The 57,671-nt window shown below is 72.5% G+C and carries 49 protein-coding genes (1 of these 49 cut by a window edge); 19 read left to right on the top strand and 30 right to left on the bottom strand.

All coding sequences use genetic code 11. From position 1 onward, the window contains the following. A protein-coding gene (locus tag ACIGJO_RS32675) for a hypothetical protein (protein ID WP_399964475.1) crosses the window boundary here: on the top strand, positions 1-63 show its 3' end. Its footprint begins 177 nt before the window's first position; 63 of the gene's 240 nt are visible here — the last part of the coding sequence; its start codon lies off the left edge, out of view; the stop codon is at positions 61-63. A 64-nt stretch (positions 64-127) separates the two neighbouring features. Here the strand turns inward: ACIGJO_RS32675 and ACIGJO_RS32670 are convergent, their stop codons facing one another. The 4 genes from ACIGJO_RS32670 to ACIGJO_RS32655 form a co-directional block, all read right to left on the bottom strand. Then, a complete protein-coding gene (locus ACIGJO_RS32670; RefSeq protein WP_399964472.1) occupies positions 128-2,005 on the bottom strand; it encodes a BTAD domain-containing putative transcriptional regulator in 1,878 nt (625 codons plus the stop codon). 61 nt (positions 2,006-2,066) lie between these two features. After that, positions 2,067-2,777, bottom strand: coding sequence for an IclR family transcriptional regulator (locus tag ACIGJO_RS32665; RefSeq protein ID WP_399964470.1), 711 nt, complete (start codon positions 2,775-2,777; stop codon positions 2,067-2,069). A 322-nt stretch (positions 2,778-3,099) separates the two neighbouring features. After that, positions 3,100-4,020, bottom strand: a complete 921-nt coding sequence (locus ACIGJO_RS32660) for a TrmB family transcriptional regulator sugar-binding domain-containing protein (protein ID WP_399964468.1) — start codon at positions 4,018-4,020, stop codon at positions 3,100-3,102. A gap of 52 nt (positions 4,021-4,072) precedes the next feature. Next, complete coding sequence (locus ACIGJO_RS32655; protein WP_399964465.1) at positions 4,073-4,819, bottom strand: hypothetical protein; 747 nt, start codon at positions 4,817-4,819, stop codon at positions 4,073-4,075. A gap of 452 nt (positions 4,820-5,271) precedes the next feature. Between ACIGJO_RS32655 and ACIGJO_RS32650 the strand changes: the two genes are divergently transcribed. Further along, positions 5,272-5,997, top strand: coding sequence for a 4'-phosphopantetheinyl transferase family protein (locus ACIGJO_RS32650; RefSeq protein WP_399964463.1), 726 nt, complete (start codon positions 5,272-5,274; stop codon positions 5,995-5,997). Between the two features lie 384 nt (positions 5,998-6,381). Continuing rightward, positions 6,382-8,109 (top strand): serine/threonine-protein kinase, encoded by a 1,728-nt coding sequence (locus tag ACIGJO_RS32645; protein WP_399964461.1) that lies wholly within the window; start codon positions 6,382-6,384, stop codon positions 8,107-8,109. 25 nt (positions 8,110-8,134) lie between these two features. On the opposite strand, the gene ACIGJO_RS32640 is transcribed toward ACIGJO_RS32645, so the two are convergent. Genes ACIGJO_RS32640 through ACIGJO_RS32630 form a run of 3 tightly spaced genes read right to left on the bottom strand, consistent with a single transcriptional unit; the run spans position 8,135 to position 12,524 of the window. Next, complete coding sequence (locus tag ACIGJO_RS32640; protein WP_399964459.1) at positions 8,135-9,703, bottom strand: nickel transporter; 1,569 nt, start codon at positions 9,701-9,703, stop codon at positions 8,135-8,137. Then, a complete protein-coding gene (locus ACIGJO_RS32635; RefSeq protein ID WP_399964457.1) occupies positions 9,700-11,019 on the bottom strand; it encodes a tetratricopeptide repeat protein in 1,320 nt (439 codons plus the stop codon). The genes ACIGJO_RS32640 and ACIGJO_RS32635 overlap by 4 nt, the downstream gene beginning before the upstream one ends. Then, positions 11,016-12,524: a DUF4331 domain-containing protein gene (locus ACIGJO_RS32630; RefSeq protein ID WP_399964455.1), complete on the bottom strand. Its 1,509-nt coding sequence runs from the start codon at positions 12,522-12,524 to the stop codon at positions 11,016-11,018. The genes ACIGJO_RS32635 and ACIGJO_RS32630 overlap by 4 nt, the downstream gene beginning before the upstream one ends. A gap of 298 nt (positions 12,525-12,822) precedes the next feature. On the opposite strand from ACIGJO_RS32630, the gene ACIGJO_RS32625 reads away from it, so the two are divergent. The 4 genes from ACIGJO_RS32625 to ACIGJO_RS32610 all read left to right on the top strand — a co-directional run bounded on the left by ACIGJO_RS32625 (position 12,823) and on the right by ACIGJO_RS32610 (position 18,025). After that, positions 12,823-13,494, top strand: a complete 672-nt coding sequence (locus ACIGJO_RS32625) for a hypothetical protein (RefSeq protein WP_399964453.1) — start codon at positions 12,823-12,825, stop codon at positions 13,492-13,494. Between the two features lie 86 nt (positions 13,495-13,580). After that, positions 13,581-14,213, top strand: coding sequence for a hypothetical protein (locus ACIGJO_RS32620; protein ID WP_399964451.1), 633 nt, complete (start codon positions 13,581-13,583; stop codon positions 14,211-14,213). Between the two features lie 132 nt (positions 14,214-14,345). Further along, entirely contained in the window at positions 14,346-15,773 is a 1,428-nt protein-coding gene (locus ACIGJO_RS32615) for an FG-GAP repeat protein (protein ID WP_399964448.1), read from the top strand. Positions 15,774-16,006: 233 nt separating this feature from the next. Then, positions 16,007-18,025 (top strand): YncE family protein, encoded by a 2,019-nt coding sequence (locus ACIGJO_RS32610; protein WP_399964446.1) that lies wholly within the window; start codon positions 16,007-16,009, stop codon positions 18,023-18,025. Here the strand turns inward: ACIGJO_RS32610 and ACIGJO_RS32605 are convergent. Next, positions 18,015-19,640, bottom strand: a complete 1,626-nt coding sequence (locus ACIGJO_RS32605; RefSeq protein ID WP_399964481.1) for a helix-turn-helix domain-containing protein — start codon at positions 19,638-19,640, stop codon at positions 18,015-18,017. The two genes, ACIGJO_RS32610 and ACIGJO_RS32605, sit on opposite strands and share 11 nt — an antisense overlap. 381 nt (positions 19,641-20,021) lie before the next feature. On the opposite strand from ACIGJO_RS32605, the gene ACIGJO_RS32600 reads away from it, so the two are divergent. Then, complete coding sequence (locus ACIGJO_RS32600) at positions 20,022-20,558, top strand: nucleotidyltransferase domain-containing protein (RefSeq protein WP_399964444.1); 537 nt, start codon at positions 20,022-20,024, stop codon at positions 20,556-20,558. A 21-nt stretch (positions 20,559-20,579) separates the two neighbouring features. On the opposite strand, the gene ACIGJO_RS32595 is transcribed toward ACIGJO_RS32600, so the two are convergent. From ACIGJO_RS32595 to ACIGJO_RS32575, 5 genes are all read right to left on the bottom strand, one after another. Then, the gene (locus ACIGJO_RS32595; RefSeq protein ID WP_399964442.1) at positions 20,580-21,074 is read right to left on the bottom strand and encodes a hypothetical protein; all 495 of its coding nucleotides are present in this window, start codon (positions 21,072-21,074) and stop codon (positions 20,580-20,582) included. Next, positions 21,071-24,550, bottom strand: a complete 3,480-nt coding sequence (locus ACIGJO_RS32590) for a CHAT domain-containing protein (RefSeq protein ID WP_399964440.1) — start codon at positions 24,548-24,550, stop codon at positions 21,071-21,073. The genes ACIGJO_RS32595 and ACIGJO_RS32590 overlap by 4 nt, the downstream gene beginning before the upstream one ends. Continuing rightward, positions 24,547-25,743 (bottom strand): hypothetical protein, encoded by a 1,197-nt coding sequence (locus ACIGJO_RS32585; protein WP_399964438.1) that lies wholly within the window; start codon positions 25,741-25,743, stop codon positions 24,547-24,549. Before ACIGJO_RS32585 ends, ACIGJO_RS32590 begins: the two co-directional genes overlap by 4 nt. A gap of 222 nt (positions 25,744-25,965) precedes the next feature. After that, positions 25,966-26,853, bottom strand: coding sequence for a glycoside hydrolase family 19 protein (locus ACIGJO_RS32580; RefSeq protein WP_399964436.1), 888 nt, complete (start codon positions 26,851-26,853; stop codon positions 25,966-25,968). 307 nt (positions 26,854-27,160) lie between these two features. Continuing rightward, positions 27,161-27,919 carry a chitinase gene (locus ACIGJO_RS32575; protein WP_399964434.1) on the bottom strand — a complete coding sequence of 253 codons (759 nt, stop codon included), beginning with the start codon at positions 27,917-27,919 and terminating at the stop codon, positions 27,161-27,163. 101 nt (positions 27,920-28,020) lie between these two features. Between ACIGJO_RS32575 and ACIGJO_RS32570 the strand changes: the two genes are divergently transcribed. Next, positions 28,021-29,004, top strand: a complete 984-nt coding sequence (locus ACIGJO_RS32570; RefSeq protein ID WP_399964432.1) for a hypothetical protein — start codon at positions 28,021-28,023, stop codon at positions 29,002-29,004. An 83-nt stretch (positions 29,005-29,087) separates the two neighbouring features. Here the strand turns inward: ACIGJO_RS32570 and ACIGJO_RS32565 are convergent, their stop codons facing one another. Next, positions 29,088-30,371, bottom strand: coding sequence for an adenylosuccinate synthase (locus ACIGJO_RS32565; RefSeq protein WP_399964430.1), 1,284 nt, complete (start codon positions 30,369-30,371; stop codon positions 29,088-29,090). 186 nt (positions 30,372-30,557) lie between these two features. Here ACIGJO_RS32565 and ACIGJO_RS32560 point away from each other — a divergent pair, with 186 nt between their 5' ends. Together ACIGJO_RS32560 and ACIGJO_RS32555 are read left to right on the top strand one after the other, a co-directional pair. Further along, complete coding sequence (locus ACIGJO_RS32560; protein ID WP_399964428.1) at positions 30,558-31,460, top strand: diacylglycerol kinase; 903 nt, start codon at positions 30,558-30,560, stop codon at positions 31,458-31,460. A 108-nt stretch (positions 31,461-31,568) separates the two neighbouring features. Further along, a complete protein-coding gene (locus tag ACIGJO_RS32555; protein ID WP_399964426.1) occupies positions 31,569-31,841 on the top strand; it encodes a DUF1876 domain-containing protein in 273 nt (90 codons plus the stop codon). Between the two features lie 123 nt (positions 31,842-31,964). Here ACIGJO_RS32555 and ACIGJO_RS32550 read toward each other — a convergent pair whose 3' ends face one another. Beyond that, positions 31,965-32,507 carry a GbsR/MarR family transcriptional regulator gene (locus tag ACIGJO_RS32550; protein WP_399964424.1) on the bottom strand — a complete coding sequence of 181 codons (543 nt, stop codon included), beginning with the start codon at positions 32,505-32,507 and terminating at the stop codon, positions 31,965-31,967. An 89-nt stretch (positions 32,508-32,596) separates the two neighbouring features. Here ACIGJO_RS32550 and ACIGJO_RS32545 point away from each other — a divergent pair, with 89 nt between their 5' ends. Continuing rightward, positions 32,597-33,508: an ATP-binding cassette domain-containing protein gene (locus ACIGJO_RS32545; RefSeq protein ID WP_399964421.1), complete on the top strand. Its 912-nt coding sequence runs from the start codon at positions 32,597-32,599 to the stop codon at positions 33,506-33,508. Continuing rightward, complete coding sequence (locus ACIGJO_RS32540; protein ID WP_399964418.1) at positions 33,505-35,130, top strand: ABC transporter permease; 1,626 nt, start codon at positions 33,505-33,507, stop codon at positions 35,128-35,130. Before ACIGJO_RS32545 ends, ACIGJO_RS32540 begins: the two co-directional genes overlap by 4 nt. A gap of 24 nt (positions 35,131-35,154) precedes the next feature. Here the strand turns inward: ACIGJO_RS32540 and ACIGJO_RS32535 are convergent, their stop codons facing one another. After that, positions 35,155-36,363 carry an MFS transporter gene (locus tag ACIGJO_RS32535; RefSeq protein ID WP_399964416.1) on the bottom strand — a complete coding sequence of 403 codons (1,209 nt, stop codon included), beginning with the start codon at positions 36,361-36,363 and terminating at the stop codon, positions 35,155-35,157. A 125-nt stretch (positions 36,364-36,488) separates the two neighbouring features. On the opposite strand from ACIGJO_RS32535, the gene ACIGJO_RS32530 reads away from it, so the two are divergent. Further along, a complete protein-coding gene (locus ACIGJO_RS32530) occupies positions 36,489-36,824 on the top strand; it encodes a helix-turn-helix transcriptional regulator (protein WP_266922433.1) in 336 nt (111 codons plus the stop codon). A 151-nt stretch (positions 36,825-36,975) separates the two neighbouring features. Here ACIGJO_RS32530 and asnB read toward each other — a convergent pair whose 3' ends face one another. The 3 genes from asnB to ACIGJO_RS32515 all read right to left on the bottom strand — a co-directional run bounded on the left by asnB (position 36,976) and on the right by ACIGJO_RS32515 (position 40,520). Continuing rightward, on the bottom strand, positions 36,976-38,826 hold the full coding sequence (gene asnB, locus ACIGJO_RS32525; protein WP_399964413.1) for an asparagine synthase (glutamine-hydrolyzing): 1,851 nt from the start codon (positions 38,824-38,826) through the stop codon (positions 36,976-36,978). 128 nt (positions 38,827-38,954) lie between these two features. After that, on the bottom strand, positions 38,955-40,010 hold the full coding sequence (locus ACIGJO_RS32520; RefSeq protein WP_399964411.1) for a Gfo/Idh/MocA family oxidoreductase: 1,056 nt from the start codon (positions 40,008-40,010) through the stop codon (positions 38,955-38,957). Positions 40,011-40,013: 3 nt separating this feature from the next. Beyond that, positions 40,014-40,520 carry a GNAT family N-acetyltransferase gene (locus tag ACIGJO_RS32515; protein WP_399964409.1) on the bottom strand — a complete coding sequence of 169 codons (507 nt, stop codon included), beginning with the start codon at positions 40,518-40,520 and terminating at the stop codon, positions 40,014-40,016. A 209-nt stretch (positions 40,521-40,729) separates the two neighbouring features. On the opposite strand from ACIGJO_RS32515, the gene hemA reads away from it, so the two are divergent. Together hemA and ACIGJO_RS32505 are read left to right on the top strand one after the other, a co-directional pair. After that, positions 40,730-41,959, top strand: a complete 1,230-nt coding sequence (gene hemA, locus ACIGJO_RS32510) for a 5-aminolevulinate synthase (protein ID WP_399964407.1) — start codon at positions 40,730-40,732, stop codon at positions 41,957-41,959. Positions 41,960-42,045: 86 nt separating this feature from the next. Beyond that, positions 42,046-43,041, top strand: a complete 996-nt coding sequence (locus ACIGJO_RS32505) for a hydroxyacid dehydrogenase (RefSeq protein ID WP_399964405.1) — start codon at positions 42,046-42,048, stop codon at positions 43,039-43,041. A gap of 88 nt (positions 43,042-43,129) precedes the next feature. Here the strand turns inward: ACIGJO_RS32505 and ACIGJO_RS32500 are convergent, their stop codons facing one another. Both ACIGJO_RS32500 and ACIGJO_RS32495 read right to left on the bottom strand, forming a co-directional pair. Beyond that, positions 43,130-44,164, bottom strand: coding sequence for a LysR family transcriptional regulator (locus ACIGJO_RS32500; protein ID WP_399964403.1), 1,035 nt, complete (start codon positions 44,162-44,164; stop codon positions 43,130-43,132). Continuing rightward, complete coding sequence (locus ACIGJO_RS32495; protein WP_399964401.1) at positions 44,161-45,216, bottom strand: ScbA/BarX family gamma-butyrolactone biosynthesis protein; 1,056 nt, start codon at positions 45,214-45,216, stop codon at positions 44,161-44,163. Before ACIGJO_RS32495 ends, ACIGJO_RS32500 begins: the two co-directional genes overlap by 4 nt. A gap of 83 nt (positions 45,217-45,299) precedes the next feature. Here ACIGJO_RS32495 and ACIGJO_RS32490 point away from each other — a divergent pair, with 83 nt between their 5' ends. The 3 genes from ACIGJO_RS32490 (at position 45,300) to ACIGJO_RS32480 (ending at position 47,307) form a co-directional block, all read left to right on the top strand. Then, positions 45,300-45,959, top strand: a complete 660-nt coding sequence (locus ACIGJO_RS32490) for a ScbR family autoregulator-binding transcription factor (RefSeq protein ID WP_399964399.1) — start codon at positions 45,300-45,302, stop codon at positions 45,957-45,959. Then, on the top strand, positions 45,956-46,891 hold the full coding sequence (locus ACIGJO_RS32485; protein ID WP_399964397.1) for an NAD-dependent epimerase/dehydratase family protein: 936 nt from the start codon (positions 45,956-45,958) through the stop codon (positions 46,889-46,891). Before ACIGJO_RS32490 ends, ACIGJO_RS32485 begins: the two co-directional genes overlap by 4 nt. An 83-nt stretch (positions 46,892-46,974) precedes the next feature. Further along, positions 46,975-47,307 (top strand): hypothetical protein, encoded by a 333-nt coding sequence (locus tag ACIGJO_RS32480; protein ID WP_399964395.1) that lies wholly within the window; start codon positions 46,975-46,977, stop codon positions 47,305-47,307. Positions 47,308-47,387: 80 nt separating this feature from the next. Here the strand turns inward: ACIGJO_RS32480 and ACIGJO_RS32475 are convergent, their stop codons facing one another. The 9 genes from ACIGJO_RS32475 to ACIGJO_RS32435 form a co-directional block, all read right to left on the bottom strand. Then, positions 47,388-48,593 carry a cytochrome P450 gene (locus tag ACIGJO_RS32475; protein WP_399964393.1) on the bottom strand — a complete coding sequence of 402 codons (1,206 nt, stop codon included), beginning with the start codon at positions 48,591-48,593 and terminating at the stop codon, positions 47,388-47,390. A gap of 63 nt (positions 48,594-48,656) precedes the next feature. After that, entirely contained in the window at positions 48,657-49,283 is a 627-nt protein-coding gene (locus ACIGJO_RS32470; protein WP_399964479.1) for a response regulator, read from the bottom strand. 32 nt (positions 49,284-49,315) lie between these two features. Further along, on the bottom strand, positions 49,316-50,680 hold the full coding sequence (locus ACIGJO_RS32465) for a sensor histidine kinase (RefSeq protein WP_399964391.1): 1,365 nt from the start codon (positions 50,678-50,680) through the stop codon (positions 49,316-49,318). Positions 50,681-50,894: 214 nt separating this feature from the next. Beyond that, complete coding sequence (locus ACIGJO_RS32460) at positions 50,895-51,770, bottom strand: alpha/beta hydrolase family protein (RefSeq protein ID WP_399964389.1); 876 nt, start codon at positions 51,768-51,770, stop codon at positions 50,895-50,897. Between the two features lie 207 nt (positions 51,771-51,977). After that, positions 51,978-53,192 carry a kynureninase gene (gene kynU / locus ACIGJO_RS32455; protein WP_399964387.1) on the bottom strand — a complete coding sequence of 405 codons (1,215 nt, stop codon included), beginning with the start codon at positions 53,190-53,192 and terminating at the stop codon, positions 51,978-51,980. Further along, on the bottom strand, positions 53,185-54,033 hold the full coding sequence (locus tag ACIGJO_RS32450; protein WP_399964385.1) for a tryptophan 2,3-dioxygenase family protein: 849 nt from the start codon (positions 54,031-54,033) through the stop codon (positions 53,185-53,187). Before ACIGJO_RS32450 ends, kynU begins: the two co-directional genes overlap by 8 nt. Before the next feature lie 204 nt (positions 54,034-54,237). Further along, positions 54,238-54,651 carry a DUF3151 domain-containing protein gene (locus ACIGJO_RS32445; protein WP_266922417.1) on the bottom strand — a complete coding sequence of 138 codons (414 nt, stop codon included), beginning with the start codon at positions 54,649-54,651 and terminating at the stop codon, positions 54,238-54,240. Positions 54,652-54,699: 48 nt separating this feature from the next. Continuing rightward, positions 54,700-56,208 (bottom strand): DHA2 family efflux MFS transporter permease subunit, encoded by a 1,509-nt coding sequence (locus ACIGJO_RS32440; RefSeq protein WP_399964382.1) that lies wholly within the window; start codon positions 56,206-56,208, stop codon positions 54,700-54,702. Positions 56,209-56,324: 116 nt separating this feature from the next. After that, a complete protein-coding gene (locus tag ACIGJO_RS32435) occupies positions 56,325-57,488 on the bottom strand; it encodes a MalY/PatB family protein (RefSeq protein ID WP_399964380.1) in 1,164 nt (387 codons plus the stop codon). Positions 57,489-57,671 lie beyond the last annotated feature (183 nt).

The raw sequence follows: 57,671 nt of genomic DNA, 5'->3' as shown, positions 1-57,671 counted from the left end.
CCCGCGGAACCCGCGGGTGGGGCCGGCCCGTCCGAGGAGCCCTCCGGCCCCTCGGACGGCTGACGGGACCGGAACCGCCGCCCCGGGCGCACCGCACGGGGCCGGTGGAGCACCGCGCCGGGGGCCCTCAGCGGACCAGCAGCCGGACCAGCGGAGTGCACCGGTAGTGCTCGCGCACCGGGGTGAGTACCGCACGGCCGCCCGGGGGGTGCGGCGGCATCCCGCCGGGCGCCGCCGCGACTTCCAGCAGTCCGCCCTCCACCAGCGCGTCCAGCGCCTGCCGGGCCCGCTCCTCGGACCAGTTAAGCCGCCGGGCGGCGCCGACCGGGGAGAAGACCTCCGGCGCCGTCCTGGCCAGGGTGCGCAGGACCGGGCGCAGCGCGGGTTCGAGCTGCATGACGCTCGTGCGGAGCGCGGTACGCAGATCGTGGGCGCCCTCCCCCCACTCCTCCACGCGCATCTCGCCACGCTCCAGCCGGTCCACCAGCCGGGCCACCGGGCAGTGCGGCCGGGCGACCAGCCGGGCCGCGCAGAACCGCAGCGCCAGCGGCAGCCCGTCGCACAGCTCCAACAGCCGTACGGACGCGCCCGGTTCGGCGTCCAGCCGCTCCTGCCCGACCCCCGACGCGATCAGCCTGCGTGCCTGCGCGTCGTCGAGGCGCCCGACCGGCACGGCCCGGACGCCCTCCAGCGCGGCCAGCGGCCGGCAGGCGGTGATCAGCACCCGGCAGCCCGGACCGCCCGCCAGCAGCGGCCGCACCTGGCGGTCGTCCACCGCGTTGTCCAGCACCACCAGGACCCGGCGCCGGGAGAGCACGCTGCGGTAGAGCTGCACCCGCTCGTCCAGCGTGCCGGGCAGATCCTCGCCGCGTACGGACATCAGCGCGCGCAGGAAGCTGCCGAGCACATCCAGCGGACTCCTGGCACGGCCGTCCTCGTCGCGCAGATCGACGTAGAGCTGGCCCTGCCGGAAGTCGCCCTGGCAGGCGTGCCCCGCGCGCACGGCCAGCGCCGTCTTGCCCATCCCGGGCGCGCCGGTCAGGACGATCCCGCGGTACGCGCTCCGGTCGGCACGCAGCTCCCTCACGACGTCGGTGAGTTCGGCGTGCCGGCCGACGAAGCCGACCGTTTCCATCGGCAGCATGGCGGGCACCAGACCGGTCCACGGACTGTGCGGGCCGTACCCGGACCGGCCCGCCGCCGGACCGGTCACCGGCACGGTGGCCCCGGCGGCCGGTCCGGACAGGACGAGCGGTTCGGCGGCGGCGGGTCCGGGCAGGGCCTCCAGCAGCACCTCACGGTGCAGTTGCCGCAGCGAAGCCCCGGGGGCCACCCCCAGCTCCTCCTGGAGGACCCGCCGCCCCTGTTCGTACACGCGCAGGGCGTCCATCTGCCGGTCGCAGCGGTACAGGGCGGTCATCAGATGACCGCGCAGGGACTCCCGGGTGGGGTGCTCCGCCACCAGCCGGGTCAGCTCGGGCAGGGCGCTGTCGTGCCGGCCCAGGGCGAGGACGGCCGACATGCGCTTGTCCACCACCCTCAGCCGGGCCTCCTCCAGCAGGGGGAGTTCGGTGCGGGCCAGGGACTCCGTGACATCCGCCAGTGCCGGACCGGTCCACAGGGCCAGCGCCGACTCCAGACGGTCCGCGGCCTCGGCGAAGCGGCTCTGCGCCAGATGCGCGCGCCCCTGCTCGGCCAGCTGCTGGAACACCTCCCAGTCGAACCACGCGTTCCCCAGCACCAGGACGTATCCGCGGTGCTTGCGCACCAGCCGGAGCCCCGGCCCGCAACTGCGGCGCAGCCGGGAGACATACGTATACAGCTGGGCGGACTGGGTCGCGGGCGGCGTCGGCCCCCACAGCAGCTCGCCGAGCCACAGGTCGGAGACGAACCGTCCCGGGGAGATCAGCAGCGCGGCGAGCACCGTGCGCTGCTTGGCCGCCGTGAGCGGTACGCGAACCCCCTGGGCCCAGATCTCGGTGGGGCCGAGAATTCTGAACTCCATCTGTGCCGAGGGCTCCTCGCGGCGCGTCATACGGGCCGCCCACCGCCCTCGCGGGAAGAGGTCATCCGTCCGACGCTTCGCCCAGGCGCAGCGCCGCCTCGATCAGGGCGCCGCCGAACTCCCTCGCCGGGCGCCTGGTCAGCACCGCGGCCGGCCCGGACAGGGAGAGCGCCGCCACCACGCGGCCGCCCGGTCCCCGGACGGGGGCGGCGAGCGTGACCTCGGCGCTGTCCCAGGTGCCGAAGCTCTGCGCCCAGCCCCGGCGGCGTACCTGAGCCAGCGCGGCGGCGGTGAAACGGGCTCCGACGAGGCCCCGGTACAGCGCCTCGGGCTCCTCCCAGGCCAGCAGCACCTGGGCCACCGCACCGGTCCGCATCGTGAAGGCGGTGCCCACCGGGACCGTGCCCGGCGCCCCCGGTGAGACCTCGGCGCCGGCCACGCACAGCTGCCCGCCCTCGCAACGCCGGTAGAGGCGGGCGCCGGCCCCGGTCCGCTCGCGCAGTCCGCCCAGTACGGGCCCGGCCAGGGCCAGCATCCGGTCACCGTGTTCCAGGACGGCCATCTCGCTCAGCCGTGGACCCAGCTGATACCGGCCCCTGGTGTCCCGGGTGACCAGCCGCAGCCGCATCAGGGCCAGCGCCAGCCGGTAGGCGGTGGGCCGGGTCAGCCCGGTGACCGCGACGATCCGGGAGACCGAGGCGGGCCCGCCCTCCAGCACGCCCAGCAGCCGGGAGGCCTTGTCCAGTACGGCGACCCCGCTGTCATGGAGCACGAGAGGAGGATAGGAGCAGGTGGTCATCGGGCACCCTTCAGGGACTCGGCCGGCCCGCCGGTCGTTCCGGCACGCCGGGCGATGAGGTGGAGGGGGCGCGGGACCGGGACGCCGCGGAGGGGTCCGCCGCCGATGCCGGCCTTCATTCTCTTCGCACCTCGCGTCAGCGGTACTTCGTAGTGGCACTGCGTCAGGTCCGCCCCGGCGGACTCCGATCGACGCGACCAGTTCTAGCCGCCCGCTTCCCGGCCGGACAACGGCAACTTCAGGAAGCTGCTAACACCGGTCGTTCCAGGTGCCGGGCCCGCGGGCCGACGGTCCGTCACTCCCCGCCGCGGGCAGGGGGACCGGACCGGCCCGGCGCCTCGACTCCGCCGAGCAGACCCAGTTCGGCGGCCCGTACGCCCGCCTGGAAACGGGAACTGGCGTCGAGCAGCGTCATGATCTCCGCGACGTAGCGCCGATAGGTGCGTACGGAGACGACGAGTTCACGGGCGGCGACCTCGTCGGTGACCCCGGCCTGCAGGGCGCCGAGGATCTGCCGGGCGAGCTCCGTCCGGCAGTGGTCCCCGAAGGTGACGCGCGCGGCGGCGGGCACGGCGTTGCGCCACACACCCTCGTACAGCGTGCACAGGGTGTGGATGACATCGGGGACCCGGATCAGCGAAGCCCTGCGTCCGGTCGGCGACTCGGTCGAGACCAGCCCCACCGCCGCGTCCACGATCACGGCCTGGAGGGGTGGCACCCGGGCCACCCGGATGTCCACGAACTCCTCCCGCCCGCTCTGTTCACGGACGAAGTCCTCGTCGATCATGGCCGGTGAGCACAGCAGCCGCAGCCGCACCCCCTCCGGCACCAGAGCGATCAGCGCCCGCAGATGAGCTTTGGTGTCCGTGCCGCAGCCGGGCCCCGGGGCCAGCACCACGTCGATGCTCGACTCCGCCTGGAGGACCAGCTTGCGCGCCTCGCCGAGCACCTCCGTGCGCCTGCCGTCCATGGCGACGATCTGCCGGTCCGAGGTGACCCGGTTGCGGTGGCGCTCCACCGTCGTCTCGATCAGTGCGCGGACCTCCAGCAGGGCCCGCTCGATGGCGTCCTGGCCCTCTTCCGGGGCGCGCGGCCGGGCGGGACGCCCGGCCGCGGACGGTCCGAGGCGGTCCTCTCCCGACTCCGCCGCCTTCTGCTCGTCGCCGTCCGGCCCGTCCGGCTCTCTCCGGCCTGCCGCAGGTCTCGTCCTGGTCATTTCCTGTGCCCCCGATGCTTCCCGGTCGGTGTCACCCCCACGGGCCGACGGCTCAGCCCCGCTCCAGCAACCCCAGCTCCACAGCACGCACTCCGGCCTGAAAACGGGAATTCGCACCGAGTACACGCATGATCTCCGCGACGTGCCGCCGGTAGGTACGCAGCGAGACATCGATCTCCCGCGCGGCCACGTCATCGGTGCGCCCCGCGCGAAGCTGCTCCAGGATCCGCCGTGCCAGCGCGCCGCGCAGGCTGCGGTCCAGCCGGAGCTCGTCGGCGACCGGGCGGGCGTTGGCCCACGCGCCGGCGAAGAGCAGGTCCAGGGCGCCCACCGCCGCCGGATCGGTGATGACCGCGGCGTGCCGGCCCGCCGACCCGTTGCCCGACTGGACGAGAGCCGTCCGGCCGTCGACGATCAGCGCCTCGCGCAACTCGCCCTTCGTCATGCGCACCTCCAGCGAGGCGTCGCCGAACGCCTCGCGGGAGTCGGCCGAGAGCTCCAGCGCGCGTCCCGCCGCGAGCAGCCGCACGGCGAGCGGCCCCCCGCCCTTCGGCGCGGCCGGTGGCGCCACCGCCGCGGCGACCGCCGAGATCACCACGGCCGAGTGCTTCCAGTTGCCCGTCACCGCGAGATGGGCCGAGTACCTCGCACCCGCCATGACGCGCTTCACGGCCTCGACCACCGAGCCGTCGTCCGCCCGCACCAGCAGCGAGCCGCAACCCGGCTGACTGCGGTGCATCGACACCGAGGACTCGATCAGCGCCCGTGCCTGAAGCAGCGCGCTCTCGACGGAATCCACTCGGTGCACGTCCTCAGGCGCATCCGTCACCCCCGAACCCATTCCGCTCCCCCGATAAGTATTCTGCCGCGCCGGAAACCAATTACCTGTGCTGGATTTATTCCTCAAGGGCGGCATCAGCCATGTGAGGTTAACCGAAATCCACGTGACGGGATCCCTGGACACTTACAAGCCATCGCTCTACGTGACCAGACATTAGATCGCGGACGTGAACCAGTCAACGGCTAACCGTTTCAAGCGGACCGAAGTGATCCGGAAGCCCCCTCCCGACCGGCCCCCACACCGCCCTTCGGCAGGAAAATGACAGGATCTTGCATCCCGACCCCCTATTCGAAACCTTCACATTCCGCTTACCGCGCCGTACGTGACGGATCGATCACTCTCCGGGGTCACCCCTGTCCCATAGCGGCCATCGGCCACTCCCGCACCACGGGCCGCCCTACCCTCCCCCCGTGACCGATTCCCCTCTGCCCACGACGACCGGGGCGACCGTCCGATGGTGGCGATTGGACGGCGAAAGACCCGATCCAGCCGATCTCGCCCTTCTGGACGCCGCCGAGCGCGAACGCCTGAGCGGTATTTCCCATCCCGCCAGGGCGGCCGAATTCGCCGGCAGCCGGGCGGGCACCCGGCGCGTGCTCTCGGAGCTTCTCGACGTCGCCCCGGCGGAGATCACGCTGGGGCGCCTGCCCTGTCCCGGATGCGCGGATCCGGGACACGGACCCCCCGCCGTCGTCCGCCCGTCCAGCCCCTTCCGGATCAGCCTTTCCCACTCCGCGGGCTGCTGCGTCCTCGCCGTCGCCCGGGTTCCGGTGGGCGTCGACGTCGAAGGCGTACGCGCCGTGGACACCGGGGAACTGGCCGGGATCGCCCTCACCCCGGCCGAGCGGCGCCACCTCCTCGGCACCGCCCCGGGCGCCCCCCGCAGCAGGGCGTTCCTGCGCTGCTGGACCCGGAAGGAGGCCGTGCTCAAGGCGGTGGGCATCGGCCTGGCCGCCGACCTGACCCGCATCGAGACCCACCCGGACCGCCCGGACCCGGTCACGGTGACCGCGGGGGTGCCGGGCACCCCGGACGTCTGGTCCGTCAGCGAGCTGAGCCTGCCGTCGCAATGGGTTGCAACCGTTGCCGTGCCTCACAGCGTCCCCACAGATGTGTCGACCCCTCGCCCACACTGATCGCATCTGCAAACTTCATGAAGTCTGCCGGACGTCCGCAATCCGGTTCCCCGCTCGCAATGCGGCGTTCCGCACACAGACAGAAAACTATTCGGTGAACGCTCAATTACTACCCGGTAGGGCATTCCCCACCCGCGGCCGACTTGACAATCCGGCGTACGCAAAACCAGATGCGCGCGGAGGGAATATGCGCACTACCGCCGGTAAGTCCTGGGATGAATTGCGAAACGCGCTATCCGGGGGCCATTGAGCGGCCGCCCGGTCCGGCGAGCCCGCTCCGAACCCGGAGTGCCGTCGGCCCCCCGGGTCCCCGGCCCGGGGACCGGCGCCCGCCGCTATTCTCAAGCACGGTCTGCCACGGCCGTACGGGGGAGGAATCGCACCATGGAGAAGCTGAGGTCGGACGACCCGCACCGGATCGGGGCGTACCGGCTCCTCGGCCGCCTGGGAGAGGGCGGCATGGGCATGGTCTTTCTCGCCCGGTCCGACCGCGGCCGCACCGTCGCCCTCAAGCTCGTCCGCCGCGAACTGGCCGAACAGCCCGAGTTCCGCGCCCGGTTCCGCCAGGAGGTCCGGGCCGCCCACCAGGTGGGCGCGGCCTGGACCGCCCCCGTACTGGACGCCGACACCGAGGCCCCCGTCCCGTGGGTCGCCACCGGCTATGTCGCCGGGCCCTCCCTCCAGCACATCGTCTCCGGCCGCCAGAGCGGGCCCGCGCCGGCCTCCGGGGCGTACGGCCCCCTGCCCGAACGCTCGGTCCAGCAGCTCGGGTCCGGTCTCGCCCATGCCCTCCAGCACATCCACGGCGCCGGGCTCATCCACCGCGACCTCAAGCCGTCCAACGTCCTGCTGACCATCGACGGCCCCCGGGTCATCGACTTCGGCATCGCCCGCGCCATGGAATCCGTCGCCGACGGCGGCCTCACGCGCACCGGCGCCCTGGTGGGATCACCGGGCTTCATGGCCCCGGAGCAGGTACGCGGCGAGCGTGTGACCACCGCCTGCGACGTCTTCTGCCTCGGCTCCGTCCTCGCCTACGCGGCGACGGGCCGCCTGCCGTTCGGTTCCGCCGACAGCGGTGGCGTCCATGCCCTGATGTTCCGCATAGCGCACGAGGACCCGGACCTGACGGGCGTCCCGGCGGGCCTGGTCGAGGTGATCGCGGACTGCCTCGCCAAGGATCCGGCCGCCCGCCCCGCCACGGACGAGATCCTGGTGCGGCTGGGCGAGTCCGAGGTCACCGAGACCTGGCTCCCCGGCAGACTCATCGCCCAACTCGGCCGCCATGCGGTGGAGTTGCTCGACTCCGAGGACCCGGAGCAGCCGCCTTCGGGGGATCACGGCGCGGCGAACGGCGGGGCGAACGGCGGGACGCCCACCCCGTCGGCGTACCACCGGACGGCCGGCCAGCAGCAGAGCCGACCCCAGCACCAGGCCCACCAGACGCACCAGCCCCAACAGGCCCATCAGCCCCAACAGACGCACCAAACGCAGACTCCCCCGCACCATCCTCAGCCCCACCCGGGCCACCAGGCTCAGCGTCAGGCCTTCGGCCAGCCCTTCGCACCGACGTATCAGACCCCCGCCCCGCCGGCACGGCGCCGCTCCGCCGGTTCCACCATCGCGCTGGTGGCCGTCGCCCTGATCGTCGCCGTCGGCGCGGGCGGGTCCGTGTACGCCTTCATGAACGGCAAGGGCACCGGCACCACCACCTCGCCCGACTCCCCCTCCCTGGAGGCGAAGAACGGCGACGGCCACGTCCCCGCCGACTACATAGGCACCTGGACCGGCACCATCGACGGCGCCTCCGGACCGTCGACCCGCCGCCTCGTCATCCGGCAGGGCAAGGTGGGCGACGCCGTCCTCTCCCTGACGGCGGACGGCCCGCTGGCCTCCGGCGGCACGTACCACTGTGTGTTCAAGGCGCCCCTGGAGGAGAAGCCCGCCTCCGACGACCAGGTCCACATCGGCCCCTCGACCGTCTCCGAGGGCGAGCCCGCGACCTCGTGCAGCCCCGGCAGGGCCACCGAACTGACCCTGCTCGCGGACGGCACCCTGCGCCGGGCGACCGCCGGCACCGACGAGAGCCTCGTCTACACGAAGTCCGAGTGACCCTCCGCGCACACCATGGCCCCCCTCACAGCAGGCTGCGCGCCGTCAGACCGATACCGACCGCCAGAACCGCCACGGCCGTCAGGACCGCGCCGTACGGGGTGTAGCGGCGCAGCGCCGGGAGCCGCCGCTCACCCAGCGCCGCGAGCCTGCTCCCGCCTCCGGCGAGCAGCAGCCCGGCGGAGGTCAGGGTGAGCGCCATGCCGAGGCCGTAGCCGACGACGAGCAGCACGCCGAAGTACGTACGGCTCAGCGCGATTGCGCCCAGCAGGACGACGAGCGCGGAGGGGCTGGGCACCAGGCCGCCCGCGAGCCCGACACCGAGCAGCGCGGGAAGCCCCTTGCGACGGCCCGCAGGACCCTGTCCGTGACGATGCCCGTGCCCGTGCTCACCCCTGTGCCCGTGCCCGTGCTCATGCCCGTGATGACCGTCGTCGTGAGGGTGATCGTGAGGGTGGTGATGGTGGTGCCCGTGCAGCAGGCGGCCCGAGCCGCCCCCCGACCGCACGCCCCGCACCGCCGACACCACCAGCACCGTCCCCAGCGCCGCGAGCACCATCCCGCTCACCACGCCCAGCCGGCCCAGCAGTTGCTCCCCCAGCAGCCCGCCGCCCGCTGTCAGCGCGAGGCCCGTCACGAGCACCCCGGCCGTGTGCGTCACGGTCACCGTCGCGCCCACCGCGACCGCCGCCCGTACGCCGCCCTCCCGGCGGGCCAGGCAGGCGGCCACCGCGAGCTTGGCGTGTCCCGGCAGTGCCGCGTGGCCCGCACCCAGCAGCAGTGTCAGCAGCACCGCCAGCAGGCCGACCGGCAGGGTGAGATCACGGCCCGCCATGAGGTCGGTGAGGCGGTTCTCCAGGGCGGGGAAGAGCACCGCGCCCCGGTCCACCGCCCGCGCGCCCGGCACCTCGTCCACCGGCGTGCCCCCGCCCGCGACCGCTCCGGGACCGGGCGCGCCCACACCCGCGCCTCCCGGTTCCGTACGCAGCGTCGCGGCCACCACGGCCGAGGGCTCGTCGCCGCCGTTCGCCGGGTAGCGGCGCAGCATGTCGCTCGGGCTGGTCGCGGGCACCGGGGAAGCCGTCAGCCGCACACCCGCCCCCGCAACCGCCGTGATCTCCTTCCAGCCCGTGCGCGACGCGTCCGCCGACGAGGCGAACGTGATCGATGCGGGTGCCGACAGGTCCGCTTCGGCCCGCAGCACACAGGTCAGCCGCGCCACGGACAGACCGGCCGCACCGTCGGCGTACGTGAGGTGCGCTCCCCGTACCCGCCAGTCGAACCGCTTCCCGTCCACCGAAACCCGGGTCCGGCGGGCCAGGTCCGCACAGCGGCCGGCGGCCCGCGCGGTGGCCTCGCGGTGCGAGACGGCCCCGTCGTGGTCGGTGTCCGTGGCGTCGGCGTCCTGTGCGGTGGGGATCTCCGCGCTGTCGACGACCGCCGTGTCCTCGATCGCGTCCCGGGCCAGGCGCAGCCCGTCGTGGTGGTTGACACTGAAGTTGCCCAAGGGGTGCGCGAGAGCCGGAGGGGCTGCCGCGAGCGCCAGCAGGACCGCGGCGGTCAGGACGGCCGCAGCCCGGCGTGGATGCCTCATGTCCGGCTCATCTCCTCGGCGCGCGGGGCGTGGTACGGGGAGAAGCGCGGGTTCAGCGCCAGCGCCTCGCGCAGGTGGCCAGTGGCCCCGGGCAGTCCGAGCGCGTGCTCGATCGCCCCCAGGTGGTAGCGGAACAGGGCGTTCCTCCACCCGGTCGCCGACGCCCTGCGCGCGTACTCCATCGCCTCCGCGTTCCGTCCGTCCCGGTGCAGCGCCCATGCCAGCGCGTCGGCGGCGATCACGCTGCGGGTGTGCTTCCACTCGCGGCGCATCAGTTCCACCGCGACGGCCGGGTCACCGTGGTCGGCCGCGTACAGCGCGACGTGCGGATCGACGGGTCCGCCGTCCGCCCGCGACAGCCGTACCTGCGCGTCCAGCGCGGCCCGCTCCCCGCCATTGCCCCTGCCCCCGCCCTCTCTGTCGCCGCCCGCCGAGCGTCTCAACTCCACTGCCTCCAGAAGGAACTGCGGCAGCGGGGTCCGGTCCAGCAGCCGTTCGTACGCGGCCATCGCCTGGTCCGTCCGCCCGCGTGCGGCGAGCACCCTGGCCGTGCCGGCCTGCGCGTAGGGGTGGCCGGGTACGGCGTCCAGGGCACGCCGGTAGTGCTTCTCCGCCCGGCCGACCGCGCCCCGGGACCAGGCGAGGTCGCCCAGCCGGGCTTCCGCGAAGGCCCGTTCGTCACGCGTGGCGGAGCTGTCCACGGCCCGTTGGAGAGCGATGGCGGCGTCCTCGGGCCGGCCGTTCGTCTCCAGGTCGTAGGCGGCCCTGCTGTACGCCGCAGAGGCAGGGGCGAGGTCCAGCATCCGCTGCACGGCGGTGCGGGCCGCCGGGTAGTGGCCGAGCTGGATCTCCGCGTCGGCCAGGATCGCGTACCCGTCGGGCCGGTCCGGGGCCATCCTGGTGGCCCGCAGCGCGTGTGCGCGCCCCTCGGTGAACTCGTGCCGGGCATTGGCCAGCAGCCCCTGACCGGTGAGCGCGGCGTAGTTGTCCGTGCCGTCGAGGTCCAGCGAACGGCGCAGGGCCCTCCCGGCCGCGTCCAGCCGCGCCGCGTCCAGCGTGGTGCGGGCCGCCTCGATCTCGGCGTGACCGAGGGCGGCCCAGACGGTGGGGTCGTCGGGGTACGCCCGTGTGCGTTCCCATGCGGCCCCGACCGCGCCACCCGCTCCCCCCGCCGCTCCCGCCCCAGCGGTCGCGGCGGGAGCGGCGGCGGGGGCGTCCGCCGAGGGCCGGCCGGTGCCGGGCCCCAGGTACAGGAGGCCCGCCACACAGCCGGTCACGGCCACGGCGCCGGCCGCCCCGGTGATCAGACCCCTCACGGGCCCGCGTGCGGGAGGTTGACGTAGGGGAACGTCGCCCGCGCGTCGGCGGGTTCGAGGCGCACGATCGGGTCCGGCAGCAGACCGCGTGCGGACGGGCCCGCCGGTTCGCCCTCCAGCATGCGGATCAGCGGTCCGTCGATGTTGTCGTTCAGACGGCGGCCGTTGGGGAAGCCCTGGAGGTCGCCGTCGAGGACCCCGTGCGCCTGGGGATCGGCGGTGACGGGCGTGGTGAGGTTGAGGCGGAGCTGCTCGGCGAGCACGATGCGCGAGGCGTCCGCATCGCCGTTCAGGGCATGGCTGTTGAGGTCGAGGCCGAACAGCGAACCGTTGCCCTTGGCGATCCCCTTCATGAACAGGGCCTGGATGTCACGGCGCGGGGTGGCCGGAGCCGTGCGCCCCTGGGCCGCCTCGATCCGGTGCGGCGGCGCGGGGTCGAGCATCGCGGCGACGAAGGCGTCGTCCAGGTGATCGTCCTTCGGGGCACGGGCCTGGAACCGGTCCTCGGGCCCGCCGGGCTTCGACAGGCCGATCGTCGAGCCGTGGACCGCGAACGCGAGGTGCGGGGTGCCGTTGCGGGAGACCTGCCGGTACGAGGGTGCCTGGGCGGCCAGACCGCTGCCGAGGTCGGCGCCCCGGCGCGAGACGGTCGACCAGACGCCGATGACCGGGTTGCGCTCGGCGTCGCCGTTCAGCGCCACCTCGCTCTTGGGCACCTGGAGCACCAGGCTGTTCACATTGAGCGCCGACAGCGGCTGGGCGTCGGGCAGCCAGCCGGGCACCGGGCCCGAGGTGCCGACGGTGAACAGCCCGAACACCTGGGTGTCCGCCTTGAACGAGTCCGCCGCCTGGGTCGCGACCGTACGGCCGCCGCCCGGCAGATCACGGGTCGCCTGGGCACGCAGCCTGCCGTAGTCGGGCATCAGCACACGGCCGGTGTGGGTGGGCGAGGCGATGGCGTCGCGCAGCAGCGTCCTGCTCGTGCCGTCCGCCGCGACCTTCTCCAGCGTGTACTTCTGCCGGACACCCAGCGAACGGTCCTCCAGTGAGGTCACCGGCAGCGGGCCGACCTTCGGACCCATTCCGAACGGCCGGCGGTCCTCGTCGCGGAACGTCCAGCGGTACGTGGCGTCCGGCGCCCCGTCCCCGTCGGCGTCCGTGTGGATCTCGTACCGCGCCCCGGTGGCGAACGGGAAGTCCACCAGGGCGTTCGCGGCGGTCCCCGGCACCTGGAACGGCCGGACATTGGCGATCAGGGTCACCATGTCGGTGTCGTCGGGGCTGGTGAAGGCATAGACGTCGGTGATGTCCGCCGGGGCGTCGGACACGGACGACGGTGCGTCGATGTGGCCGCCCGCCTCCCCGGTCCCGGTGAGCGGGCCCGCGACGGACGCGGCCGCCAGGGCGGCGGCGGAGGCGGCGAGCGCGCAGAGCCTGCGGTGCGAGAAGCGGGGCTTGGAACGCGGAAGTCTGTTGAATCCAGGAACTTCGTCCGGTCCGGACATGCGGATCTCCAGTGCTGGGTGCGGGGGGAGTGGAGCCGCACCAGAGTGATCGTTTCGCCGGTCTCCATGCGGTCTTCTCACCCCCAAGGCACCCAGTCGCGTGCAGTTTTCCGTCTATGGGGTGAGGCGCGGTTTGATCTTCAGCTCGACTATGCATGGATGGACCTGCCCCAACAGGAGGCCGGGCTTTCCTCGGTCTCGCCGACCTCCGACGAACTCGGCCTGCCCCCCACCCTGTTGGGCGCACCGCGGACCGGATCTCCGGCTCCGCCCCTTCCCCCCACACAGAAGAAGGTCAATGAGCATGCACGGATTCCGCCGCCTCACCGTCCTCGCCGCCCTGGCCGCCCTCGCGCTCCCGCTGGGGATGAGCTCCGCCGGAGCCTCCGCCCCGCAGCAGGCCGCAGCCGCCCCCGGGGCCGTCGTCGCGGCACCGTTCCCGGGCGCGTACATCTCCCCGTGGGGCGACGCACAGATCGCCCTGAGCGACGAGGCCATCGACTGGATGAAGCGCGAGGGCATCACGCTGGATGCCATCGGCCCGTTCGCCATGGACAAGGACGCCCGCGGTTTCTCCATGCCGATCGGCTCGACCGCCGGTGACGGCCTCGACTCCCGGGGCCGGATCTTCTACCCGGGCGGCCTGAACTTCCGTCACGCGGCCTCCGGCAGGACCATCACCCTCAAGCCGACCTACATCCGCGTGATGCCGACCCCGGCCTACTCCGCGGCCGTCCTGGTCGACGGCGTGCCGTTCGACGACGAGGTCACGATCGCGGAGTCCACCTATGTGGAGGTGATGGCCGGGGCCCGTCCCAGCCTCACCGGCTTCCGCATCAAGCAGGCGCCGTTCTACATGACGGAAGAGGCGTCGAGCATCTTCCGCTCCGTGACCGGCGGCGAAGCACCGCGCGTCGGCTCGCTCTTCGGCACCCTGACGCCGAACTTCGACTACGTCCCCACCAAGTAGTCGCCGCTCCTCCTCGGAACCGGACAGCGGCAGCACGGCGTCCCCCGTCGTGCTGCCGTTGTCGTCGTGTGGGGGGGATGCGTCACATGTGGTCCGTCCTGGGGATACTCTTCGCCGCCGCACCGCTGGTCGTCTGGAGGATGCTCGCCCGCAGCCGGGGGATCGGTCTGGCCGTGGGCGGGTTCCTGCTGGCGGAGGCGTGTCTGCTGGTCGCGGCCCAGCAGTCCTGGCTGGACGTGCCCCGGGCCGACGCCCACCTCATCCACGCGGTGCTCGCCCCGCTCATCATCGCGTTCGGCGCGGTCCTGGAGCACGGCGAGAAGGGCCCCGGACCTGCGGACTGGATACCCCGGCGCAACGGCGCCATCGGCTTCCTGGGCACGCAGTTCGCGCTCGTGCTGGTGGCCTCCCTGCTGTACGTCGTGCTCAACAGCGAGGGCTCCGAAGCCCCGCCCGCCGACGCGGTCCCCCCGCTGCCGGCCGGCCTCACGATCGAGTCGCAGGGCACCGGCTGCGGGTCCGGCGGCTGCTACCGCACCGTGCGGATCGGCAGCGAGGACAACCTGTCCCGCCAGGAGATCATCCGCCGCCTGAACCGCCCGCACGAGACCTGCCGCCCCAACGGCTGGCTCCTGGACCGGCGCGACCTCTGCATCGGCGTCACGGACAACGGCGAGTACCCCGTGCTCTACCTCAGCCTCAGCAACCTGATCGACTGACCACGGCCCGCCGCCACCCCCACCCGGGCGACCGGGCGGACCGAGCCCGCCCCGCGATTGCGGGAGCGTGATCGTTCGTGGCTGAATGCCCTCACAACACTGGATCTCTCAGGGGTGGGGGCAACAAACACCATGGCTGGACACGCTTCACGTACCAGACGTATCGCCGCGCTGGCCGCGATGACCGCCGTCGCGGCCGGGCTGTCCGGGGGGACGGTTCACGCGGCGCCGATGCCCGTACCGCAGGACATCAACGGGGACGGCTACCGGGACCTCGTCGTCCCGGCGCCCCGGGCCACCGTGAAGGGCCTCGACTCGGCCGGGTCCGTCGTCGTCCTCTACGGGTCGGCCAAGGGGGTCCTGGCCGCCAAGCGGGCGGTGATCAGCCAGAGTTCGCCGGGGGTGCCGGGGGCCGCCGAGGCGGGGGACCTGTTCGGCGCGTCCGCGTCGCTGGCGGACCTGGACCGGGACGGGTTCGCCGACCTGGTCGTGGGCGCGCCGGGCGAGAGCATCGGGTCCGCGACGTCGGCGGGATCGGCCACCGTTCTGTGGGGCAGCAGGCAGGGGCTGGTGTCCGGGGCCGCGCTGCCGACGCGGGTGGAGAAGAACGGGCAGGCCGGCCGGGACGTGGCCGCCTGGTCGGGACCGGACGGCACATCGGTCCTGGTCGTCAACGACAACACCACCACACGGCTGACCGGTCCGTTCACCCGTGCGGGGAAGGTGGGTTCGTCCACACTGCACGACGAGACCGGCTGGATGCGCTCCGCCGCGTTCGGCGACCTCAACGGGGACCGGGCGGCGGACCGGGTGCTGGTCAGCGGCCGTATGGGCGGGTGGAGCGGCGGGCTCGCGTACGTGAACTCCGCGCTGAGCGACCCCGTTACGTCGACCCACAGGATGAAGGGCGGCGACGGCCTCACCTCCGTGATCGGGGATGTGAACGGGGACGGCTACGGGGATCTGGTCCTCGGCGACCCGGATGAACCGCATGCCGTCGAGGGCCCGTTCGGCCACGTCGGCGGTGCGGTGCACGTGTGGTTCGGGTCCGCCAAGGGTGTCTCGTACGACAAGGCGCCCATGACCATCCACCAGGACACGGCCGGAGTGCCGGGCGGCGGTGAGCGGTACGACAGGTTCGGCGCCTCCGTGGCCGTCGCCGACCTGAACCGGGACGGGCTCGACGACATCGTCGTGGGTTCGCCCGGTGAGGGCATCGGCACGAAGCAGGCGGCGGGGGCCGTGGTCGTCGTACCCGGTCTCCGTACGGGACAACTCGGGGCGGGCTCCTACAGCTTCACGCAGAACACCGCCGGGGTTCCGGGCGGGGCCGAGGAGCGGGACGAGTTCGGCTGCACGGTCACGGCCTCCGACCTCACCCGTGACGCCCGGCCCGAACTCGCCGTCGGAGCCTGCTGGGAGGACGGCCGGGGCGCGGTGTGGGTGCTGCCGGGCGGGGCCGCGAAGCCGGTGTTCACGTCGTCGGTCTCGTTCGGGACGGCGCAGCTCGGGCTGCCCTCGATCTCGGGAACCCTCCTCGGCGGCGACCACCAGCAGTAGTAGCGGCGTCCTTTCCAGCAACGTCCGCGACACCAGCAACGCCCGCAACACCCTCGACACCGGCAACGGCCGCGACGGTACGACGGGGAGCGGGGGGACACCCTTCGCTCCCCTATCGTCACCATAATTGCGCCCTGGGTGTCATTGTCGTGCCATACCCTGCGATTCGGGCCGCACCCCTCTCTCATCTCCGGGTGCCACGCGGCCCGCTTACCGTGGGGGTATACGTCACTGTGCGTACGCGCAGAATCTCGACCGCGACAGCGCTCGCGGTCCTCTTCAGCTCCGTAGTACTGGTCGGCGGTGCGGCGAACCCGGCCGCCGCCGACTCCAGTGCGTCGCTGCCGATCACATCGAGCGGCGACATCGTGGTGGACGGCGTCCACCACCGGGTCTTCATCAGTGACCCGAAGTCGGGCAAGGTCGTCGCGACCGACTACAGCGGCAAGGTCGTCGGCACGATCTCCTCCCTGCCCGGCGTGCTCGGACTCGAACTGTCCAAGGACTCCGGCACCGTGTACGCGGCGGTGCCCGGCGACGGATCGATCGCCGCGATCGACACCGCCTCCCTCACCGAGAGCAAGCGGTACGCGCTCGGCAAGGGCATCGAGCCGAAGTATCCGGCTCTCGCGGGCGGCAAGCTCTGGTTCGGCTTCAACGCCCTGGACGTCGCCTACCGGGGCCAGATCGGTTCGATCGACCTGACGGTTCCGGAAGCCACCGTGACGCTTCCCGAGGGCGGGGGGAACAGCTGGTACTCGGCCCCGAGGCTGGCCTCCGACCCCGCCGCACCCAACGTGCTGGCCGCCGCCCAGGAGGGCAGCAGCTTCATCACGCTCGCGGTGTACGACGTGGCGGAGGGGACGCCCCAGCGCGTGGCCTACGGCCCCGACAGCTCCGGCGGCGAGTACCAGTCCTACCTGTCCGACTTCGACGTCACACCGGACGGCAAGCAGCTGCTGGTGACGGGCGGCGGGTCCCCGTACCAGGCGCAGGCGTACTCGACCTCGGACCTGTCCCGGGTGGGCGCGTACAACACCGGCAGTCACGGCGCGGCGGTGGCCGTCGCGCCGGACGGCATGGTGGCCGCCGGGACGACCCAGTCGTCCCCCGACGTCTTCGTCTACAAGCAGGGCGCCGCAAAGCCGCTGCGCACCTACGACATCCCGTACTCGACCGGCAGCATCACGGCGACCAACGACCTCCATGAGGCGGGTCTCGCCTGGGCGCCGGACCGCAGCCGGGTCTTCGCCGTCACGACCAACGTGTACAGCGACGTCTACGCCCTGCGGGTGCTGACCGACCCGACCAAGTCGGCGGTGAGCCTCACGGTGAACGCGCCGTCCAAGGCGACCCGCGCCAAGAAGCTCACGGTGACCGGCAAGGCCGCGTCCGGGGCGGCGTTCCCGGCGGGCACCAAGGTCTCCGTCGTGCGCACCGACGTCGACTCACCGAAGGGCAAGTCGCTCGGCTCGGTGTCTCTGGCGTCGAACGGCACGTTCTCGTTCACCGACACCCCGCCCGCCGGCGGCACGGTGACGTACCGGGTCGCCTACGCGGGCGACGCGACGCACTCCGCCGCCTCCGGGGCCGACTCGGTCGCCGTCTCCCGCGCCGCGACCTCGCTGACGCTGAACCGGAACAAGGACGTCTACTCGTACGGCAAGGACGTCTCGTTCACGGCGCACCTCGGCAAGACGTACAAGAACCGCGTCGTCGAGCTGTGGGTGGACCCCTTCGGCTCGGACAAGCCGAAGAAGCTGGCCAGGAAGGGCAAGGTCAACTCCAAGGGGAACCTGTCCGTCACGGTCGACATGAAGCGCGACACGACGGTCACCGCCGTGTTCGCCGGGGATGCCCGGAGCGCGTCGAAGTCGGCTCGGTCGACCGCGTACGCGAAGGTGAAGGTCTCGACCTCCCTCTCCAAGCAGTACAAGACGGCGAAGATCGGCAAGACGTCGTACGCGTACTTCCACAAGAAGAAGAACCCGGTGTTCACGAACACCATGAGCTACTACAAGGGCCGCTCGCACAAGCTGTCCCTGGAGCTCTACTACCAGGGCAAGTGGTACGACGCGGGCCAGCAGTACTTCAAGCTGGGCAGCAACGGGAAGTCGATCGTGACGCTCACCGGTACCCACGAGACCGGCTACAAGATGCGGGTACGCGCCTCGTACGTGAACGGTTCCTCGGGTGACAGCGTGAACTCGACGACCCACGGCGCCTGGAAGTACTTCATCTTCACGAAGTAGCGGCCTCCGGCGCCGGTTCGAGCTCCAGTGCCCTGAACGCCAGCCACAGGTCGTAGCGGGCGCTCGGGGCCTGGAGCAGCGAGCGCCGGAGCACGGTTTCGAGCCGGGCCAGGCGTTTGCGGGCCCCGGGTACGGAGATGCCGAGCGCGGCGGCGGTCGGGCCGAGCTGGGCCTCGCGGTCCAGCCAGGTGCGCAGGGTGGCACGGGCGGTGTCCGGGGCGGGTGTGTCCACCGTGTCCAGGGGGCGCAGTTGCTGGGTTGCCCAGGCGCGGACGGCGGGGCGGCGCAGGATCTCTTCGAGGTCGTGCGCCGCCTCTGCCGTTCCCGCTGTTCCTGTCACCCCTGTCGCCCCTGTTGTTCCTGTCGTTCCTGTCGCCCCTGTTGTTCCTGTCGTTCCTGTCGTTCCCGCTGTGCCTGTCGCCCCCGCCGTTTCTGCTGTTTCCCCGCCCGGTGCCGTCGCGGCGGCCGTCCGGCGGGGGACCGGGGTGGCCCGGATGCGGAGGGCCAGGTCCAGGGTGGCCTGGTCGGCGAGGGTCCCCAGGTCGAGACCGAGCAGGTCGCCGATGAGCCCGAGCCGGGCGGCCAGGGTGTTGCGGTGGATCTTCAGGTGCTCCGTGGCGTGGGTCGAGAAGGACAGCCAGGACGCGGCGGTGGCCGCCAGTTCCTGGCTCCCCGGGTCCTGGGTGCGGCGCGGCAGATGGTGCAGGAGCGGGGCGAGCAGGGCGTCGGCCCACAGCGCGCCGGCCCGGCCGACGACGAGCGCCGGTTCCGGCGAGGCCCCGAACCTGGCGTGCCGGCCGGGGAGTCCACGGGCGACGGCGAGGGCGTGGAAGGCCTGGCGGTAGCCGGTCGCGGTGTCCGGCAGCGGCAGCTGTTCGCTGACGCCCACGACGCAGTCGTCCACGAGAGCGGCGACGTTCTCGTCGAGCGGTCCGTCCTCCTTCCCTCCCGCGGGCATCACGAGGATGAGGTGGCTGGCGTAGACGGGGCACCGCACGATCCAGGAGCGGCCGCCGTCCGCCTCCGCGCAGACCCGCGCCACCTCGTCGCGCCGCCCGCCCGCGCACTCCACGACGCACACCCGCACCGGGTCGGGCAGCCTGGGGCGCAGCGCGCCGGCCACCTGGTGGGCGATGGACAGCTGGCCCGTCATCAGCAGGTGCAGGACCGCCTCCCGGCCCCGCGACTCCGCGAGGTCGACCCGGCGCCTCTTGCGCTCCAGGGTCTCGGACCGCCAGCACAGGGCGATGGGCGCCAGCGCGTCGGCCAGCAGCGCGGTGAGCCCGGCGGGCACGGGCCGGGGGACGACGACGGCCAGCGCCGGTGCGGGCGGTGCGTCGAGCGGGAACAGCAGCGCGGTGTGCGTGGCCGAATCGAGGGAGTGCGCCTGCGCGTCGCGTGCCGTCAGCGCCCGCGCGCCCTCGGCCGCCAGCTCGGCGGCGCCGGGGGCGGCCGATGCCGGGAGGTGCGGGGCCGCGAAGTGCGGGGCCGGGGCGGCGGATGCCGCGTGCAGTACGGTGCCCCCGCCGTCGACGAGTCCGGCCCAGCCGCCCGCGCGCACCGACAGCCAGTGCAGCAGCTCGGGCGTGCCGCCGGTGCGCACCAGCCGGTGCATCCGCAGTACGTCGTCGGCCCGTTCCCGCGCGCGCAACAGGTTCCTCTTCTCGTGATCGTCCGGTTTCGGTGGTGCCGCTCCGTTCGCCGCGCCCGGCCCGCGAGCCCGCGACCGGCCGGAATCCGCCCGTTCGGCCTGAAACCGGAGTGCAGCGTCCCGGTTTGATTGTGCGGACTGATACCTCCGGTGCGCCACACAGGGCGGAATGAACCTGCCGCTCCGCCGCCCGGCGGCCTAAGGTCCCATCGTGTTCCGGCACGCCGGCGACGACGGGGGGCATCGGGAGTCACCGGGGGACGACGGGGGACGGCGCCGGAACGCACGGGGAGCGCGGCGGCAGCGGCTCACGGGGGTGGTCGCTGTCGCCGGTTTCCTGTGATCATGAGCGTCATGATGAGCGCCGAAGACGTGCTGGACATCCTCGACCTTCTCGGCAACGCCGGGGTGGACGTATGGCTCGACGGGGGCTGGGGCGTGGACGCCCTGCTCGGCAGGCAGACCCGCGCGCACGACGATCTCGACATCGTGGTCCGCCACTCCGACCGCGACCGGTACACCGAGGTCATGGCCCATGCCTCCTTCACGCTCTGGCACGACGGCGGCCCCTTCAACTGGGTACTGAGCGACACGGCGGACCGGCGCGTCGACGTCCACCTCGTGGACCTCTCCACGACCGTTCGCGACGAACGGGGCAACCCCGTCCACGGCCCCGACGGCCTTCCCTATCCCGTGGGTTCCCTCGACGGCACCGGTACGGTCCTCGGCCGGACGGTGGCCTGCGGGACCGCCGAGTTCCAGGTGCACTCGCACACCGGCTACGCCGTCGACGACAACGACATCCGCGATGTCCTGGCACTGCACCGGCGCTTCGGCATGCCGCTGCCACCGCCGTACGCGGAGCTGGCCGCCGGGGCCTGACCGCGGTCCGGAACCCGGCCGTCAGGGCTGGCGCTGCTGGATGAACTCCAGGACGGCACGGGCCAGCGACTGGAGGACCCGGTCGGAGGCCGGCTTCTGCTCCACCTCGAACGAGACCGTGTTCCTGCCGTCCTTCCGCTTGAACGAGACACCGACCCGGAGCCGGAGCCAGCCGACCACCGCGCCCAGCACGATCAGGTCGTCGGTCAGATTCTCCAGCGCCATCTGGTCGTCGGCGGGCGGATCGGCGAGGACGGGGCCGACCAGATCGGCGCTGCGCTCGTCCTCGGCGAAGGCGGCGAGGACCCGGCGCGCGGTCTCCGGCGACGCCAGCTCACGTCGCGTGGGGCTCAGTTCACCGGCCGCCGCGCAGACCGCCTCCAGCACGTCCCACGCCTCGAACTGATCCCGGGGACCGTCCGGGTGCCGTGCCGCCAGGGCGTACGAGATCTCTTCGAGCGCCAGGACCACGGCACGGTCGTCAAGGGTGTCGAGGTCCGGTTCCCTCATGGTCATCTCCAGTCTCCCAGCGGGACGAAGCCCGCCCAGTGGTACGGATGCGAAAGGTACGGCCGTCCGGCGTCGGTCAGAAAGCTCTGCTGCGCCCGCCACATGGCCTTCCAGACCGGCAGGCCCGCCATGCGGTTGCGGACGAACAGGTCCAGCAGCTCCGCCGAACTGCCGCTGTACACACGCCAGACGGGAGCGACGACCGTCCTGGTTCCCTCGCGGAGCAGGGACCGGGTCAGGCCCGTGAAATCCTCGCCCCGGTGGGCCGGGGCCTGCCAGCCCGCCGAACAGGCCCGCAGGACCACCGTGCCCGGCAGGGCGCGCGGCGTGGTGAGTTCACGGGCCCGCAGCAGGAAGGGCAGAGCGTCCGGGGAACCGGTGGACAGGTCCCGGCTCGGGCGCCTGCGTCCGTCGGAGAGGATCAGCGCCGCGTCCCGGGGATCGCCGCCCCCGGCGTACCCGTGACAGGCGACGTACGCCAGATCGCACTCCTCGAACGCGCTCAGCACCGCGTGGGGTGTCGCCGCGAGCCCGGACAGCTCGGTCACCCGCCAGCCGTCCGCCCCGGGCAGCCGGTACGACTCGAAGCCCGTGTCGCCCGGGGCCGCCAGGTCCTCGTCCGCCGCCACGTTCACGCACAGGGCGCGTCCGCGCGGTGCGGGCCCGGCGCCGAGCAGGTACTCCAGGGCCGAGACACTGGGCGCGTACACCGTGGCCGCGCGCTGCCCGACATACGCCCCGTCCGCCAGCCGGAGCGCGGTGAGCGGGAGAACGGCGAGCGGACCGTGGGGCGCCACACAGATCAGCTCCCGGTCACCCAGCGCGTCCTGGAACGGCAGCAGCAGCGCGGACAGCTCCTCCAGGGGCAGCGGCACCGGGCGGCGGGGCCGGATGGGCGGAATGCTGGGGAACACGGACCCGTCCCCGTCCACCAGCCGCCGGACGGCCTCCACCCTCGTGTGCAGTTCCGCCCGGCCCAGTGCGATGCGGTAGGTGCGCAGCCGGAGTTCGCCCGAGGCGATGACGAAGCAGAACGTCTCGCGGTGCCCCACGAAGTACGAGACGAGGAGCAGCCCCTCCTCCGGTGCGTGCCGCTCCACCAGCCGGGCGGCGTCCCGCGCGTCGGCGCCGATGGCGCGGCGCAGCCGCTCGTACCCCGGGGCGACCCGGCCGATGGACGCGCTGATGTCGTCGAGCCGCTGCTGGAACGCCGTCACGTACGACGCCGCGTCCCGGGCTGTCGACGCCCCGTTCTCCAGACCCGCCAGGACCCGGCGCACGGTCAGGAGCAGTCCTGCCTCCTCCGCCAGCACCTCCCGGGAGACACCCAGGGGTGGCGGCAGCGGATGGAGGGCCAGCCCCTCGACGACGGAACGGGACTTGCCCTCCTCGTGCAGGACGTACGCGAGCTGCTCGGCCGTGCCGCCGTGCGGCAGGGTCAGCCGCTCCCCGTGGTCCAGGAGCAGCGCGAGCAACTCCTCGTACACGGGCAGCGCCTGGCCCGCCAGCTCATCGCTGGAGATCCGCGCCGGTCCGAACTCGCCGCGCCGCCACAGCAGTTGTCGGCAGGACCACAGTTCGTCGAAGGCGTCCTGAACCTGATCCGGCTGCCCGGCGAGCAGCCGGGCCAGCGGGAGCCTGACCCACATGCTGTCCTCGGAGCGGCCCTGCCGCTCCTCGTGCGCCAGGACGGTGCGCAGCAGACCCACCGCGCTTTCGGGGCCCTCGCTGTCGGCGACCACCCGGGCGGCCCGGACCGCGAGTTCCTTCAGAACGCTCCAGTCGTCGCACCCGACCGCCCCCTCGACCTCGGACCGCAGCTCGCGGGCCAGCTCACGACGTTCCCCCTCGTCCTCGATGACATGCCACAGCCGCTCCTGGACCCGCATCCGGAGCCTCGGGGCAGTGTCGCCGGCATCGAGCCGGTCGAGCCGCTCGCGGATGCGGGCGCAGCCGGCGGTCACCGCAGCGGCCAGCCCGTCGCGCCGTTCGCCCTCGGGAAACACGTTGAGGAGACGCTCGGTGACCCGGACGGCGGGCCGTTCACCGCCCCCACTGCCCAGTTCGAAGAAGAGCGCGTCCTGGTAGTAGCCCGCCGCCTCCTCCGGCCGGTCGTCCTCGCGCGCGAGATCCCCCAGCGCGACGAAGACCTTCCCCACACCTGGCCAGAACGGGCCTGGGCTCATGTTGGCGAACAGGCTCAGCAGCAACTGCCGCGCGGCCTCGGCGAACCGGCCCTGCCGGATGTGGACCCGTCCCAGCTCGTACCGCAGCGGCGCGAGCAAGCGGGAGTCCGTCCGTTCGCCGATGACGACGGACTGCTCCACCAGCTCCGCGGACTCCCGGTCCCGGCCGCGCTCCTGCAGACACTCGGCGAGCTCCAGCACCGTTGCGTGCCAGACCGCCTCCTGCGACGGGTCCGCCCGGTCGACGACTTCGAGAATCCGGCGGTAGACGTCGGTGGCCGCCCCGAGCGCGCCCGCCCGCCGCCAGACCATTGCGTGCTGCCGCATGACGGTGACCGGGGTGTGCATCGGAATGCGGGAGGGGTCATCGGGCATGGCCTGCGCCGCGTCGAGCTGCCCGAGCGCGTCGCGGTAGCGGTGCACCGCGGCCAGAGCCCCGGCGCATTCGACCCGGAGGGCCTTCTCGTGCGGCCGGTCGACAGTGCCGTCGGCCTCGACCGCGGCGACCGCGTCCACGTACACCTGCGCCGAACCCGCCGCGTCACCCATCTCGGCCAGGACGGCGGCCAGCCCGAGATACGCGTTCGTGAGGGAGCCGGAGTCCCCGGCGGCCCGCTGCTCCGCCACGGCCCGCGAGGCATGGAACAGGGCCCTTCGGTACCGCCCCCGGGCGCGCAGGTGCGTCGCCCAGTCGGACCGGGCGGTGACGCGTCCCGCGCCGTCCTCGGCCAGCAGGGCGAGGGCGCCCAGCACATGGGCGTGGGCGCTCCGCGCCTCGGTGTCGTCGCCGATGAGGTGGAGCACGGCCCGCACCGGGGAGGGCGGCAGCAGGTGCCGGTGGCGGCGCAGCAGCGTATGGGCGGTGAGCGGGCTGTCGGCGGCGTGGGCCATCCGTATCAGCGTCCGGAAGTCCCTCGGCTCCGTCGGCTCCCTCGGCTCCCTCGGCTCCCTCGGCTCCGTCGGCTCCGTCGGCTCCGTCGGCTCCGTAAGACCTTGCCGCCGGCCCAGCTCCTGGCGGTCCGCCGGGACAGTGACATCCACGGGGCCGACGGGACCGGGAGGGCCGCCGGGCACGTCCTGCGTACAGAGCGTGGCGAGGAACTCCCCCAGATCGGCGGCGATGGTCCGGCCGATACCCCGGTGGAACTCGGCCGTGGACCTCAACGCAGCGGCCAGCGCGGGTCGTTGCTCCTTCGGAAAGAGATCGATGGCCGCGAGGACCTCGTCGAACCTGGGCATGTGCAGCATGCGCAGTGCGACGCCCATCACCATGCCGTCGCCATCACCGCCCCTCACGATCCTTCCCCGCCGGTCCTGGCCAGCAGCTCCGCGGCGGCCGCTCGCTCCTCCTCGTCCTCGCACAGCTCCAGTGCCCGTTCCGCGTGGGCGCGGGTCGCGTCCTCCACGCCGCCCTTCCCGAATTCGAGGGCCAGGACCAGATGGTCCTGGCCGCACAGGAACGAGCCGCTCAGCGCGGTCCTCGACAGCCCCCGGGCGGTGTCGAGCTGTCCGGTGTCCACCGCGGCCCGGATCCAGGCCACCAGATACGGGGCCGGGTGGTCGGAGGAAACGAAGCGCAGGTGTATCCGCTCCACCGGGTTCTGGCCGCCCTGCCGGCCCTGGCAGATCTCGGTGTACAGCAGCGAGGCCTCGAACTCGGCCTCCGACTCCCTGAAGTACCGGTCGGCCATGGACGGCAGGCGGGCCTCGCGGGCCACCCGTGATCCGGGCATGATCCGGTTGAGCTCGGCCAGCAGCCGGTCCCGCTCGGCGACCGGCCCCCCGGCCGTCCGGGCGGTCACGAGATGTTCGAGGACCTGCGCGCTCGGATGCGCCGCCAGGGCTTCGCCCAGCACGGACGCCGCCTCGTGGTACGGCTGTGCGGCGTCGAGGCTCCGGCCCAGCTCCATGAGGGCCGTGGCCAGTGCCGTGAACACCTCCACGACGGGTGTTCCCTCACCCTTTTCGAAGATCTCCGCGTAGGCGGCGATCCGCAGGCGGAGGAAGTCCCGTTCCACTTCCTGCCGCTCGATGAGTCCCACGAGCAACCGCAGCCGGCAGGTGGCCTCGTGCTCCTCCTCGCTCCCGGCCGGGAAGGGCCGGACCGGGCGGGCGCCGCCGTCGTCCGGGCCGGACACCGTGGGCGTCAGCGTTCGCGACAGGGCCCAGGCGGCCGGTTCGGGCCGCCCCGCGCCGGCCAGCGCGGTCGCCAGGTCGACCCAGGCCGCGCACTCGTCGGGGTTCTCGCCGGTCGCCTGCATCAGCGTGTGCACCGCTCCGCAGGGCATGCCGCACAGCAGGGCCGCCACTCCGTACGCGTGCCGGTGCGCCGGGCTCAGGCCGGCCTCGGACGCCAGCAGTTCCATGCCGCGCATCCGGTCGGGTCCCGGGCTCAGTTCGATGCCCTGGACCATCGTGAGGCTGCGGCGGGGCAGGGCCGCCATGGAGAACGGGAACGACCACCCCCGTACCGAAGAAACCACATCCATACGCCGTCCCCCGAGGCTGGTCGAAAATCCATGATGGTCAGGCCCGGCGGCACCGCACAAGAGGCGCACTCGGCCCGAGCGCCCCTCCCCCACGAGCGCCCCTCCGACGGAAGGGCCCTTCGCCGCACGGCCCTTCGGCGTCCGGGGGCGGAACGCCGGAACGGGGGGTGCGTCCGGCCGGAGCCGGACGCACCCCCCGCCCGGGTGGAGGGAACCGCGGGGTCAGCAGCTCAGGTTCGAGCCGGTGGTGGTGCCCAGGATCTGGGTGAACGCCGTGTACTTGTCGATGCGGCTCTGGACCTGGCCGGGGTTGCCGCCGTTGCACTCCAGGCTGCCGTTGATGGAGCGGATCGTCTCGCCGAAGCCGGCGCCGTTGACCATGGCGTTGTGGGGCGTCATGGTGCCGGGGCCGTTCTGGGTGTTCCAGTACCAGAGGCCCGTCTTCCAGGCCACGGAGGCGTTCTGCTCCACCAGGTACGGGTTGCCGAGCAGGTCGATGCCGAGGGCGTCGCCCGCCGCCTTGTAGTTGAAGTTCCAGCTGAGCTGGATGGGACCCCGGCCGTAGTAGGCGGCCTGTCCCGCCGGGCAGCCGTAGGGCTGGGTCGCGTCGCAGTAGTGCGGGTAGTTGGACTGGTTCTGCTCGACGATGTGCACCAGGCCGCCGGTCTCGTGGCTGACGTTGGCGAGGAACGCCGCCGCCTCCTGGCGCTTGACCGTGTCACTGCCGGTGTTGGCGAAGGCCGGGTAGGCGCTCAGCGCGGCGGTCAGACCGCTGTACGTGTAGAACGAGTTCCGGTTCGGGAACATCTGGTTGAACTGCGCCTCGCTGACGACGAAGCCCGAGGGGTTGGGCTCACCCGGGTCCGTACCGCCGCCGCAGGCGCCCTTGTCCGCCCAGACGTCCGCGGTGCCCGGAGTCTCGTTCTGGGTCCACCACTTGGCGGACCAGTTGTGCCCGTTGTACGACGCGGTCCCGCCGCCCGTGTACACGGACGAGGAGTTCCAGGCCGGGGCGCAGTCGGCAGCCACGGCCGTGGAGGCGGGGAGAACGACGATCGTCGCGACGATCGCGCCGAGCGCGGCCAGAAGACTCATGACGCGTCTGATCACGTGATCACTCCTTAGGGCGCGGCGCCACGTCCGACCGTGCGCCGCCATGGGGGTGCCCGTCACTCAAGCGACATGGTCTGGACCTGTCAAGGTCTAGACCATGTCGAACACATCTCCGGTTCGGACGTTTACGCGTGCGCGCGGGCACCCGGAGGCGCGGACCGTACGGCTGGGAGCGCTCTCAACAGCGGCTATTCCGGAGGCAGTCGGTCCGGATCAACCGATCCCGGCCCCGGGGGAACCGGCGGACCGGGAGGAAAACCTCCGAGGCCCGTCCAGCATGCGGACGGGCCCGGCCGGGCGCGGCTCAGCAGGTGAGCCCGGAACCCGGGGCCGTACCGATGATCCCGGTGACGCGCTCGTACGCGGCGACCCGCGCCGCCACCGACGCGGGGTTGCCGCCGTCGCACTCCAGCGCGCCGTTGAGCGACCGGATGGTCTCGCCGAAGCCCGCACCGCCGACCATGGCCTCGTGGGAGGTCATGGTGCCGGGGCCGTTCTGGGTGTTCCAGTACCAGAGGGCGGTCTGCCAGGCGACCGACGGGTCCTGCTCGACGAGCCACGGATTGTTCAGCAGATCGAGGCCCAACGCGTCCCCGGCGGCCTTGTAGTTGAAGTTCCAGCTGAACATGATCGGGCCGCGGCCGTAGTACGCCTTCCGGCCCGCCGGGCAGCCATAGGGCCGGCTGTAGTCGCACTTGCGCCAGTAGTTGGCCTCGTTGATCTCCTTCACGTACTTCAGCCCGACCGACTCGAAGTCCGCGTGCGTCAGGAAGGCGGCGGCCTCGCGGGCGCGTGTCGCGGGAGTCCCGGTGTTCGCGAAACGCGGGTAGGCGTGCAGGGCGTCGATCAGGCCCTGGTACGTGTAGAAGGGGTCGCGGTCCGGGAAGATCTCGTCGAACCGCGCTCCGGCAGCGAACCGGCCGGGCTGCACCGGATCGCGATCGACGGAGCGGCCCCGTCCGTCGACACGATCGGCGACAGCGGCTGTCCGTACCGGGAGATCGAGTACGCGTACACCTACGGCCGGCCCCCGGCCGACTCGCCGGGGCCACCACGATCGCACACCTCCCGTCCGCCGCACCGTCCACACCGGCCGCGCCTGCCACGCCCCCGCCGCCACCGGGCCCGGCGTCGGCTCCGGCCCCCGCCGCGCCGCCGCTCGGTGTGTTCGGCGCCCCCACCCCCGTATCCCCGCCGCCCGATCAGCCGCCGGGTGCCGCACGCGGCAGGCGCACCGCGCTGACCGTCGCCGCGGCGGTCGCCGCCGTCGCGCTGCTCGCGGGCGGCATCACCTACGCCGCGATGAACGCGGGCGAGGACGACGGCAAGGGGAAACGGAACAGCGCGGACGGCGGCGGCCCGGCGTCCAAGGGCACCGGCCCCTCCCCCGACAGCTCCGGGGACGGCAAGGGCGACACCACCGCCTCACCGGACCCGGCCGTCTCCGACGCCGTCGAGGGCGTGATCGCCAAGGAGTATCTGGGAACCTGGCAGGGCTCGGGCAGGAACAGCGACGGGGATGTCGTCTCGTTCCGCCGGATCACCATCACCCAGGGCTCCGAGGGCGCCGACGTCGCCACGACGTTCAACTCCTTCGACGACCTGCTCTGCACCGGAGCCGCCGAACTCGTCTCGTTCGACAACCTGATGGTGCTGGAGTCCCGCTCGGTCACCAGCATTCCCGAGGACGGCTGCTCCGACGGCGGGAAGCAGACCGTGCGCGACCACGGCGACGGCACGCTGATCTGGACGAGCGGCGACGGCGACGAGACCGTGACCCTCACCAGGGTCACGGCGAACTCCGCGCCGATCCCGGCCGGCTTCCTCGGCACCTGGAAGTACGTGGACCCGGACGGCAACTCGCAGGAGACATACATGCTCAGCCTGGTGCAGGGGGCATCCGGCGAGGTCGTCGCCAAGTACACCGACGACGGTCCCTCGTTCCACTGCGAGATGGAGAGCGTCCTCGTCGACGCGAACAGCACCGGCCTGCGCCTGGGCCCGGTGACGGTGACGGCCGCCGAGCCCGAGGAGAAGTGCGAGGGGGCCCACACGCACACCCTGCGGATGAAGGGCTCCGACGGCCTCTCCCTCACCTGGCTGGGCGACGAGGAGGCCGCGCCCTACTCCTACCGGCGCGTCCGCTGACCTGCGGCGCGCGGAAGGGCCCCCAGGCCGGCGTACCGGTCCGGGGGCCCTTCCCCGCACAGTGCTACGAGCGCCCGCTCCCGTTACAGGAACGAGTTGATCTCGATGGTCTCGGTGCGGCCGGGACCGACACCGATCGCGGAGATCGGCGCGCCCGACATCTCCTCCAGGGCCTTCACGTACGCCCGCGCGTTCTTCGGCAGGTCGTCGAAGGTCTTGGCCTTGGTGATGTCCTCGGACCAGCCCGGCAGCATCTCATAGACCGGCTTCGCGTGGTGGAAGTCGGTCTGGTTGTAAGGGAGTTCCTCGACGCGCTTGCCGTCGATCTCGTACGCCACACAGACCGGGATCTGCTCCCAGCCGGTGAGCACGTCGAGCTTGGTGAGGAAGAAGTCGGTGAGGCCGTTGACCCGGGTCGCGTACCGCGCGATCGGGGCGTCGAACCAGCCGCAGCGACGGTCACGGCCGGTGGTCACACCGCGCTCGCCGCCGATGCGCCGCAGCGCCTCGCCGTCCTCGTCGAGCAGCTCCGTGGGGAACGGACCGGCACCGACGCGCGTCGTATAGGCCTTGAGGATGCCGATGACCCGGCTGATCTTCGTGGGGCCCACGCCGGAACCGGTGCAGGCGCCGCCGGCGGTCGGGTTCGACGAGGTGACGAAGGGGTACGTGCCGTGGTCGACGTCGAGCAGGGTGCCCTGGCCGCCCTCGAACAGGACGACCTTGCCCTCGTCGATGGCGTCGTTGAGGATCAGCGTCGTGTCGGCGACGTAGGGCTTGATCTGCTCCGCGTACTGGAGCATCTCCTCGACGATCTTCCCGGCCTCGATCGCGCGCCGGTTGAAGACCTTGGCCAGGAGCTGGTTCTTCTGCTCCAGGGCCGCCTCGACCTTCTGCTCCAGGATCGACTCGTCGTAGAGGTCCTGGACACGGATGCCCACACGGTTGATCTTGTCGGCGTACGTCGGGCCGATGCCGCGGCCGGTCGTACCGATCTTGCGCTTCCCGAGGAAGCGTTCCGTCACCTTGTCGAGCGTGACGTTGTACGGAGTGATCAAATGAGCGTTGCCGCTGATCAGAAGCTTGGACGTGTCGACGCCACGCTCGTTCAGACCGCTCAGCTCGGAGAGCAGGACCGCCGGGTCGACCACGACACCGTTACCGATGACCGGGGTACATCCCGGCGACAGGATTCCGGAGGGGAGGAGATGCAGTGCGTACTTCTGGTCGCCTACGACGACCGTGTGACCGGCGTTGTTGCCGCCTTGGTAACGCACCACATAGTCCACGGATCCACCGAGGAGGTCGGTGGCCTTCCCCTTGCCCTCGTCACCCCACTGAGCACCGAGCAGCACAAGTGCGGGCACAGGCGTACACCCCTTCCGGGCGGGGCATGTCCAAGGTCAGGGGGCGTACGTAAAGGTCGTACCTGCCGCACGACGATGTACGGCAAAGCCTGAGCCGTCGAACCGGGTGCCCCGGAATAGACGAAGCCCCTGGCGCAATAGCGCAAGGGGCTCTTGCACCAAGATGCTACCCGAGGAAGGACCGAGGTGTCGGCTGCAGAGCCCCCCGGCGACGGCGACCACCAGCTCCTGGTGCTCATCGACCCGGTTGCCCGCCGGACCGACGGCGAGTCCGTACGTATCGCCAAGGACGTGCTGAGCGCCGGCTCGCACGCCAAGATCTGCCTTCCGGACAGTCCGGAGGAGTTCGCGCGGGCCCTGGCCCGGCGGGGCAGTCGCAGGCCGGTGGTCGTCGGCGACGATCACGCGCTGCTGCGCGCGGTGGCCCAGCTGCACCGCGAGCGGGAGCTGTCCGACGGCGTGCTGTCCCTGATCCCGGTCGGCGCCGCGCACGCGCTGGAGCTGGCGTATGCGCTCGGCGTGCCCCGGGGCGCGGTGGCGGCCGCGAGGACGGCTCTCGACGGGGCCGTACGGAAGCTGGACCTGCTGGTGGACGACAGCGACGGCGTCGTCCTGGGCCATCTGCGCATCCCCGGCCCGCCCCCGGCCCCCGGCACCGGCACGGACGCCGATCCGGACCCGGGCGAGCCGCACACGGGCGTCACGGCGGTCTGGGACACCTGCCGCTCGCTGGTCGCGTCCCTGGTCCGCCCGGCACCGCCCGGCCATGCCGCGCCGCCGCGCCGGCACCGGCTGCGGGTCGAGGCGGACGGGGTCCTGCTCAATGATCTGGACCGGCCCGTCGAGTGCGTCTCGGTGGCCGCCCTGGGCGACGGCGGCCGCGCCGGTGTGGTGGTGCACACCTCGTCGGGCGAGAAGGTCACGGCGGAGGCGGAGTCCGTCACGGTCTCCGGCGCGGACTTCCGCTACCGGGCGGACATACAGGTCGGCGGCCCGGTGCGGACCCGGACCTGGACGGTGCGGGCGGGGGCGTGGGGGCTGATGCTGCCGTGCCCGGCGAGCGCGGACGGGGGAACGGGCGCATTCTGAGAGGTACTGAGCCGTTCCGGGTTCCGCGGTTCCGGAGTTCCGGGCCCCTGAGCCACTGAGCTGCTGAGTTCGAGGTTCTGCGTTACTGAGGTTTCGGAGGTGACCGTCATGACCCGGACCGCTGTCGGCTGGCACATCGAGCTGGAGTTCGAGGAAGACACCCACCGCACCCGTGCGGCGGCCCTGGTGAGGCTCTCCGACGGTACGGAAATGCGCGCGCACGGCTACGCCAGCCGCCACCCCTCCGACGACGACCAGCAGAGGGTCGGCGAGGAGATCGCGGGCGCGCGGGCGCTCAACGAACTGGCGATGCGGCTGCTGACCAAGGCGCACGAGGAGATCGACGAGGCGTCCGGCAGGACGTCGCACCCGCTGGCATGACGTCGCACCCACCGATACAGGGCTGTACCCGCTGGTTCAGGGCCGAACCCGCCAACATAGGGCCGTACCTGACTTGGCGCCGTACCCGTCGACGCGGGGCGCCGGAAGCCGGCGGGCAGCGGGCTAGGGCCGCGCCGCGTCCGGCGTGAGGTCCAGCGTCTCGCGGTGGGCCTTCCAGCGGTCCATCATTCCCACCAGCTCCGCCTGGAGGAACTCGAAGAACGCCGCCGTCTCCGCGAGCCGGACCCCTGCCGGTGAATCCACGCCCAGTGTGCGGGCGCCCTCCCGGAGGGTGTCCTCCCAGCGGGTGAGCACCCGGTCCCGGCTGGCGAACGCGGTGTACCAGATCTCGTTCTGCAGGCGGTAGCGGTCCCGGCGCGAACCCGGCTCGCGCTCGCGGCTGACCATGCTGACCTGGGTGAGATAACTGACCGCGCCGGACACCGCCGCCGGGGAGATCTGGAGTGCGAGGGCCAGCTCGGCCGAGGTCATCGAGGCGTCGTCGTCGGCGAGGAGCGCCGCGAAGACGCGGGAGGCCATGCGCTGCATGCCCGCGTCGGTCATGTCCGCGGCGAACCGCTCGACGAACCGGGACACGGCCTCCGCGTCCCGCCCGTCCCGCCCGTCCTGCCCGTCGCGCGTATCCGCGCCGTTGTCGCTGCTCATTGCCCCATCGTCTCCCCTGGCCGGACCTGCCTCAATTTTATACACTTCCTTAACTTCACAAGTTTGTGAAAGTAGCGTACGTTCAGAACATGACGAAGGCAATCACCGTGGCCGGGCTGCACAAGTCGTTCGGGCGGACACACGCGCTGGACGGCCTCGACCTCATGGTCGAGACCGGTGAGGTTCACGGCTTCCTCGGGCCGAACGGCGCCGGGAAGTCCACCACCATCCGGGTCCTGCTCGGGCTGCTGCGGGCCGACTCGGGCGCCGCGCAGCTGCTGGGCGGGGACCCGTGGCACGACGCGGTGGCCCTGCACCGCCGCGTGGCATACGTCCCCGGTGATGTCACCCTGTGGCGCAATCTCTCCGGCGGTGAGGTCATCGACCTCTACGGGCGGCTGCGCGGCGGTCTGGACAGCTCCCGCCGCGCCGATCTGATCGAGCGGTTCGAGCTGGACCCGACGAAGAAGGGGCGTACGTACTCCAAGGGCAACCGGCAGAAGGTCGCCCTGGTCGCCGCGTTCGCCTCCGATGTCGACCTGCTGATCCTGGACGAGCCGACCAGCGGGCTCGACCCGCTCATGGAGGAGGTCTTCCAGAGCTGTGTCGAGGAGGAGCGGGAGCGCGGCCGGACCGTGCTGCTCTCCAGCCACATCCTCAGCGAGGTCGAGGCGCTCTGCGACCGGATCAGCATCATCCGGCAGGGCCGGACGGTGGAGACGGGTTCGCTGGCGGACATGCGCCACCTGACCCGTACGAGCATCACCGCCGAGCTGTCCGGCGTGCCCGACGGGCTCACCCGCCTGCCCGGGGTGCACGACCTGAACGTCCGGGGCGGCCGGGTCACGCTCCAGGTGGACACGGACAAGCTGGACGCGGTGCTCGTCTCGCTCACCGCCTCCGGGGTCCGCTCCCTGACCAGCACCCCGCCCACGCTGGAGGAGCTGTTCCTGCGGCATTACGCGGCCGACGAGGCGCCCGAGGGGGTGGCGGCGCGATGACCGCCGTCACGACCGTCCCCGCCGCCGTACCGCGTCCGGCGCTCCGCCACGGCCCGCTCGCCGGGACCGGGACCCTGCTGCGGCTCGCCCTGCGGCGCGACCGGCTGATGATGCCGGTCTGGGTGCTGGCGCTCGGAGCGTCCTTCTCCTCCGTGGCCACCTCCTTCTCCACGCTGTACGGGACGGCCGCCCAGCGCGCGGAGCTGACCGCCTCGATGAGCGGCAACAGCTCGATCCGCGCGCTGTACGGACCGATCTTCGACGACTCGCTCGGCGGACTCGTCACCTGGCGCATGGGCGGCTTCGGGGCCGCGCTGGCCGCCGTGATGAGCCTGATCATCGTGATCCGGCACACCCGCGAGGAGGAGGAGACCGGCCGCCAGGAGATGCTCTCCTCCGCCATGGTGGGACGGCGCGCGCCGCTGACCGCCGCTCTGCTGGCCGCCGTGATCGCCAACGCCGCGCTGGCCCTGGTGATCGTCGGCGCGCTGGCGGGGGCGGGGGCGGGCGGCGCGGGTGCCCTGGCGCTGGCCCTGTCGGTGGCCGGCACCGGTGTGCTCTTCGCCTGCACGGCGGGCGTCGCCGCCCAGTTCACCGAGAGCGCGCGGCCGGCGAAGGGGCTCACGGCGGCGGTGATCGGGGCCGCGTTCGTCCTGAAGGCGGCGGGCGACTCGGCCACCGACGACGGCTCCTCCGTGCTGACCTGGCTCTCCCCCATCGGCTGGGCGGAGAACGTCCGCGCCTACGCCGACGAGCGCTGGTGGGTCCTGCTGGTCCTGGCCGCGGCGATCGGGGTGCAGGCCGCCCTGGCGTACACCCTGGCGGGGCGGCGCGATGTGGGCATGAGTTTCCTGCCGACGCGCCCCGGTCCGGCCACCGGACGGATCTCCACGGCGTCCGGCCTGGCGCTGCGGCTCCAGCGCGGTTCACTGACCGGCTGGACGCTCTCCTTCGCCGTGGTCGGCGTGATCTTCGGCGGGCTGACCGGCGGCGCGGCGGACCTGGTCGGTGACAACGAGAGGACGAGGGAGATCTTCGAGCGGATGGGCGGCCAGTCCGGGCTGACCGACGCGTTCCTGGCGGCGATGACCGGGATGCTCGGGATGGTGGCCGCGCTCTACATCGTCTCCTCGGTGCTCCGGCTGCACGGCGAGGAGACCGCCCAGCGCGCCGAACCCGTTCTCGCGGGCGGCGTGGGCCGTATCGCCTGGGCCGCCGGACACCTGGTCATCGCCTTCGGCGGGGCCGCGCTCATCATGGCCGTCGGAGGCCTCGGCCTGGCCGTCGGCTACGGTCACCGGCTGCCGGACATCCTCGGCGCGGCCCTGGTCCAGCTCCCCGCGATCTGGCTGCTCGGCGGTCTCGCGGTCCTGCTCCACGGGGCCGCGCCGAAGCTGGCACCGGCCTCGTGGGGCGTCGCCGGGATCTGCCTGGCGATCGGCTGGATCGGCCCGGCGGTGGACCTGCCCCGGGCGGCGATGAACCTCTCCCCGTTCAGCCATCTTCCGAAGCTGCCGGGCGGGGAGATGGCCTGGGCCCCGGTGCTGCTGCTGACCGCGACCGCGGCGGCCGTGGTCGCGGCGGGGCTGGCGGCGCTGCGACGCCGCGACATGGTGACCTGACCCGCTGCCGGGGTCCCGCCGCCGTCACTGCCGTTCGCAGACCGCGGCCGGGGCGGCGGTGGCGGCGGCGGGCACGGGGTGCTTCGCGGCGGCGGCGCGGACCGCCGTGAGCTGGAGGAGCAGGGCGGCGGCGGCGAAACCCGCGGCCCAGAGCGGGAGCACCGATCCGCTCCAGCCGAAGGCGAAGGCCACGCCACCGAGGCCCGAGCCGATGGCGCTGCCGAGGTAGAGCGCCGACTCGTTGAGCGCGACGGCGACAGGACCGCCGCGTTCGCTGCGGGCCGCGAGCAGATCGCTCTGCTGCGGCACCTGGAGGGCCCAGCCGACCGCACCCCAGACCGCGATGGGCAGCAGCGCCAGCAGCGGGGTCACGGACGCCGCGAGCCGGAAGGCGAGCAGCGCCACGACGAGGATGGCCAGGATGCCGACGACCAGCGTCGCGGGGCGCCGGACACGGTCGACGAGGGAGCCGATCAGAATGCTGCCCACCACACCGCCGATGCCCCAGGCCCAGAGGTAGGGGGTGATGGTCTCGACGCTGCCCATGGCCCCGGTCGCCATGACGGGCACGAAGTAGGTGTACAGACCGAGGCTGGCGATGGCGGCGAGGAGCGAGACGCCGACGATCGACGCGACGCGCGGGTCGGTGACGACCTGGGCACGCTGCCGGAGGGTCACCGACTCGGTGGCGGGCAGCGCCGGCAGCCGGACGGCGAGTCCGATGAACGACACGGCGCCGATGACGGTGACGAGCCAGAGAGTCGCCCGCCAGCTGGTGTGCTCGGCGATGTAGACACCCGCGGGGACACCGAGGACGGTGCCCGAACTCATCCCGCCCATGATCACGGCGAGTGCCCTGCCGCGGCGCTCACGGTCGACCAGGGACGCCGCGGCCGCCGCGGCGAGAGCCAGGTAGAGACCCGCGCCGACACCCGCGAAGGCCCGTGCGACCAGCAGGAAGGTCAGCGAGGTGGAGACCGCGGAGGCGGCGTTGGCCAGGGCGAAGACGGCCAGTGAGGCCAGCAGCCCGGCCCGCACGCGGGAGGCGGGCAGCAGAGTGGCGAAGATCGGGGAGGCGATGGCGTACGCGAGCGTGAAAGCGGTGACCATCTGGCCGGTGGCCGAGACGGACGAGTCGAAGTCGTCCGCGATGGACGGCAGCAGACCCGCTGTGACGTAGGCGTCCAGGCCGAGCGCGAACGCTCCGAGGCCCAACAGGTAGACGAGTTTCACCGGTTCCTCAACGTTCGAAAGTCGCAGGACATACAGACATCATGCCGGTGCGGGACCGCCGCGCAACCGGAGGGAGCGAAAATCGGACACCGTGTCCACACGATTGGCTGTGCGATTCTTGGAGGGTGCGCCACTACTTCCACCCGGACATCGAGGACGTCTGTCTGCCCGACGTCCTCTTCGCGCTGAGCGACGCGACCCGCCTGGGCATCGCCGTCACGCTCGCGGACGGACAGGAGCGGACCGCGGGCGAGCTCGGCGGCTCCATCGCCAAGTCGACCATGACCCACCACCTCAAGATCCTTCGCGAGGCCGGCACCCTGTACGTACGGTCCGAGGGCACCCGCTGCTTCAACTCCCTGCGCCTGGAGGAGCTGGAGTCGCGCTTCCCCGGCCTGCTCGACCAGCTCCTCGGCTTCGCGGTCAGATGCGGATACACCTCCGCCGACGCCCGGCGCTGAGCCGCAGAGCCGCTGAGCCGCTGAGCCGCTGAATCGATGAGCCGCTGAATCGATGGGCGGCCGGGCGGGGACGGCCCCGGCGGCGGGCGCCGGACATCGGCGGGCGCGGCCCCGGACGGCGGGCGCCGGACGGCAGGCGTTCCGCCGGAGGTCAGAGGTCCAGTTCGATCCCGTAGGCCGACAGCCAGGAGTTGAGCCCCAGCGCCATCTCCAGCCCCGAACGGTCGTACTGGGCGCTCATGTCGCCCACCGGCCGCTCCAGCAGACCGCGGCCCGCGGCGTGGTCGAGCAGCGGCAGCACCGGCGACGAGGAGTCGGCGAGAACCTCCGTGAACGCGTTCCGCAGGCCGATCTCATAGGCCGGGTCCTGCGTGGTGGGGTACGGGCTCTTGACCCGCTGCACGATGGAGGCGGGCAGCAGATCCTTCGTGGCCGCCCTGAGCAGGCTCTTCTCCCGCCCGTCGAAGGACTTCATCTCCCACGGCGTGTTGAAGACGTACTCCACGAGCCGGTGGTCGCAGAACGGCACCCGGACCTCCAGGCCGACGGCCATGCTCATCCGGTCCTTCCGGTCCAGCAGGGTCTGCACGAACCGGGTGAGGTTCACGTATCCCATCCGGCGCATCCGGCGCTCGGTCGCGCTCTCCCCCGCCAGGACCGGTGTCTCCGCGACCGCCTGCGCGTAGCTGTCCCGCAGGAAGCCGCCCATGCCCAGCTTCTGGATGAGACCCGGGTCGAAGAGCGACTTGCCGTCGAAGTACTTGCCGGTCGCCGAGGTGAGCCAGGGAAAGGTCTCCGCCTCGACGGCCTCGCTGTCGAAGAACCACCGGTACCCGCCGAACACCTCGTCGGCCGACTCCCCGGAGAGCGCGACCGTCGACCGCTCCCGCACGGACTGGAAGAGCCGGTAGAGCGAGGGCCACATGTCGCCCCAGTAGGCCGGCGGGAGGTCGAGCGCCTCCAGCACCTTCGCCCGCAGCCCGGGATCGGCCAGCGAGGCGCTGTTCATGATGATCTCGGAGTGGTCGGCGCCGACGTGCTCCACGAGGTCCCGGACGAACGGCGCGTCCGAGGAGCCGCGCACCGGGTCCACCACGAAGCCCGCGCCGTGCTCCTCGAAGTCGACGGAGAAGGAGCGCACCGGGCCGTCACCGCGCGCCGCGAGCTTCTGCGAGGCCAGCGCGGTGATGACGGAGGAGTCCAGTCCGCCCGAGAGCAGGGAGCAGAGCGGCACGTCCGAGATGATCTGCCGCTCCACGATGTCCTCGAGGAGCCCGCGGACGGTGTCGATGGTGGTGGGCAGGTCGTCGGTGTGCTCCCTGGCCTCCAGGGCCCAGTACACCCGCTTGGTCAGCCCGGAGCGCCCCACCTTCACGATCTGGCCGGGACGGACCTCGTACATCCCTGCGAATATGCCCTGTTCAGGCGTCTTCACCATCTCCAGCACCTCGCGCAGCCCGTCGGCCCCGACCTTCCGGGGCACCGCGGGATGGCCGAGAACGGCTTTCGGCTCGGACCCGAACACCACCCCGTCCGGCGTCGGGTAGTAGTAGAGCGGCTTGACGCCCATCCGGTCGCGCACCAGGAGCAGCGTCTGCGTCCTGACGTCCCAGAGCGCGAAGGCGAACATGCCGTTGAGGCGGTCGACGACGCCCTCGCCCCATTCGAGGTAGCCCCGCACCACGACCTCGGTGTCGCTGCGCGTGCGGAAGGAGTGCCCGCGCGAGATCAGTTCGGCGCGCAGCTCCCTGAAGTTGTAGACCTCACCGCTGTAGGTCAGGCACGCCAGAGTGCGCCCGTCCGCGTCCGCGGTCATGGGCTGGCGGCCACCGTCCAGGTCGATGATGGACAGCCGCCGGTGGCCGAGGGCCACGTGTTCGTCCGTCCACCTGCCCTCGGCGTCCGGACCGCGGCAGGCCATCGTCCGTGTCACGGCCTCCAGCGTCTCCTGCTGCCGACGTACGTCGCGGGCGAAGTCCACCCAACCGGCGATTCCACACATGGCTGTCTCCTTGCTCGACGACGGCGCGGGGGCGCGCCGCCCGAAGTGGTCCGGGTCGTCAGGGTCGTTCGGGGCGGTACCGGGTACGGATCGGTCCGGCGGGGGCGGTCCGGGATGCGGGGGCTCCGTCAGCCCAGCCGCTCCCGGTCGGCTTCCTGAAGGACCGTCCGGCCGTGCGGGAAGTAGGTGACGGGGCGCGCCCGGCGTACCCGCGCGTCCATCTCGTTCAGCCGGTGCTGGAGGGCCAGCGCGTCGGCGATGCCGGGAAAGGCGAACTCCGGGGTCCGTCCGCGGACGACGAACTCGGTGACGTCCAGGGCCATGCGGCCCAGCTTCACGACGGTCTCGGAGCCCGCGGGCACCGGCCGGTCCCCGGTGTCGAGCTCATGGATCACCTCGTCGCCCCCGGAGGCACGGCGCCACAGGCGCAGCCGGTCCGCGTCCCAGACGGGGGTGTCCAGGACGAGGGCCGCGTAGAGGATGTCCCCCTGCGCGTCGCGGAAGACGAAGTCGACCTCGCGCTTGCGCGTGATGTTCACGAAGCTGCTGTATCCGGTGACGGTCCCGGGCCCGAGCGTCCCGGACAGGGCGACGCTGTCGAGCACCCGGGGGCCCGAGACGGAGAAGTCCGAGCAGGTGCCCAGGGCGGATTCCAGAACGAGTTCGCCGCTCCGCCCCGCGATCCACTGCACCAGGTCCAGCGGATGGACGATCTCGCTCTGCACCCCGCTGGTGGGGCGGTGGTCGTTGATCCGGTCCTTGCCCCAGGTGAAGTGCGCCCGGACGAGTTCCAGACCGTTCCGCAGAACATGGGTACGCAGGAAACGGGACGCCTCGGAATAGCGTTCCACCAGATCCAGACAGAATCCTGACGCCTTGCCGAGTGCGGACCCGACGGCGGCCAGGTCGTCCCCCGGTATCGCCAGCGGCTTCTCCGCGACCACGAAACCGTCATAGCCGTCCAGCTCGGCAAGGATGCCCGCGTGCGCCGTGTCGGGCACGGTGACGACAACAACATCGGGACGGCCGTCGCGCAGCGCTTCGGAAACGGATGGGAAATAGGGGATGTCCACGTCCTTGCGTGTCCGCCCCACGTACGAGAATTCCATCGGCACCCGGGTGTTGGCGAAGGCGGAGCGAAAACGCGTCCCCGCATATCCGAGTCCGACGATCAGAACCTTCATGGGTCAGGCACCTCCAAGGCTCAGGGAAAGAAGCTCCTCACCCGACGGCCGGAACCCGAGCTTCCGGTACAGCGGGGAGCCGGCGTCGGTGGTCTGCAGGACGACCGCCTCGGCGCCGGCGCCCCGGAGCCAGCCGAGAGCGTGGTCCATCACGAGCCCCCCGAGTCCGCCCCGGCGCGCCGCCGGGTCGACGACCACCGTCTGCACCCAGCCCGACCTGCCGCTGGGACAGTGGGCGGTGGGGGCGCGCTGGTCCACGACGGCGACGGCGCAGGCGAGCAGGGCGGGCGCCGGGCCGATCACCGACACCTGCACGGTGCCCCCGCCGTCACCGGCGAGCACGCGGCTCAGCCAGGCCCGGTAGGCGCGCTTCCAGAGGGCGTCCGCCACGGGGGTGCGGGCCGCGTAGGCACCGCTCCCGGAGCTGAGCAAATATCCGCGCAGGCGCACGAGTTCTTCTATGTCACCCATGCCGGCCGACCGCGGCCGCGGTTTCTGCTGGGAACTCATACCGAGGGACTCTAGGGCGATATCCGCGGCATGAGAAATGGGTCCGCTCCACCGTCTATGCACTTTCGGAATAAGTGTTCCCGGCACCGCTCCGACCTCGGTTTATGCGGTCCTGCCATGACCCCGCGGATTCGACATTTCCCTGCACCGGGGGATGCCTTATACATTCCTGGCGCCAGATCCGGAAAGCCGAGTTCACCGGAGGATCAATGTTTCATTACGATGAATTCTTCACGTCCGAGATTGACACTCTCAAGGAACAGGGCGGATACCGCACGTTCCTGGAGATCGAGCGCCGCGCCGGCTCCTTCCCCGCCGCACTGAAGTACGGGCCCGGTGACGGCAGGCGGATCAGCGTGTGGTGCAGCAACGATTACCTCGGGATGGGGCAGCACCCGCTCGTCCTGGCCGCCATGAAGAGGGCCGTGGACGAGGCGGGCGCCGGCAGCGGCGGCTCGCGCAACATCTCCGGAAACAACCGTCACCATGTGGTGCTGGAGGAGGAGTTGGCCGAGCTCCACGGCATGGAGTCGGCACTCATCTTTCCCTCCGGCTACTCGGCGAACGACGCCGCGCTGACGGTGCTGGCGGGGCGGCTGCCCGGCTGCGTCGTGTTCTCGGACGCCCTCAACCACGCCTCGATGATCGCCGGTATCCGGCACAGCGGCGCCGAGAAGCACGTCTTCCGGCACAACGACACCGATCATCTGGAAGAGCTGCTGGCCGGTACGGAACCGTCGCTGCCGAAGATCATCGCCCTGGAGAGCATCTACTCCATGGAGAGCGACATGGCGCCGCTGGAGCGGATCGCCGAACTCGCCGCACAGCACGGGGCGTTCACCTATCTCGACGAAGTGCACGCGGTGGGCATGTACGGACCGCGAGGTGCCGGTCTGGCCGCCGAGCGAGGTCTCGCGGCACACTTCGACGTCGTCCAGGGAACACTGGCGAAGGCGTTCGGCACGGCGGGCGGCTATGTCGCCGGGTCCGCCCCGGCGATCGACGCGATCCGGAGCTTCGCCTCCGCGTTCATCTTCACCACCTCGCTGCCTCCCGCCGTCGCGGCCGGAGCCCTCGCCGCCGTACGCCATCTCAAGCACTCGGAGACGGAGCGGTCGGCGCTGCACCGGAAGGCGGCGCTCCTCCAGGGCCTGCTGCGCGACAGCGGCATCCCCGTGGCGTCCGAGGCCGCCCACATCGTGCCCGTCCTCGTCGGCAACGCCGTCAAGTGCCGCAATGTCGCCCGTCAGCTACTGGACCGGTACGGCTGCTACGTCCAGCCCATCAACGCGCCGAGCGTGCCGATGGGTTCGGAGCGGCTGCGCGTCACACCCCCACCGCACCACAGCGATGACGAGATCGTCGGGTTCGCCCGCGCGCTGGACTCCATATGGGAGCGGGAGAACCTGCCCCGCACGCTCACCCGGGTACCCGCGTGAGCCCGCCGGGCCACGGCGCCCCCGGCGAGGCGCCCGCCCCTCCGAACCCCGCCGCCCCTCCCCGTACCCCCGCGAAAGGGACCACCGTGCGCGAGCCCGTCGTCGTGGCCGATCCACTTCCCCTCAGCACGCTGGAGCCCCTGGCGGAGTACGCGATCAGGCAGTGCGAGGGCCGGGATCCGGTGGCGCTGCGCGCCGCGCTGCGGAACGCCGACGCGCTGCTCATCCGCAGCGGTACGCGGGTGGACGCGGAGGCGCTGGCCGCGGCGCCGCGCCTGCGGGTGGTCGCGCGGGCCGGCGTCGGCCTGGACAACGTGGACGTGGAGGCGGCCACCGCACGCGGTGTGCTGGTCGCCAACGCGCCCCTGTCCAACGTCCTCAGCGTGGCCGAACTGACGCTGGGCCTGATCATCGTAGTGACGCGCCATGTCGTGCCCGCGGGCTCCGCGTTACGCGCGGGCCGGTGGGAACGGGCCGCGCACCAGGGCACGGAACTGGCCGGCAGCACGGTCGGCATCGCCGGACTGGGCCATGTCGGCACCCTCGTCGCGGAGCGGCTCACCGCGTTCGGGGTCCGTATCCTCGCCTTCGACCCGTACATCACGGCCGCGCGGGCCGATGCCGCGGGTGCGCGGCTGGTCGGTCTGGACACGCTGATGTCGGAGAGCGACATCCTCACGGTGCATCTGCCGAAGTCCCCCGCGACCGTGGGGCTCATCGGGGAGCGGGAGCTGCGGCTGGCCAAGCCGTCCCTCCGGCTGGTGAACACCGCCCGGGGCGGCATCGTCGACGAGAACGCGCTCGCCGTCGCCCTGAAGGAAGGCCGGGTGGCGGGCGCCGCACTCGATGTCTTCGAGATCGAACCGGCGGTGGACAACCCCCTGTTGGCCTTCGACTCCGTGGTCGCCACCCCGCATCTGGGCGCCGGTACCGCGGAGGCCCAGGAGCGGGCGGGGCGGGTCGCGGTGGAGGCCGTGGTGCGGGTCCTCGCGGGAGGCGTCCCGGACCACACCGTGAACCCCCGTGCCGTGAACCCCCGTGCCGCGGACGCCCGTACGCCGAAGGCGTCCGGCCGGGTCTGAGCCGCGGGTGGCACGGGCGTGCGGGGTGACCGTCGTGCCGGACGGTCACCCCGCACGTGTCATCAGCGGCGTGTGCCGGTCCGCACGGTCAGTCCCCCGACGCCGGGGCCGCCAGGGCGGATTCGGCGGCTCCGCCCCGCCGCCCGGACGGTGCCAGGACCTGCTGGACCACCCGCACGAACCGGTCGGCCAGGGGATGGCTGCCCTGCACCGGCTGGATCAGCGAGATACCGATGGACGGGCCTCCCCGCAGGGGCACGAAGGCGACGGAGGGGTGGACGTTGCGCCGGAGCACGAGGTCGGGCACCACGCTGATGCCCTTGCCCGCGGCCACCGACTCGATGCACTCGTCGAAGTTGAGGCAGTGCAGGACGGTGCTGGGGCGACGGGCGATGCCCCAGTCCCGCTGCTGGATCGGCCCGGTGACCTCGTTGAGCACCAAGGGGTACTCGGCCAGCTCGAACCAGTCCACCCGCTCCCGCCCGGCGAGCGGATGCCGGCGCGGCACCGCGGCGACATAGCGCTCGGTGCCGAGCGGTGTCTCCTTCACCCCGCTGCGCCGCAGCCGGCCGCGCAGGATCGCGACATCGACGGTCGCCCGGCCCACTCCGGCACCCGCGTCGTCGCAGCGCCGCAGTTCGACCCGGGCACCGGTCTCCGCCTCGAAGCGCCGGATGGCTTCTTGGACCCACTCGTCGGGGCGCAGCCAGGCGAACCCGAGCCGCAGGCCGGGCGCGGAACCGTGGGGGAAGAGTGCCTTCTCGAAGCGGGGCAGCAGCACCTGGAGTTCTTCACGCAGGGTGGCGCCCGCCGGGGTCAGACAGACCTGCCGGGTGGTGCGGTGGAAGAGGCGTACGCCCATGTGTTCTTCGAGGCGGCGGATGGAACGGGTCAGTGCGGGCTGGTTGCTCGACATCCTGGCGGCGGCGTCGGTGAAGCTCAGGGTGTCGGCGACGGCGAGAAAGGCGTGCAGATGGCGCAGGCTCACGCCCGCGAGGCGCGCGGCGGGAACGGTGCCGGGGCCGGTGCCGGGGCCGGTCTCCCTTGCGGGGCCGGTGCCGGGGCCGTTGCCATGGCCGGGGCCTTCGGGTGTCCGGGGTGTGTCCTCGGGCAGCTGTCTCATGCCGCTCTACCGTCCCCCGCCGGTCCGTCCCCCGCCGGTCCGTCGGCCCCGGTCTCGGCGGCCGTAGCACGCGCGGCGACCGTGACCGTGGCCGCGAAGGCGACCTGTCCCGCCTGCACGGCCTCGACGCGGAGCCGGGCGCGGCCCGCGGCGTCGGGGCCGAGGGGCCCGGAGTTGAGCGCACAGGACTCGTCCAGCTCCACGTAGCGGGTGAACACACAGTCCAGGGCGGCTATTTCGGCTCCGGCGTCACTGCCGCGAACGTGGTCGTACGTCAGCTGGTGGGCCGCCTCCAGCAGCAGTATCCCCGGCACATGGTCCACGGGGTGGTCGAAGTAGATGGGGTGCGGGACGGGAACCCTGAGCCGCCTGCCCCCGTCCGCCCCGCCCTGGACGCCGAAGCCGCCGAAGCCGCCGGAGCCGCCGCGACCACCGGAACCACCGGCGCCGATCACGACATCGTCCGCACGGGAACGCCGTACGTCCTCGGCGGCGGCCGGTATCGGGACGGGCACGGAACGGGCCATCACCGCGGACGCGTCGGCCCGGTCACCGCGCAGCCGCCGGTAGACCCCCGCGGTGTGCGTGGTGAACCGGGTCTGCGCCGTGGCCACACGGACCCCGCCCCGGGTGATGACCATGCGCAGGGAAAGGGCGGCGGGCCGGTTCCCCCGGTAGACCAGATCGAAGCACTCGACCTGGAGTTCGACCTGATGGCCGGGATCGGCACCGTACGCGGCGCTGTCGATCTGATAGGCGAAGTGCTCCCATATGAGCTGATGCCCGAGCGGCACCTCGTACGCGGCATGGCTCAGCAGCGGGAAGGTCTGACGGATCGTCTCGCAGAGCAACAGCGGGTCGAAAGCCGGCCCCGCGCGGTAGAAGGTGTGTGTGGACGGCCAGTTCGCGGCGATGCGAAACGCGTCGGGGCCCGTCCTGGTCCATTCCGCGAGGTAGACCTCGGCGGCGTTCGACTTGTGGACGTAGTGCTGCGGCACTTGGTCGATGACTGGATCGAGGATGCAGTTTCCGGCAGCGTCGTGTGCGGGCACGAGGACCGCCCCCCTCCGAGTAAGAACCGTCGCCGCCTAGTTGAGCGGCGATCATCATTTCATTAACATAGAGGGAGGTCTGTTTGTTTGTCGAGAAAGCATGGGTCATCCAGATGAAGTCCAAGCAACCGCAGGAACGAGCCATCCGCACCCGGAGGGCTCTCCTCAAGGCCGCAGCCGAGTGTTTCGACGAGAACGGGTACTACGGAGCGGGCACCAACAAGATCCTCGCCCGCGCGGGCATGACGCAGGGCGCCATGTACTTCCACTTCCGGTCGAAGGAGGAACTGGCCCACGCCGTCATGCTGGAGCAGGCGGCCGACCTCGTACTCCCGCCGGAACCGCGCGGGTTGCAACAGCTGGTGAACATCACCCTCATGCTGGCCGTGGAGATGCAGAGCAACGTCCTGCTGCGCGCCGGGGTACGGCTCGCCGTGGACCCCGGGGGCCCGGCCCGGAACGACGACTCGATCTACGCCTGGTGGGCGGCGCTCTTCCACAAGGAGCTGGTGGTGGCCCGCGAGGCGGGCGAACTCCGGCCGGAGGTCGACGAGGAGAGCTTCTCGCTGACCCTGGTCGGCGCGTACACCGGGACGCAGCTGATGTCGGAGATAACGACGGGCCGCTCGGACCTGACACCGCGCATCATGACCCTGTGGCGCTTCCTGCTGCCCGGCATCGCCACCGCGGAGACCCTCGCCGCACTCGACCTGAACGGCGAGCCCGTCACGAGTGCGGGATGAGCAGCACCCGGATCGTCGTCACCGGTGGCACGGGATTCATCGGCACACACGTCATCGGGGAACTGGCCGCCCGCGACGGGGTGAGCGTCCGCCTCGCCGGACGGCGGCCCGCTCCCGACGGCCTGCCCGGCGTGGAGTGGATTCCGGCCGAACTCACCGACGCCGGCTCGCTGCACGGGATCTGCGAGGACGCCGACGTACTGATCCACCTCGCGTCCAAGGTCTCCGGGACCGAGGAGAGCTGCCGCGCGGTGAACGAGACGGGCACCGGCGCCCTGATGGCGGAAGCGGTCCGGGCCGGGACGCCACGCGTCGTCCAGCTGTCCACCACGGCCGTCTACGGCCGGGGGCCGCACACCGGCCAGGACATCACCGGACTCACGCCCGCTCCCGTGTCGGCCGCCAGCGCCACCCGGCTCGCGGGCGAACAGCACGCGCTGCGGGCCGGAGCGGTGGTGCTCCGCGCCGGGCTGGTCCTGGGGGCGGGCGACCGCTGGGTCGTGCCCGCGCTGGCCGACCTGCTGGAACGGGTACCCGGCCGGTGGGACGGCGGCGCCGCGTCACTGTCGGTCGTGGACGCACCCGACCTGGCGCGGCTGATCACCGCCGTCGCACTGACCCCGAGGCCCCCGGGGCCCTCGGTGTTCCACGCGGCACACCCCCGGCCGGTACGGATCGGCGACCTGGTCACGGCCCTCGCCGGGCACGGCATCGTCCCCGCCCCCGCCGACGAGGACCTGTCCTGGGAGCGCTGCCTCAAGGAGCACGCCGCCCGCCCGGGAGCCGTGAGCGAACGGCAGTTCCATCTGCTCGCCCAGGACCACTGGTACCGCTCCGACGCGATCTGGGAGCGCGCCGGAGTGGACCCCGGTCCCGGCCCCCTCGCCGGGCTGGCCGCCGCCGCCGACTGGTACCGCACCCTGCTCGCCTGACACACCGGCCGGACGCGCCCGCGCCCCGGGAGAGTCCCGGGGCGTACCGGAACCGGGCACGCCGCCCGGCGCGTCCCTCCGGGATGGACACTCGACGAGAGGCCGTCACCGGGACGGCCGGCTGCCTGGCCGCCGCGCTGGGTGCCATCGCGGGGCTCGCTGTCTGGACCCCGTACGGCAGGGCCGGACTGTTCGGCGGCTTCGAGGGCGCGGTCAACCGGACCGTGCTCCGGCTCGGTCTGCCCGTCATGCCCCTCGGCGGAATCGCCGTCGCGCTCGCGCTCTTCGCCGCCGCCCGAAAGCGCCGGCGCGCCGCGCTGCGGCTGGCCGGGACCGTCGCGGCGCTCACCGCCTTCGGCTTCGGCCTCGACGTCCTGGCCCCGCCGCCGCTCCCGGACTGCTACGCCCCCTGCTGAGCCCGGGTACGAGCCCCGCCGGCCCCGGGTACGAGCCCCGCTGATCCCGCTACGGCCCCCGCCGGTTCCGGCCGCGCCGCTCACAGCTCCACGCGCAGCTCCTTCAGCCCCCGGATGACGAATCCGGGGTTCCACTCCGGCTCCGCCGCCAGCCGCATCTCCGGCGCCCTGCGCAGCAGCTCACCGAAGGACGCGGCGAGCTCCACGCGGGCCAGCGGCGCCCCGAGGCAGTAGTGGATGCCCGCGCCCAGGCTGATGTGCGGGTTGTCCGGCCGGGACAGATCCAGCTCGTCCGGCCGGGCGAACCGCTCCGGGTCCCGGTTGGCCGAGCCGAACAGCAGCGCCACCTCCGAGCCGCGCGGAATCACCGTGCCGTCGATCTCGATGTCGTCCAGCACCCAGCGCTCGAACAGCTGCAACGGGGTGTCGTACCGGAGCAGTTCCTCCACGGCCGTGGGCAGCATCCCGTGGTCGGCGCGCAGCGCCTCCAGCTGGTGCGGGTGCCGGAAGAGGGTGCGCCAGCCGTTGACGGTGGTGTTGACCGTCGCCTCGTGGCCCGCGTTCAGCAGCAGCACACAGGTGGAGATCATCTCCTGCTCGCTGAGCCGCTCCCCCTCGTCATGGGCGGCGATGAGCGCGGAGATCAGATCGTCCCCGGGCTTCCCGCGCCGCTCGGCGATCAGGGCGCGCAGATACGCGGAGAAGTCGGCCGAGGCACGGACGGCGGCCCGCGCGGTCTCCTCGGACGGGTTCAGCTCGTACATCCCGCAGATCGCCGCCGACCAGGGCCGCAGCAGCGCCCGGTCGGACTCCGGAACGCCCAGCATCTCGGCGATGACGGCGACCGGCAGCGGCTCGGCGACGGCCGCGAGGAGGTCGCCGCCGCCCTCCGCGACGAACGCGTCCACCAGCTCGGCCGCCAGCCGCCGTACGGTCGGCGCGAGCCGCTCGACCGTACGCGGGGTGAACGCCTTGGAGACCAGCCGCCGGATACGGGTGTGGTCCGGGGCCTCCAGGTCGAGCAGGCCCTGCCCGTTGAGGACGGTGAACGGCTCGTGCGCGGCGGGCGGCGCCGTGCGGCCGAACTCCTCGTGGGTGAAGCGGTGCAGATACGTGCGGCCCAGCCGCCGGTCACGCAGCAGGCCGGACACATCGGCGTAGTGCGGGATCAACCACTGCCGGGTCGGCTCGAAGTAGTGCGCCCGCCCACCGGCGCGCAGGGCCGCGTAGGTGGGATACGGGTCGGCGACGAACGCCGGGGACCAGGGATCGAAGGACACGTGCATGACCCGACGCTACCGGCACCGGCCGCCGGCGCAAGAGGACCGCCCCGGTGCCGCCGGCCCGCGCTAACCGGGCGTGACCAGCCGGGCCTCGTACGCGAACACCGCCGCCTGGGTCCGGTCGCGCAGCCCGAGCTTCACCAGGATGCGGCTCACATGCGTCTTGATGGTGGATTCGGCGACCACCAGATGCGAGGCGATCTCCGCGTTCGACAGGCCCTGCGCGATGAGCACCAGCACCTCCGTCTCGCGTTCCGTGAGGTCGCCGATCCGGGCGAGGGCTGGCGGCCGGGGGGTCTCGGCGAGCTTCGAGAACTCGGTGATCAGCCGCCGCGTCACCGTCGGCGCGAGCAGCGCCTCCCCCGACGCCACCACCCGTACGCCGTCGGCCAGCTGCCGCGCGGAGGCGTCCTTGAGCAGGAAACCGGAGGCCCCGGCCCGCAGTGCCTGGTACACGTACTCGTCGAGGTCGAACGTCGTGAGCACCAGCACCTTCGCGTCCGCGTCCCGCGCCACGATCTCGCGGGTCGCCTCGATGCCGTTCATCACGGGCATCCGGATGTCCATCAGCACCACATCGGGGCGCAGGGCCGCGACCTGCGCGAGTGCCTGCCGGCCGTCGACCGCCTCACCGGCGACCTCGATCCCCGGCATCGCGTTGAGCAGCACGGAGAAGCCCTCGCGCACCATCATCTGGTCATCGACGATCAGGACCCGGATGTCGTTCACGCGCCCTCGCCCCGCCCTGTGCCGTCCCTGTCCCGGCCACTCTCCGCGTCCCGTGCCGCGCGGGCGTCGTGGTCGTCACGGGCGTCGTCGTGCGCCGACTGCACGGGGATGAACGCGGCGATCTCGTACCCGCCGTCGCCGGTCGCCCCGGCGGTCATCTCCCCGTTCAGCATCGCCACCCGCTCCCGCATCCCGGTGATCCCGTGCCCGGCCCCCGGCGACGGCTTCACCAGCCCGGTCGGCGGCCCGTTGACCACACGCAGTCCGAGGCCGCCGAGGACATAGCCGAGCTCGACCCGGGCCGTGGCCCCCGGGGCGTGCCGCAGGGTGTTGCTGAGGGCCTCCTGAATGATCCGGTACGCCGACAGCTCGACGCCCTGCGGCAGTTCGCGCACCGCGCCCGTGATCGTCTTCTCCGACTCCAGACCCGCCTCCCGCACATTGGCGAGTAGGCCGTCGAGCGCGTCGAGGGTGGGCTGCGGGGCGTCCGGCGCCTCGTAGTCGTCGGCACGGACCACTCCGAGCACCCGGCGCAGCTCGGTGAGGGCGGCCACCGCGTTCTCCCGGATGGTGACGAACGCCTGCTCCAGCTCGGGCGGCGGGTTCTCCACCCGGTAGGGCGCGGCCTCCGCCTGGATCGCCACGACCGACATGTGGTGCGCCACGACGTCGTGCAGCTCACGGGCGATGGTGGTGCGCTCCTCCAGCAGCGTGCGCCGGTCGCGCTCGACGGCGGTGACGGTGCGCTGCACGGTCACTTCGTGCTCGGCGTCGCGCCGCACCTGGATCATGCTCACCACGAGCAGCGCCAGGGAGGAGAGCACGAACATCTGCTCGGCGCCGGAGGAGTCCCGCATGGGCCCGACGCCCGACACCAGCATGCCGAACAGCACGGTCAGCGCCCACATCCAGGCGGCGGTACGCGGCCGGGTCCTGGCCGCCACGACCACCAGCACCACCAGGTGCGAGAAGAAGCTGGCCTGCCCCCACAGCCCGTCGCCGCTCCCCATGGCGGCGATCAGGGAGAAGACCATCGACACCCAGAACGCGGCGACCGGCCTGACCAGGCTCAGCGCGACCGGAATCGCGGGCAGCGCGGCGACGACGAACTGGTGGTCCCATGTGTCGAGGCCCAGCATCGCCGTGATGAATGCCGCCAGCAGCACCAGGCCGTGCGGGGTCCAGACGGCGTACTGCCGCAGCCGCGCGGGCACCAGCCGGAAGATCCGCCCCTCACCGCTCCTCGGGCCCATCGGGCGGTAGGCGAACGCGTCGTGGAAGAGGTCCTGCCGCAGGCCCGCGATCGCGCCTGAGGCCACCCGCAGCTCCGGGCTTCTGGTGTTCGTATGGGTCTCGGTCACGCCTCCACGGTAGGGGGCGGCGGGGCGCGGGTCGTCAGCACCGATGCGGATCCTGGACCGTCCCCCTCAAGTACTACGCGAGGGCATCAGGCGCCCCGCCGCAGTCCCCGCGTACCACCGCGCACACGCGCCGCGGGCGCCCCGCGCAACCACGGCGCACCCACCACGGGCGCCCCGCGTGCCACCCGCGTACCGGAGCCCGCGCCGGCCGCGCTCACCACGCCAGCTGGGCCAGCTCCTCCGCCACCACCGCGCACGCGTCCGCCGACGGATCGATCAGCGGGAAGTGGCCGACGCCCTCCAGCAGGGTCAGCCCCACCATCTCCCCCGCCTTCGCCGCGGCGTCGACGAAGGCCTCCGACACCGCCTGCGGCACGGTCAGGTCGTCGGTGCCCTGCACCACGGCCGTCGCGATGCCGGTCGGCAGCAGCGCGGCCGGATCGGCACAGGCGAACCGCTCGGCGAAGTCCTCCTCCGCGCCCAGGAGTTGACGGACGGCCCCGGAGCAGATGTCCAGCTCGACGGCGGTCGCGAAGTCGGCGATCGGGGCCAGCGCGACGACCCCGCGCAGCGGCGGCGGGGCGGGCAGCCGCCACGGGGAGCCCTCGGGCAGTTCGTGCCGGGCGGCCGCCCACAGCGCCAGATGGCCGCCCGCCGAGTGCCCGGTCACCACGGTCCGCCGCACATCGGCCTGCGGAAGCTCCCGGGCCGCCAGCACCGGCATGGCGTCCATCGCGGCGGCGACGTCGTCGAAGGTCTCGGGCCACCGGCCCGCGACCGGCCCCGAGCCGCCCTGCTGCGGGATCTCGCGGCCGCGCCGGTACTCCACGCTGGCGACGGCGAAGCCGCGCCGGGCCAGGAAGTCCGCGAGCGGCGACACATGGGCCCGGTCGTAGGGGGCCCGCCAGGCCCCGCCGTGGAACAGGACGACGAGCGGCGCCCCGGTCCGCCCGTCGCGCGGACCGTAGAAGTCGATCACCTGGTCGGGATGGCTGCCGTAGGAGGCGGACCGATCGGGGGCGACCACCGGGTGCGCGAACGCCGACTCGGTCTCGGCGGCGTCACGATCACGCGCGGCAGAATCCGACATGCTGCTCCAACCGTCCTGTGCCAATGCCTGTGCCAGTGCGTGTGCCCGAGCCAGTGCGTGTGCCTGTGCGTGTGCCTGTGCGTGGTACCGACGCCAGTGGGCTCCCACGCACGGTGGCCGGACGGTGCCGGGGTCATCTGCCCAACTGGCGTGACCTGCGGGGACGGTACCAGTCGGACGCGCGCCGTCCGGACCGCCCCCGTCCGGTCACTTCCCCTGCGGCACCTCGGCCAGCACCTCGGCCAGGACGCGCGCCGCCCGTTCCGCGTCGGCGAACCCCACGTACAGCGGAGTGAAGCCGAACCGCAGCACGTCCGGCCGCCGCAGGTCCCCGACGACACCGCGCCCGATGAGCGCCCGCATCACCGGCTCCGCCTCCGCGCAGCGCAGCGAGACCTGGCTGCCGCGCTCCGCGTGCGCGACCGGGGTGACCGGGGCGACCCGGCCGTCCGGAACGTACGCGGCGACACACTCCAGGAAGAAGTCCGTCAGCGCGAGGGACTTGGCCCGCACGGACTCCACGGAGACCCCGTCCCACACGTCCAGCGAGGCCTCCAGCGCCAGCATGGAGAGGATGTCCGGCGTCCCGACCCGGCCCCGTACGGCACCGTCCGCCGCGGCGTACCCGGGGGTCATCGCGAACGGGTCGGCATGCGACGTCCACCCCGGCAGGGGCGAGTCGAAGGCGGCCTGGTGGCGCTCGGCGACGTACAGATAGGCGGGTGAACCGGGGCCGCCGTTCAGGTACTTGTACGTGCACCCGATGGCCAGGTCCACGCCGTGCTCGTCCAGGCCGACCGGCAGCGCGCCCGCGCTGTGGCACAGGTCCCAGACCACCAGACCGCCCGCCGCGTGCACCGCGGCGGTCAGCCCGGGGAGGTCGTGGAGCCTTCCGGTGCGGTAGTCGACGTGGTTGAGCAGGACCACGGCGGTACGGGGGCCGAGCGCGGCGCCCACCTCGGCGGGCGCGACGGGGACGATCCGGTGACCGGTCATCCGGGCGGCGGACTCGGCGATGTACCCGTCCGTGGGAAACGTCGTCGCGTCGACGAGGATCTCGTCGCGTCCGTCCGCCGCGAGACGGCTCGCGGCGACGACGGCCTTGAAGACGTTCACGCTCGTCGAGTCGCCCACCACGATCTGCCCGGCGGCCGCCCCGACGAGCGGCGCGATCCGGTCACCGATCCGCTCGGGCGCGGTCCACCAGCCGCTCTCGTCCCAGGACCGGATGCGCAGCCGGCCCCACTCACGGGTGAGGATCTCCTGCATCCGGGCGGGTACGTGGGCCGGCAGCGCGCCCAGCGAGTTGCCGTCGAGGTAGACGGTGTCGTCGAGGACGAACAGCTTGCGCCTGGGCGCGAGTTCATCGGCGGCGTCGAGCGCGGCGGCCCGCTCGGAGAGGCTGTCGGTGGTCTCAGACATGGCTGCGCGCCGTCCACAGCTCGGGGAACACGTTCTTCGTGGCGCGCTTCTCCAGCCAGGCCACCCCGGCGGAGCCGCCGGTACCGGTCTTGGAGCCCATCGCCCGCCGGGTCGCGACGAGATGGTCGTTGCGCCATCGCCAGACCAGTTCGCCGACGTCGGTCAGCAGCTCACCGAGCCGCACCAGCTCGTCGTACCGCTCCGGGTCCGCGTAGATCTCCGTCCACACGGCCTCGACCTCGGGCGAGGGGTCGTACTTCTGCGTGAGGTCGCGGCGGAGCACCTCCCGCGGCACGGCGTGGCCGCGCCGGGCGAGCAGGGCGAGGACCTCGTCGTACAGGCCGGGCTCGCCCAGCGCCTTCTCCAGCTCGGCGTGGACACGGGGCGCGCCCCGGTGCGGCACGAGCATGGACGCGGACTTGTCGCCGAGCAGGAACTCCATCCGCCGGTACATCGCCGACTGGAAGCCGGAGCCCTCGCCGAGCGCGCCGCGGTAGGAGTTGAACTGTCCCGGGGTGAGCGCGGCCAGCGGGGTCCAGGAGGCGTTGAGTGCCTCCAGTTCGCGCAGCGAGCGCTTCAGGGCGTCCCGGGCGACGGGTATGCGGTCCTCGCGCAGGGCGTGTGCCGCGGTCTCCCACTCATGGACGATGACCGTGAACCACAGCTCCATGACCTGGGTGGTGACCAGGAAGACCATTTCCCCGGGATCGTCGGAGCGCAGGTGCTGGAGATGGGTCAGGACATCCGCCTGGACATAGTCCTCGTACGGAGTCGTTCCCGCGAAGTCGAGGTGCGGGGTCTGCGCACCGGTGGCTTCGGGGTCGGGGTGGTTCGTCGACATTTCTGTCTCCTCGACGCGAGCTTCCGGGTAGCGGTCCGCCCCTTCCGTGAGGTGGTGGAGCTCCGGTCCCCTGTCGGCATCCTAAACCGGGACCGCGCCGTGTGTCCGGGGGCGGCCGCGCCCCCGGACGGGCGCGGGGCCCCGCAGACGGGTGGGTACGGCCTGCGGGGCCCGGTGACCTGTGGTGCGTACGGGTGGGGCGGTTCAGCCCAGGATGTCGGCGGCGGTCGGCGAGGAATCCCGCAGGAACGTCGCGCAGCGCTCGTACTCCGCCTCCTCGCCGATCGCCTGGGCGGCACGGGCGAGAGCGTGCAGCGCGCGCAGGAAGCCGCGGTTCGGCTCGTGCTCGAACGGGACGGGGCCGTGGCCCTTCCAGCCCGCGCGGCGCAGGGCGTCGAGGCCTCGGTGGTAGCCGGTACGGGCGTACGCGTACGACTCGACGACCCGGCCGCCCTCGAAGGCCTCGTCGGCGAGCTGTGCCCAGGCCAGTGACGAGGTGGGGTACTTCGCGGCGACGTCGGCGGGCGGCGTGCCGCCCGCGAGCAGCTCACGGGGTTCGGGGTCGTCGGGCAGATGCGTCGGGGCAGGGCCCCCGAGAAGGTTCTCGTGGATGGACATGGGATCAAGTGTGCCTGGCCCGGCGGGCCGGCGGGGCCGCGTACGAGTTCACGCTCCGGCACGCGCGGGCGGCTCGTGCTCCGGCTCCAGGGGCGGCGCGACGACTCCGCAGTGCACCTGGCACTCGGGCCGGGTCCCGCGCGCCCCGGCGGGCGCCGTGCGCACCGTCCACCAGGCGACCGCCGCCCCGGCGACCAGCAGCCCGGCGCACATCGGCATGGCCCGGCGGAAGGTCGCGGCGAACTCGTCCGCGTCCCGGTACGCCTCCGGGCCCATGCCCGCGAGCAGCGGCAGCGCCGCGACGGCGATCAGCCCGGCGGCACGGGCCGCCGCGTTGTTGATGCCGCTGGCCAGCCCCGCCCGCCCCGCGTCCACGGCGCCCAGGACGGTCGCGGTGAGCGGTGCGACGAAGGTGACCATGCCCAGGCCGAGCACCAGGACGGCGGGCAGCACCTCGCCCAGGTACGAGCCCACGGAGGCCCCGGGGCCGACCCGCAGCATCAGGAGCATCCCGGCGGCGGCCAGCAGCGGGCCGACAGTGAGCGGGATGCGCGGTCCGATGCGCCGGCCCAGGTCCCCCGCCGACGCGGAGAACAGCAGCATCAGCACGGTGGTCGGCAGCAGCGCGGTGCCCGCGCCCAGGGCCGAGTACCCGGCGACCACCTGGAGCTGGATCGCGGAGAGGAAGAAGAAGCCGCCGAGGGCCGCGTACACACAGAGCGTCACGACATTGACCGCAGTGAACAGCCGGGAGGAGAAGATGGACAGCGGCAGCATCGGATCCGGGCGCCGCCGCTCCACCCGCACGAACGCCGCCCCCAGCAGCACCCCGCCGACGGCCGACCCGATGACCAGCGGCGAGGCGCCCCGCCCCGGCGCCTCGATCAGCGCATACGTCACCCCGGCCAGCGCGAGCGCCGCCAGGACGGCCCCCAGCACGTCGAACCGGCCGTGCGCCGCCGGGTCCCGGGACTCCGGCACATGACGCAGCGCGACGGGCGCACAGATCGCGGCGAGCGGGAGATTGAGCAGGAACACCCACCGCCAGCCGGGCCCGTCCACGAGCCAGCCGCCGACGAACGGCCCGACGGCCGCCCCGACCCCGCCGAGCCCCGACCACAGGCCGACGGCACGGGCCCGGTCGTCCGGGTGGAAGCTCGCCTGGATGAGGGCCAGCGACCCCGGAGTGAGCAGCGCCCCGCCGACCCCCTGGAGGGCCCGCGCGGCGATCAGCACCGCGGCGTTCGGCGCGAGCCCGCAGAGCAGCGAGGCGAGCGCGAACCACACGACCCCGACGACGAAGACCCGCCGCCGCCCGTACCGGTCCCCGAGCGCCCCGCCGAGCAGGATCAGCCCGGCGAGAGTGAGCATGTACGCGTTGACGGTCCACTGCAGCGCGGCCAGATCGGTGCCGAGGTCCTCGCCGATACGGGGCAGGGCGACATTGATGACCGTGGAGTCCAGCATCGCCATGCTGGAGCCGAGGACGGTGGTCAGGACGACCCACCGCCCGGTGGGCGAGGCGACGCGGATGCTCCCCGTACCGGCATCAGACATATGAGCAGCATCCCCGCTCCACGCCCCGACGGCCATCGGGAAGCGGCCGGAGCCGACGCACCCGCCCGGCGCCCGGAGGCGTTCCCACAGGGGCCCGGGGACCCCGCGCGCGCCCCCTACCGCAGCGACCTCACGGCCCGCACCAGCGCCGCCGTCCCCGCCTCCACCTTGCTCCGCGGGCACCCCACGTTCAGCCGGAGGAACCCTTCCGCCCCGTACACCCCGCCCGGCATGATCGCGACCTTCTCGCGCTCGATCAGCGCCCGCTGCAGCGGCTCCTCGGACATCCCCAGCGGACGCAGGTCGATCCAGGCCAGATAGCCCGCCTGCGGCGGCTCCCAGCCCAGCTCGGGGAAGGCCGTGTTCAGCCGCTCGGCGACCAGTGCCAGGTTCCCGGCCACATACGCGCGTACGGCGTCCAGCCACTCGCCGCCGTCGCGGTAGGCGGCGATGTGCGCGGTCAGCGACAGTACGGCGGGGGAGGCGAGACCTTCCGCCGTCCGCATCCGGCGCAGGAACTCCGCCCGGTCGGCCGGGTCGGCGATGATCCCGTACGAGCCCGTCAGCGCCGGGAAGTTGAAGGCCTTCGACGCGGAGGTGACGAGCGCCCATCGCCCGTCGCCCGCCACCCGCGTCCACGGCACATGCCGGTATCCGTCGTGCACGAAGTCCGCGTGTATCTCGTCGCTGATCACGGCCACCCCGTGCCGCCGGGCCGACGCCGCCATCGCCTCCAGCTCGGCCTCCGTCCACACCCGCCCGGTCGGATTGTGCGGCGAACACAGCACGAGGACCTTGGCGTCCTCCCGGGCCAGCTCCCGCTCCAGGGCCTCCGCGTCCCCCACCGGTACCCCCCGCAGCTCCCGCCCGAGCCCCGTCACGGCCTTGCGGAAACCGTCGTACGTGGGGGTGTGGACGACGACCCCGTCGCCCTCGCCGGTCCACATCTGCAGCAGCTGCGAGAGCTGGCTGAGCACCGAGGGGCCGTAGACCAGCTGCCCGGTGTCGATCGCGGTGCCGTAGCGGGTCGCGTACCAGTGGGCTATCGCCGACAGGAAGTCGTCCTGCTCCCAGTCGGTGTAGCCGAACACCCCGTGTCCGAGCCTGGCCCGCAGGGCGGCCAGCACCGCGGGAGCCGTCTCGAAGTCCATGTCCGAGATGGTGAACGGCAGCAGCCCGTCCACCCCGAACCGGTCGGCGGCCCCGTCCCACTGGACGCACCAAGTGCCGCGGCGGTCGACGACGGTGTCGAAGTCGTAGGACGAAATCGGCGTACTCACAACGGATCCCTCAATTCACTGCGTCGTTGATGCCGCCCGGACATGCCGTGGGGGCGGCGCCCCCCCCGGGGGGGGGCCCCCCCCCCGGGGCGGGGCGGGGGCAGGGCAGGTGCGGGAGGGGGGGGGGCGGGTGGGGGCGGGCGCGGGGGGCCGGGAGGGGGAAGCCCCCCCCCCGGGCGAGGC

The organism is Streptomyces sp. NPDC079020, assembly GCF_044542225.1.
Taxonomy (GTDB): Bacteria; Actinomycetota; Actinomycetes; order Streptomycetales; family Streptomycetaceae; genus Streptomyces.
Note: the sequence above shows the minus strand (reverse complement) of the source record. Positions and strands in the feature narration are given on the sequence as shown.

Coding starts and splice junctions, on each gene's coding strand:
- ACIGJO_RS32445 (WP_266922417.1), bottom strand. CDS start 54,651: ATGTCCATCCACGAGAACCTTCTCGGGGGCCCTGCCCCGACGCATCTG.
- ACIGJO_RS32515 (WP_399964409.1), bottom strand. CDS start 40,520: ATGAGTTCCCAGCAGAAACCGCGGCCGCGGTCGGCCGGCATGGGTGAC.
- ACIGJO_RS32660 (WP_399964468.1), bottom strand. CDS start 4,020: ATGACCAGGACGAGACCTGCGGCAGGCCGGAGAGAGCCGGACGGGCCG.
- hemA (WP_399964407.1), top strand. CDS start 40,730: ATGTTTCATTACGATGAATTCTTCACGTCCGAGATTGACACTCTCAAG.
- ACIGJO_RS32520 (WP_399964411.1), bottom strand. CDS start 40,010: ATGAAGGTTCTGATCGTCGGACTCGGATATGCGGGGACGCGTTTTCGC.
- ACIGJO_RS32585 (WP_399964438.1), bottom strand. CDS start 25,743: ATGGATGTGGTTTCTTCGGTACGGGGGTGGTCGTTCCCGTTCTCCATG.
- asnB (WP_399964413.1), bottom strand. CDS start 38,826: ATGTGTGGAATCGCCGGTTGGGTGGACTTCGCCCGCGACGTACGTCGG.
- ACIGJO_RS32640 (WP_399964459.1), bottom strand. CDS start 9,703: ATGAGGCATCCACGCCGGGCTGCGGCCGTCCTGACCGCCGCGGTCCTG.
- ACIGJO_RS32625 (WP_399964453.1), top strand. CDS start 12,823: ATGAGCATGCACGGATTCCGCCGCCTCACCGTCCTCGCCGCCCTGGCC.
- ACIGJO_RS32620 (WP_399964451.1), top strand. CDS start 13,581: ATGTGGTCCGTCCTGGGGATACTCTTCGCCGCCGCACCGCTGGTCGTC.
- ACIGJO_RS32550 (WP_399964424.1), bottom strand. CDS start 32,507: ATGAGCAGCGACAACGGCGCGGATACGCGCGACGGGCAGGACGGGCGG.
- ACIGJO_RS32460 (WP_399964389.1), bottom strand. CDS start 51,770: ATGTCGGATTCTGCCGCGCGTGATCGTGACGCCGCCGAGACCGAGTCG.
- ACIGJO_RS32645 (WP_399964461.1), top strand. CDS start 6,382: ATGGAGAAGCTGAGGTCGGACGACCCGCACCGGATCGGGGCGTACCGG.
- ACIGJO_RS32480 (WP_399964395.1), top strand. CDS start 46,975: ATGGACACTCGACGAGAGGCCGTCACCGGGACGGCCGGCTGCCTGGCC.
- ACIGJO_RS32615 (WP_399964448.1), top strand. CDS start 14,346: ATGGCTGGACACGCTTCACGTACCAGACGTATCGCCGCGCTGGCCGCG.
- ACIGJO_RS32450 (WP_399964385.1), bottom strand. CDS start 54,033: ATGTCGACGAACCACCCCGACCCCGAAGCCACCGGTGCGCAGACCCCG.
- kynU (WP_399964387.1), bottom strand. CDS start 53,192: ATGTCTGAGACCACCGACAGCCTCTCCGAGCGGGCCGCCGCGCTCGAC.
- ACIGJO_RS32475 (WP_399964393.1), bottom strand. CDS start 48,593: ATGCACGTGTCCTTCGATCCCTGGTCCCCGGCGTTCGTCGCCGACCCG.
- ACIGJO_RS32540 (WP_399964418.1), top strand. CDS start 33,505: ATGACCGCCGTCACGACCGTCCCCGCCGCCGTACCGCGTCCGGCGCTC.
- ACIGJO_RS32595 (WP_399964442.1), bottom strand. CDS start 21,074: ATGACCATGAGGGAACCGGACCTCGACACCCTTGACGACCGTGCCGTG.
- ACIGJO_RS32500 (WP_399964403.1), bottom strand. CDS start 44,164: ATGAGACAGCTGCCCGAGGACACACCCCGGACACCCGAAGGCCCCGGC.
- ACIGJO_RS32670 (WP_399964472.1), bottom strand. CDS start 2,005: ATGGAGTTCAGAATTCTCGGCCCCACCGAGATCTGGGCCCAGGGGGTT.
- ACIGJO_RS32440 (WP_399964382.1), bottom strand. CDS start 56,208: ATGTCTGATGCCGGTACGGGGAGCATCCGCGTCGCCTCGCCCACCGGG.
- ACIGJO_RS32555 (WP_399964426.1), top strand. CDS start 31,569: ATGACCCGGACCGCTGTCGGCTGGCACATCGAGCTGGAGTTCGAGGAA.
- ACIGJO_RS32470 (WP_399964479.1), bottom strand. CDS start 49,283: ATGATGGTGCGCGAGGGCTTCTCCGTGCTGCTCAACGCGATGCCGGGG.
- ACIGJO_RS32545 (WP_399964421.1), top strand. CDS start 32,597: ATGACGAAGGCAATCACCGTGGCCGGGCTGCACAAGTCGTTCGGGCGG.
- ACIGJO_RS32630 (WP_399964455.1), bottom strand. CDS start 12,524: ATGTCCGGACCGGACGAAGTTCCTGGATTCAACAGACTTCCGCGTTCC.
- ACIGJO_RS32485 (WP_399964397.1), top strand. CDS start 45,956: ATGAGCAGCACCCGGATCGTCGTCACCGGTGGCACGGGATTCATCGGC.
- ACIGJO_RS32605 (WP_399964481.1), bottom strand. CDS start 19,640: ATGCACCGGCTGGTGCGCACCGGCGGCACGCCCGAGCTGCTGCACTGG.
- ACIGJO_RS32600 (WP_399964444.1), top strand. CDS start 20,022: ATGAGCGTCATGATGAGCGCCGAAGACGTGCTGGACATCCTCGACCTT.